At 65.3% G+C, this 56969-nt stretch carries 55 protein-coding genes and 1 pseudogene (2 of these 56 cut by a window edge); 27 read left to right on the forward strand and 29 right to left on the reverse strand.

Annotated elements, in window-relative coordinates; all coding sequences use genetic code 11:
• On the reverse strand, positions 1 to 147 hold the start of the coding sequence (locus ABZX86_RS14670) for a DUF222 domain-containing protein (RefSeq protein WP_355123620.1). It extends 1341 nt beyond the left edge of the window; the window shows 147 of its 1488 coding nt (coding positions 1-147); the start codon lies at positions 145 to 147; its stop codon lies beyond the left edge, outside the window.
• Between the two features lie 224 nt (positions 148 to 371).
• On the opposite strand from ABZX86_RS14670, the gene ABZX86_RS14675 reads away from it, so the two are divergent.
• Positions 372 to 800, forward strand: a complete 429-nt coding sequence (locus ABZX86_RS14675) for an SRPBCC domain-containing protein (protein ID WP_355123622.1) — start codon at positions 372 to 374, stop codon at positions 798 to 800.
• Here the strand turns inward: ABZX86_RS14675 and ABZX86_RS14680 are convergent.
• Complete coding sequence (locus tag ABZX86_RS14680; protein WP_355123624.1) at positions 797 to 1651, reverse strand: LysR substrate-binding domain-containing protein; 855 nt, start codon at positions 1649 to 1651, stop codon at positions 797 to 799. The two genes, ABZX86_RS14675 and ABZX86_RS14680, sit on opposite strands and share 4 nt — an antisense overlap.
• Before the next feature lie 103 nt (positions 1652 to 1754).
• On the opposite strand from ABZX86_RS14680, the gene ABZX86_RS14685 reads away from it, so the two are divergent.
• Positions 1755 to 2471 (forward strand): SDR family oxidoreductase, encoded by a 717-nt coding sequence (locus tag ABZX86_RS14685; protein WP_355123626.1) that lies wholly within the window; start codon positions 1755 to 1757, stop codon positions 2469 to 2471.
• Here ABZX86_RS14685 and ABZX86_RS14690 read toward each other — a convergent pair whose 3' ends face one another.
• Complete coding sequence (locus ABZX86_RS14690) at positions 2472 to 2891, reverse strand: PPOX class F420-dependent oxidoreductase (RefSeq protein ID WP_355123628.1); 420 nt, start codon at positions 2889 to 2891, stop codon at positions 2472 to 2474.
• A 153-nt stretch (positions 2892 to 3044) separates the two neighbouring features.
• Between ABZX86_RS14690 and ligA the strand changes: the two genes are divergently transcribed.
• A complete protein-coding gene (gene ligA / locus ABZX86_RS14695) occupies positions 3045 to 5126 on the forward strand; it encodes an NAD-dependent DNA ligase LigA (RefSeq protein ID WP_355123854.1) in 2082 nt (693 codons plus the stop codon).
• 100 nt (positions 5127 to 5226) lie between these two features.
• Positions 5227 to 5721, forward strand: a complete 495-nt coding sequence (locus ABZX86_RS14700) for a GNAT family N-acetyltransferase (RefSeq protein WP_355123629.1) — start codon at positions 5227 to 5229, stop codon at positions 5719 to 5721.
• Positions 5722 to 5772: 51 nt separating this feature from the next.
• Here the strand turns inward: ABZX86_RS14700 and ABZX86_RS14705 are convergent, their stop codons facing one another.
• From ABZX86_RS14705 to ABZX86_RS14715, 3 genes are all read right to left on the reverse strand, one after another.
• Positions 5773 to 6312 carry a hypothetical protein gene (locus ABZX86_RS14705; protein WP_355123631.1) on the reverse strand — a complete coding sequence of 180 codons (540 nt, stop codon included), beginning with the start codon at positions 6310 to 6312 and terminating at the stop codon, positions 5773 to 5775.
• Positions 6313 to 6654, reverse strand: a complete 342-nt coding sequence (locus ABZX86_RS14710; protein WP_355123633.1) for a hypothetical protein — start codon at positions 6652 to 6654, stop codon at positions 6313 to 6315.
• Positions 6655 to 6912: 258 nt separating this feature from the next.
• The gene (locus ABZX86_RS14715; protein WP_355123635.1) at positions 6913 to 7563 is read right to left on the reverse strand and encodes an amino acid-binding protein; all 651 of its coding nucleotides are present in this window, start codon (positions 7561 to 7563) and stop codon (positions 6913 to 6915) included.
• A gap of 277 nt (positions 7564 to 7840) precedes the next feature.
• Here ABZX86_RS14715 and gatC point away from each other — a divergent pair, with 277 nt between their 5' ends.
• Positions 7841 to 8140 carry an Asp-tRNA(Asn)/Glu-tRNA(Gln) amidotransferase subunit GatC gene (gene gatC / locus ABZX86_RS14720; protein ID WP_297611537.1) on the forward strand — a complete coding sequence of 100 codons (300 nt, stop codon included), beginning with the start codon at positions 7841 to 7843 and terminating at the stop codon, positions 8138 to 8140.
• Positions 8137 to 9627, forward strand: a complete 1491-nt coding sequence (gene gatA / locus ABZX86_RS14725; RefSeq protein ID WP_355123637.1) for an Asp-tRNA(Asn)/Glu-tRNA(Gln) amidotransferase subunit GatA — start codon at positions 8137 to 8139, stop codon at positions 9625 to 9627. Before gatC ends, gatA begins: the two co-directional genes overlap by 4 nt.
• Positions 9628 to 9723: 96 nt before the next feature.
• Here gatA and ABZX86_RS14730 read toward each other — a convergent pair whose 3' ends face one another.
• Positions 9724 to 11052 carry an alpha/beta-hydrolase family protein gene (locus ABZX86_RS14730; protein ID WP_355123639.1) on the reverse strand — a complete coding sequence of 443 codons (1329 nt, stop codon included), beginning with the start codon at positions 11050 to 11052 and terminating at the stop codon, positions 9724 to 9726.
• Positions 11053 to 11444: 392 nt separating this feature from the next.
• Positions 11445 to 12383: a hypothetical protein gene (locus ABZX86_RS14735; protein ID WP_355123641.1), complete on the reverse strand. Its 939-nt coding sequence runs from the start codon at positions 12381 to 12383 to the stop codon at positions 11445 to 11447.
• Positions 12384 to 12550: 167 nt separating this feature from the next.
• Between ABZX86_RS14735 and ABZX86_RS14740 the strand changes: the two genes are divergently transcribed.
• From ABZX86_RS14740 to ABZX86_RS14760, 5 genes are all read left to right on the forward strand, one after another.
• On the forward strand, positions 12551 to 13792 hold the full coding sequence (locus ABZX86_RS14740; protein WP_355123643.1) for a histidine kinase: 1242 nt from the start codon (positions 12551 to 12553) through the stop codon (positions 13790 to 13792).
• Between the two features lie 361 nt (positions 13793 to 14153).
• Positions 14154 to 14813: a response regulator transcription factor gene (locus ABZX86_RS14745; protein WP_355123645.1), complete on the forward strand. Its 660-nt coding sequence runs from the start codon at positions 14154 to 14156 to the stop codon at positions 14811 to 14813.
• A gap of 95 nt (positions 14814 to 14908) precedes the next feature.
• Positions 14909 to 17437: a protein kinase gene (locus ABZX86_RS14750; RefSeq protein WP_355123647.1), complete on the forward strand. Its 2529-nt coding sequence runs from the start codon at positions 14909 to 14911 to the stop codon at positions 17435 to 17437.
• Between the two features lie 282 nt (positions 17438 to 17719).
• Complete coding sequence (locus ABZX86_RS14755; RefSeq protein ID WP_355123649.1) at positions 17720 to 18601, forward strand: helix-turn-helix transcriptional regulator; 882 nt, start codon at positions 17720 to 17722, stop codon at positions 18599 to 18601.
• On the forward strand, positions 18598 to 18816 hold the full coding sequence (locus tag ABZX86_RS14760) for a DUF397 domain-containing protein (RefSeq protein WP_355123651.1): 219 nt from the start codon (positions 18598 to 18600) through the stop codon (positions 18814 to 18816). Before ABZX86_RS14755 ends, ABZX86_RS14760 begins: the two co-directional genes overlap by 4 nt.
• Before the next feature lie 71 nt (positions 18817 to 18887).
• Here ABZX86_RS14760 and ABZX86_RS14765 read toward each other — a convergent pair whose 3' ends face one another.
• The 6 genes from ABZX86_RS14765 to ABZX86_RS14790 form a co-directional block, all read right to left on the reverse strand.
• The gene (locus ABZX86_RS14765) at positions 18888 to 19919 is read right to left on the reverse strand and encodes an ATP-dependent 6-phosphofructokinase (protein ID WP_297611418.1); all 1032 of its coding nucleotides are present in this window, start codon (positions 19917 to 19919) and stop codon (positions 18888 to 18890) included.
• 84 nt (positions 19920 to 20003) lie between these two features.
• Entirely contained in the window at positions 20004 to 20891 is an 888-nt protein-coding gene (locus tag ABZX86_RS14770) for a hypothetical protein (RefSeq protein ID WP_355123653.1), read from the reverse strand.
• 104 nt (positions 20892 to 20995) lie between these two features.
• Complete coding sequence (locus ABZX86_RS14775; RefSeq protein ID WP_355123654.1) at positions 20996 to 21775, reverse strand: hypothetical protein; 780 nt, start codon at positions 21773 to 21775, stop codon at positions 20996 to 20998.
• A gap of 163 nt (positions 21776 to 21938) precedes the next feature.
• A complete protein-coding gene (locus ABZX86_RS14780; RefSeq protein WP_355123656.1) occupies positions 21939 to 23705 on the reverse strand; it encodes a protein kinase in 1767 nt (588 codons plus the stop codon).
• A gap of 58 nt (positions 23706 to 23763) precedes the next feature.
• Positions 23764 to 24417 carry a response regulator transcription factor gene (locus ABZX86_RS14785; RefSeq protein ID WP_355123857.1) on the reverse strand — a complete coding sequence of 218 codons (654 nt, stop codon included), beginning with the start codon at positions 24415 to 24417 and terminating at the stop codon, positions 23764 to 23766.
• Between the two features lie 29 nt (positions 24418 to 24446).
• Positions 24447 to 25814: a histidine kinase gene (locus tag ABZX86_RS14790; protein ID WP_355123657.1), complete on the reverse strand. Its 1368-nt coding sequence runs from the start codon at positions 25812 to 25814 to the stop codon at positions 24447 to 24449.
• 189 nt (positions 25815 to 26003) lie between these two features.
• On the opposite strand from ABZX86_RS14790, the gene ABZX86_RS14795 reads away from it, so the two are divergent.
• From ABZX86_RS14795 to gatB, 4 genes are read left to right on the forward strand one after another with little or no spacing between them, the layout of a single operon-like run.
• Positions 26004 to 26333 carry a hypothetical protein gene (locus ABZX86_RS14795; protein WP_355123659.1) on the forward strand — a complete coding sequence of 110 codons (330 nt, stop codon included), beginning with the start codon at positions 26004 to 26006 and terminating at the stop codon, positions 26331 to 26333.
• Between the two features lie 18 nt (positions 26334 to 26351).
• Positions 26352 to 27134 carry an ABC transporter ATP-binding protein gene (locus tag ABZX86_RS14800; RefSeq protein ID WP_355123661.1) on the forward strand — a complete coding sequence of 261 codons (783 nt, stop codon included), beginning with the start codon at positions 26352 to 26354 and terminating at the stop codon, positions 27132 to 27134.
• On the forward strand, positions 27131 to 29626 hold the full coding sequence (locus tag ABZX86_RS14805; protein ID WP_355123662.1) for an FtsX-like permease family protein: 2496 nt from the start codon (positions 27131 to 27133) through the stop codon (positions 29624 to 29626). The genes ABZX86_RS14800 and ABZX86_RS14805 overlap by 4 nt, the downstream gene beginning before the upstream one ends.
• 14 nt (positions 29627 to 29640) lie before the next feature.
• Positions 29641 to 31155, forward strand: coding sequence for an Asp-tRNA(Asn)/Glu-tRNA(Gln) amidotransferase subunit GatB (gatB, locus tag ABZX86_RS14810; protein WP_355123664.1), 1515 nt, complete (start codon positions 29641 to 29643; stop codon positions 31153 to 31155).
• Between the two features lie 60 nt (positions 31156 to 31215).
• Here the strand turns inward: gatB and ABZX86_RS14815 are convergent, their stop codons facing one another.
• Entirely contained in the window at positions 31216 to 32376 is a 1161-nt protein-coding gene (locus tag ABZX86_RS14815; RefSeq protein WP_355123666.1) for an epoxide hydrolase family protein, read from the reverse strand.
• 63 nt (positions 32377 to 32439) lie between these two features.
• Here ABZX86_RS14815 and ABZX86_RS14820 point away from each other — a divergent pair, with 63 nt between their 5' ends.
• Positions 32440 to 33390, forward strand: coding sequence for a transcriptional regulator (locus ABZX86_RS14820; RefSeq protein WP_355123668.1), 951 nt, complete (start codon positions 32440 to 32442; stop codon positions 33388 to 33390).
• Positions 33391 to 33589: 199 nt separating this feature from the next.
• Here ABZX86_RS14820 and ABZX86_RS14825 read toward each other — a convergent pair whose 3' ends face one another.
• Complete coding sequence (locus ABZX86_RS14825; protein ID WP_355123670.1) at positions 33590 to 34741, reverse strand: PQQ-dependent sugar dehydrogenase; 1152 nt, start codon at positions 34739 to 34741, stop codon at positions 33590 to 33592.
• A gap of 135 nt (positions 34742 to 34876) precedes the next feature.
• Here ABZX86_RS14825 and ABZX86_RS14830 point away from each other — a divergent pair, with 135 nt between their 5' ends.
• Positions 34877 to 35776, forward strand: coding sequence for a DoxX family protein (locus ABZX86_RS14830; RefSeq protein WP_355123672.1), 900 nt, complete (start codon positions 34877 to 34879; stop codon positions 35774 to 35776).
• Between the two features lie 151 nt (positions 35777 to 35927).
• On the opposite strand, the gene ABZX86_RS14835 is transcribed toward ABZX86_RS14830, so the two are convergent.
• From ABZX86_RS14835 to ABZX86_RS14845, 3 genes are all read right to left on the reverse strand, one after another.
• A complete protein-coding gene (locus ABZX86_RS14835; protein WP_327144687.1) occupies positions 35928 to 36227 on the reverse strand; it encodes a hypothetical protein in 300 nt (99 codons plus the stop codon).
• 15 nt (positions 36228 to 36242) lie between these two features.
• Complete coding sequence (ilvD, locus tag ABZX86_RS14840; RefSeq protein WP_355123674.1) at positions 36243 to 38084, reverse strand: dihydroxy-acid dehydratase; 1842 nt, start codon at positions 38082 to 38084, stop codon at positions 36243 to 36245.
• A gap of 148 nt (positions 38085 to 38232) precedes the next feature.
• Complete coding sequence (locus ABZX86_RS14845; RefSeq protein ID WP_355123676.1) at positions 38233 to 38685, reverse strand: PH domain-containing protein; 453 nt, start codon at positions 38683 to 38685, stop codon at positions 38233 to 38235.
• A gap of 372 nt (positions 38686 to 39057) precedes the next feature.
• On the opposite strand from ABZX86_RS14845, the gene ABZX86_RS14850 reads away from it, so the two are divergent.
• The 3 genes from ABZX86_RS14850 to ilvC all read left to right on the forward strand — a co-directional run bounded on the left by ABZX86_RS14850 (position 39058) and on the right by ilvC (position 42623).
• The gene (locus tag ABZX86_RS14850; RefSeq protein WP_355123678.1) at positions 39058 to 41010 is read left to right on the forward strand and encodes an acetolactate synthase large subunit; all 1953 of its coding nucleotides are present in this window, start codon (positions 39058 to 39060) and stop codon (positions 41008 to 41010) included.
• On the forward strand, positions 41010 to 41513 hold the full coding sequence (gene ilvN / locus ABZX86_RS14855; protein ID WP_297611378.1) for an acetolactate synthase small subunit: 504 nt from the start codon (positions 41010 to 41012) through the stop codon (positions 41511 to 41513). Before ABZX86_RS14850 ends, ilvN begins: the two co-directional genes overlap by 1 nt.
• 108 nt (positions 41514 to 41621) lie before the next feature.
• Complete coding sequence (ilvC, locus tag ABZX86_RS14860; RefSeq protein WP_355123859.1) at positions 41622 to 42623, forward strand: ketol-acid reductoisomerase; 1002 nt, start codon at positions 41622 to 41624, stop codon at positions 42621 to 42623.
• A gap of 106 nt (positions 42624 to 42729) precedes the next feature.
• Here the strand turns inward: ilvC and ABZX86_RS14865 are convergent, their stop codons facing one another.
• A complete protein-coding gene (locus ABZX86_RS14865; RefSeq protein WP_355123680.1) occupies positions 42730 to 43044 on the reverse strand; it encodes a hypothetical protein in 315 nt (104 codons plus the stop codon).
• A 186-nt stretch (positions 43045 to 43230) separates the two neighbouring features.
• Positions 43231 to 44001: an SDR family oxidoreductase gene (locus ABZX86_RS14870; RefSeq protein ID WP_355123682.1), complete on the reverse strand. Its 771-nt coding sequence runs from the start codon at positions 43999 to 44001 to the stop codon at positions 43231 to 43233.
• Between the two features lie 125 nt (positions 44002 to 44126).
• Here ABZX86_RS14870 and ABZX86_RS14875 point away from each other — a divergent pair, with 125 nt between their 5' ends.
• The 3 genes from ABZX86_RS14875 (at position 44127) to ABZX86_RS14885 (ending at position 46844) form a co-directional block, all read left to right on the forward strand.
• Positions 44127 to 44729, forward strand: coding sequence for a helix-turn-helix domain-containing protein (locus ABZX86_RS14875; RefSeq protein WP_355123684.1), 603 nt, complete (start codon positions 44127 to 44129; stop codon positions 44727 to 44729).
• A 442-nt stretch (positions 44730 to 45171) separates the two neighbouring features.
• On the forward strand, positions 45172 to 46338 hold the full coding sequence (locus ABZX86_RS14880; protein ID WP_355123686.1) for a DUF262 domain-containing protein: 1167 nt from the start codon (positions 45172 to 45174) through the stop codon (positions 46336 to 46338).
• A gap of 44 nt (positions 46339 to 46382) precedes the next feature.
• Positions 46383 to 46844, forward strand: coding sequence for a HEPN domain-containing protein (locus ABZX86_RS14885; RefSeq protein ID WP_355123688.1), 462 nt, complete (start codon positions 46383 to 46385; stop codon positions 46842 to 46844).
• Positions 46845 to 46944: 100 nt separating this feature from the next.
• Here the strand turns inward: ABZX86_RS14885 and ABZX86_RS14890 are convergent, their stop codons facing one another.
• Positions 46945 to 47928 (reverse strand): NaeI family type II restriction endonuclease, encoded by a 984-nt coding sequence (locus ABZX86_RS14890; protein WP_355123690.1) that lies wholly within the window; start codon positions 47926 to 47928, stop codon positions 46945 to 46947.
• 263 nt (positions 47929 to 48191) lie between these two features.
• Complete coding sequence (locus ABZX86_RS14895; RefSeq protein ID WP_355123861.1) at positions 48192 to 48614, reverse strand: very short patch repair endonuclease; 423 nt, start codon at positions 48612 to 48614, stop codon at positions 48192 to 48194.
• 200 nt (positions 48615 to 48814) lie between these two features.
• On the opposite strand from ABZX86_RS14895, the gene dcm reads away from it, so the two are divergent.
• Positions 48815 to 50077, forward strand: a complete 1263-nt coding sequence (dcm, locus tag ABZX86_RS14900; RefSeq protein ID WP_355123863.1) for a DNA (cytosine-5-)-methyltransferase — start codon at positions 48815 to 48817, stop codon at positions 50075 to 50077.
• A gap of 361 nt (positions 50078 to 50438) precedes the next feature.
• Complete coding sequence (locus tag ABZX86_RS14905) at positions 50439 to 51215, forward strand: HNH endonuclease signature motif containing protein (protein WP_355123692.1); 777 nt, start codon at positions 50439 to 50441, stop codon at positions 51213 to 51215.
• Between the two features lie 24 nt (positions 51216 to 51239).
• Here ABZX86_RS14905 and ABZX86_RS14910 read toward each other — a convergent pair.
• The 3 genes and pseudogenes from ABZX86_RS14910 to ABZX86_RS14920 all read right to left on the reverse strand — a co-directional run bounded on the left by ABZX86_RS14910 (position 51240) and on the right by ABZX86_RS14920 (position 53749).
• Positions 51240 to 52102 (reverse strand): annotated as a pseudogene (locus ABZX86_RS14910) (oxygenase MpaB family protein).
• Positions 52103 to 52110: 8 nt separating this feature from the next.
• On the reverse strand, positions 52111 to 52983 hold the full coding sequence (locus tag ABZX86_RS14915; protein ID WP_355123694.1) for a TetR/AcrR family transcriptional regulator: 873 nt from the start codon (positions 52981 to 52983) through the stop codon (positions 52111 to 52113).
• A gap of 61 nt (positions 52984 to 53044) precedes the next feature.
• Positions 53045 to 53749 carry a nitroreductase gene (locus ABZX86_RS14920; RefSeq protein ID WP_355123696.1) on the reverse strand — a complete coding sequence of 235 codons (705 nt, stop codon included), beginning with the start codon at positions 53747 to 53749 and terminating at the stop codon, positions 53045 to 53047.
• An 81-nt stretch (positions 53750 to 53830) separates the two neighbouring features.
• On the opposite strand from ABZX86_RS14920, the gene ABZX86_RS14925 reads away from it, so the two are divergent.
• Together ABZX86_RS14925 and ABZX86_RS14930 are read left to right on the forward strand one after the other, a co-directional pair.
• On the forward strand, positions 53831 to 54289 hold the full coding sequence (locus ABZX86_RS14925; protein ID WP_355123698.1) for a helix-turn-helix domain-containing protein: 459 nt from the start codon (positions 53831 to 53833) through the stop codon (positions 54287 to 54289).
• An 8-nt stretch (positions 54290 to 54297) separates the two neighbouring features.
• A complete protein-coding gene (locus ABZX86_RS14930) occupies positions 54298 to 54804 on the forward strand; it encodes a GNAT family N-acetyltransferase (protein WP_355123700.1) in 507 nt (168 codons plus the stop codon).
• On the opposite strand, the gene ABZX86_RS14935 is transcribed toward ABZX86_RS14930, so the two are convergent.
• The 3 genes from ABZX86_RS14935 to ABZX86_RS14945 form a co-directional block, all read right to left on the reverse strand.
• Positions 54805 to 55875, reverse strand: a complete 1071-nt coding sequence (locus tag ABZX86_RS14935; protein ID WP_355123702.1) for an MBL fold metallo-hydrolase — start codon at positions 55873 to 55875, stop codon at positions 54805 to 54807.
• A 73-nt stretch (positions 55876 to 55948) separates the two neighbouring features.
• Positions 55949 to 56773 carry a DUF418 domain-containing protein gene (locus ABZX86_RS14940; protein WP_355123704.1) on the reverse strand — a complete coding sequence of 275 codons (825 nt, stop codon included), beginning with the start codon at positions 56771 to 56773 and terminating at the stop codon, positions 55949 to 55951.
• Between the two features lie 3 nt (positions 56774 to 56776).
• On the reverse strand, positions 56777 to 56969 hold the 3' portion of the coding sequence (locus tag ABZX86_RS14945; RefSeq protein ID WP_355123706.1) for a heparan-alpha-glucosaminide N-acetyltransferase domain-containing protein. Its footprint extends 68 nt past the window's final position; only the last 193 of its 261 coding nucleotides appear in the window; the start codon falls outside the window, past its right edge; it ends in the stop codon at positions 56777 to 56779.

Genomic DNA, 56969 nt, shown 5'->3' on the forward strand with positions numbered 1-56969 from the left:
TTTGCGCATGCTGGTTTCGACCTCACGCATCACTGCGATGAATTCCTCGTCCAGCAGTGGTGTGAGGGAGGCGTCCAGGAGGTTTTCCACGGCGGTATCGAGTGCGTGTGCACTCGATACGATGGTGGATTCTCCCCCCGGATTCATACCTCTATTCTACCGCTGGAAAACAGACCCCAACAGGCGAAAACGATTGTGATATAAGGATATTCAGACTGGCGGACTGACCGGAATCTTTCGCTCCCTTGGTCTTTGCCAGTTTCTCCGTTCTTGTCCGGGCGTCCTTTTCTTTGTTCTTTTTGTCGCTTATTTCCAAGACCGCAGTGTGCGAAAATTCTTACAGTCGAGGAACCAACCAATGGGAGAATCCAATGACTGGATACGTAGCTACCGCAGAAACCGACATCAACGCCTCTCCTAAGCAGGTGTGGGCCGTCTTGACCGATCCCGAGCAGATCCGCAAGTTCATGTTCGGGGCCGACGTGAGCACTGACTGGCAGGTGAACAGCCCCATTACTTGGAAGGGTGTCTACGAGGGACGGCCGTACGAGGACAAGGGTGAGTTGCTCGCGGTCGAGCCTGATCGGCTCCTGAAGATGACCCACTACAGCCCGCTCAGCGGCCAGCCGGATGTTCCGGAGAACTATCACACGCTCACCTATGAGCTGACCGGCAATGGCGAGACGACGCACCTGTCGCTGAGTCAGGACAACAATGCCAGTGAGGACGAGGCCGAGCACTCCCGCGGCATGTGGCAGATGCTCGTAACCGGTGTCAAGGAAGCCGCTGAAAACGGCTAACCCGCTGCGAGATCGGCGAATTCGTCGATGAGCGGGCTGCGGCGGACACTGTCCCAGGCCAGGTTCACCTCGCCGGGGGACAGGTCCGAGACCGCGATGTAGGTGATGTCCGGGCGGGTGTAGAAGGTGGCCACCGAGAGGGGCAGGAAGGCGATGCCTCGGCCTACCGCGACATGTTCGAGCTTCTCTTCGACACTGTGGAAGACCGGGACGGGTCGGCTCTGTGCGCGCGGATCTGTTGCGGCAGAACGCCATTCGGGGAACATGTCCGGATCTTGCAGGAGATGATCGTCCGCCAGATCGGCCAGTGCGACGGATTCCTTGCCGGCCAGCGGGTGGTCGGTGGACACCAGGACGACTCGGGGCTCGGTGTAGAGCGGACGGGTGCGCAGGCCCTCCGAATCGATCGGCGGGCGGACGAAGCTGATGTCGACGCGGCCGTCGCGGACGACGGTCGTCTGATCGTCCCACGTCGTGCGCACCAGTTCGACAGTGAGTTCAGGGTGCCGGGCGGCCATGGCGCGTACGGGGGCGGACACGATGAGGCCGGGCATGAAGCCGACCGTGAAGGTGTCGGTGCCGTGGGCGGCGCGAACGGCCCTGCGGTGCAACGCTTGTGCGCCTTCCAGCAGCGGCCGGGCATCGAGCAGCAATTGTTCGCCCGCGGCGGTGAGGGCGGTGCCGCGGCGATCACGTTCGAACAGCTGTACCCCGAGCTCGTCCTCCAGCGCCCGAATCTGCCGGGACAGCACCGGCTGGGCGATGTAGAGCTGTTCGGCCGCCCGCCCGAAATGCATGTGCTCGGCCACGGCGACGAAGTATCGCAACTTGCGGAGATCGAGATCGGTCATGATGCCCTCAGGGTATTACAGGCGACGGTTTAGGTCTTGGACGGTTGTGACCTGCGGAAGCGAAAGTAGGAGAGCAGTTTCCGACAGCACGAAAGGCTCTCCAATGTCCCTCGCAGGCCAGCATGTAGTAGTTCTCGGTGGCACCTCCGGCATCGGTTTCGCGGTCGCGGCATCCGCCGCGGAGCGGGGTGCGAAGGTCACCGTGGTTTCCAGCAGTCGCGCCAATATCGATCGCACCTTGGCCGAATTGCCCTCGGGCAGTACCGGTTACGTTGCCGATCTGACCGACGGCGATCGGGTGCGTGCATTGTTCGAGGAAATCGGCGCACTCGATCACCTGGTGTACACCGCCGGTGAGGCGCTGCTGCTGTCGCCGCTCGCCGATCTGGATCTCGCCGAGGCGCGAAAGTTCTTCGAGCTCCGCTACTTCGGCGTTCTTGCGGCGGTTCAGGCGGCTGTGCCACAGCTGCGGCCGGACGGTTCGATCACGCTGACCACCGGTACCGCCGGCCCGCGTCCGGTGCCGGGTTCCACGGTCACCTCGAGCCTCTGCGGCGCGGTGGAGACGCTGTCCCGTGCGCTCGCCGTCGAGCTCGCGCCGATCCGGGTCAATGCCGTCATGCCGGGCGTGGTCCGGTCCCCGCTCTGGGCTTTCCCCGAAGACGGGCGCGAACAGTTCTACGCCGATACCGCCGCTGGCACGCCGCTGCGCCGGATCGCCGAGGTCGAGGACATCGCGCAGGCGTTCCTGTTCTTCCTCACGCAGCCGCATGCGACCGGCACCGTGCTGACGCTGGACGGCGGGGCCGTGCTCGCCTGATCAACGCACCAATCCATAGACGTGCGAGGGCCTGATCCGGACGACCGCGCGGCGGTCGGCGACCATGGCCCGGCGGTAATCGTTCCAATCGGGATGCTCGCCGGTGAGCGTGCGGTAGTAGGACACCAATTCCTCCACCGTCGCATCGTCCGGATCGGCCGCCACCGGCGAGACCTCGGCCGTACCTTCGAGCACCGCATAGGACCAGAAATCGGCACTGCTCACATGCAGGGCCGCCCACGGCTCCCGGAGCAGATTGAAATATTTGGCCCGATCGGCCGTGATCGAGATGCGGATGATCCCGTCATCGCCGGTCCAGTGCAGCACATTCGAGAGCTGCGGGCGACCGTCCTTGCGGATGGTGGTGAGCACCGACTTGCTGTGCGAGCGCGCGAATTCGACCGCTGTGGCGATGTCCATGACCGGTCCAACCCGCACTGCTGCGGTGATGTTCCCCGGGGTGGATCGATCCGGCGATGATCGCCGCGCAACCCGCGCGACGTGCGGGAATGTCGCACGAAGGTGTCGGCCGGACCCGCTAATGTGCCTGTTGTGAGCGAATCGGGTATCGAAATCACCCCGGCGGATGGGGACGAGCGCACCGCGGCGAGTGGGGACGAACGGGTCGAGTGGCAGCAGCTGGCCGAGCTCGTGCGCGACCACCAGTTCCGGTACTACGTGCGGGACGCGGCGATCATCACCGACGGTGAGTTCGATGAGCTGTTCCAGCGGCTGGTCGCGCTGGAGGAGGCGCATCCGGACCTACGCACGCCCGATTCACCGACCCAGGTGGTCGGCGGTGGGTTCACCACCGAATTCGCGCCGGTCGATCATCTGGAGCGGATGTACTCGCTCGACAATGTGTTCAACGAGGAGGAGATGCGGGTCTGGATCAGCCGCATCGAAACCGAGACGGGGGCGGATACGCACTTCGTCTGCGAGGTCAAGATCGACGGTGTCGCGCTCAATCTCGTCTACGAGGACGGGAAGCTGGTACGCGGCGCCACCCGCGGCGACGGGCGCACCGGTGAGAACGTCACCCTGAATGCTCGCACCATCGACGATATCCCGCACGAGCTGATCGGCACCGACGAGTTCCCGGTGCCGAAGCTGCTCGAGGTGCGCGGTGAGGCGTATATGACCCTCGCCGATTTCGAGGCGCTCAATGCCTCGATCGTCGCGGAAGGTAAAGCGCCGTACGCGAATCCGCGTAATACCGCGGCCGGTTCACTGCGGCAGAAGGATCCGGCGGTCACCGCGCGGCGCAGGCTGCACATGATCTGCCACGGCTTCGGCCGGACCGAAGGCTTCAGTGCCGCATCACAATACGAGGCATACCGGGCCCTGGCCGCCTGGGGACTGCCGGTGTCCGCGCACACCGTGCGGGTGCAGGGTGTGCAGGCCGTGCTCGATCGCATCGCCTACTGGGGCGAGCACCGCCACGATATCGAGCACGAGATCGACGGCCAGGTGATCAAGGTCGACGATTTCGCGCTGCAGCGCCGGCTGGGCGCCACCTCCCGCGCCCCGCGCTGGGCCATCGCCTACAAGTATCCGCCCGAGGAAGCCACCACCAAGCTGCTCGACATCCAGGTGAATGTCGGTCGTACCGGCCGGGTTACGCCGTTCGCGGTCATGGCGCCGGTCAGCATCGCGGGCTCCACGGTCGCGATGGCCACCCTGCACAATGCGTCCGAGGTGAAGCGCAAGGGTGTGCTCATCGGCGACACCGTCACCATTCGCAAGGCCGGTGATGTCATTCCCGAGGTGCTCGGTCCCGTGGTGGACGCCCGCACCGGCGCGGAACGCGAGTTCGTCATGCCGACCCACTGCCCGGAATGCGGCACCGAGCTGGCGCCCGCCAAGGAGGGCGACGCCGATATTCGCTGCCCCAATCAGCAGTACTGCCCGGCGCAGTTGCGGGAGCGGGTCTTTCACGTCGCGGGGCGGGGCGCCTTCGATATCGAAGCGCTCGGCTACGAGGCGGCCATCGATCTGCTCAAGTCCGGCGCCATCAGCGATGAGGGCGAACTGTTCGCCCTCGACGAGGACACGCTGCTCACCACCACACTTTTCACGAACAAGGACGGCACCCTCTCCGCCAATGGCAAACGCCTGCTGCAGAATCTGGACGCCGCCAAGGATCGCCCGCTCTGGCGGGTGCTGGTGGCATTGTCCATCCGGCACGTAGGCCCTACGGCCGCACGGGCTTTGGCCACCGCCTTCGGCAGTATGGACCGGATTCGGGAAGCCTCCGATGAGGAACTGGCCGCCGTCGACGGTGTCGGCCCGACCATTGCCGCCGCACTGCAGGAATGGTTCACCGTGCCGTGGCATATCGACATCGTCGACCGGTGGGCCGCGGCCGGAGTGCGCATGGAGGACGAGCGGGACGAATCGATCGAGCGCAATCTCGAGGGTCTCTCGATCGTGGTAACCGGCTCGCTGCAAAGGTTTACCCGCGACGGCGCCAAGGAGGCCATCCTGATCCGGGGCGGTAAGGCGGCCGGATCGGTCTCCAAGAAGACGGCCTTCGTGGTCATCGGCGAGTCTCCCGGTTCCAAGGCGGAGAAGGCCGAGGAACTCGGGGTCCCGATCCTGGACGAGGATGCCTTCGAGCGGCTGCTCGAGGGCGGGCCGGAGGCCGTCTCCTGACGGAGTACGGGCCGGTGCGGACGCCGGACGTCCGCACCGGCTCGTGGGGAAGGGCCACCGATTGTGCTGGGGGACCGTTGCTGAGGATGGAGTTGTGGTGATGAGTGATGTGCGGATCCGGGATGCCGAGCCCGGTGATTACGCGGCGATCGGCGCATTGACGGTCGACGTCTATGTGGGTGAGGGCTATGTGATGCCCGAAAGCCCCTATGTGGCAGAGCTTGCCGATACCGTGACCCGCGCCGCGGCGGCCGAGATTCTGGTGGCCGTGCAGGACGGTACGGTCATCGGCTCGCTGACCATGGCGCGACCCGGGACGCCGTTCGCCGATATCGCCCGGCCGGGCGAACTGGAGTTCCGCATGCTCGCCACGGCCAAGCAGGCCCGCGGATCCGGTGTCGGTACGGCACTGGTGCGCTATGTGATCGAGGCCGCGCGCACCGAGGGATTTGCGGCCGTGGTGCTCACCACCATGCCCGATATGGTCGACGCCCGGCGCATGTACGAGCGACTGGGCTTCATCCCGGTGCCCGAACGCGGCTGGAACACCATGGCGGGCCTGCCCTTGACCGTCATGCGGCTGCCTCTCACCTAGCACGCGGCCGCACCGGATCGACCCGCGCTCGGATCTGCGAGGCCGGCCAACCTACATCAAACTGCCGTCGTAGCAGAGGCTTCCGGTGCGCCAGGTGGCGTCCGGCCGCGCGGAATCGAACTGCCACTGCGAGATCGGTGCGGCGGCCTTCCACATCATCGTGCCGTCGCCCGCCCGGACGACCTGGTACACATCGTCGGTACCGGGGATGAGCTGATTGGTGACGCAGTAGTCGTTATAACTGGTGCCGGGTTGCCGTGCGCCCGTGCTGAATTGACCGGCGGGCGCGGTGACGGCCCCGGGGTTGCGCACGGTGCTCGCCTTGCCGGTGGAGCCCTCGGCGAACCAGTGCGGCGCATTCTGATCGGTGCCGCAGCGGTAGGCGCCGCCGCCCGCGATGACCGTGGCGCCGGACGGATAGGCGTCCCCGGCCCACAGGCAGGCCGCGCCGGGGCGCGTCTTACGCTCCTCGGCCTCCGCAATGCCCGCGCCGAAAGTCATTCCGGCAGTGGCTAATACGGCGACAGCGACCGGTGTGAACGCGGTGCGGCGCAGATTACGAGTGGTCGGGGTATCGGTCGCGGTAGTCATTCAGCACCAACTCGCTTGGGGGCGGCAGACAGACCAGCCGGCGCCGTCCGGATTGTCGATTGCGTTCCAGGTGCTATTGGTATTCCCGCCCCCGTTGCCGGTCCGCGGGGGAGTCTGCGGCGATGAGCCGAGCTCGCGCCGATTCTGCCAATGTTCGTTCTGCCGTTGCGGATTCGCATCGGTGTGGTGGTAGCCGAGCGGATCGCCGTGATGGGCGCCGGAGGTATCGCCCTGGGAGTTGGAGCGGCCCGGTCCCGGCGATTCGCCGCGCGAATAGGATTCCGCGGCAGCGGGTCCCGCCGCGATGGTGGCGGCAGCGGTGGCGCCGACCAGTTGCGCCACTGTGACGGATATCCGCCGGGCCCGTGATTTCGGTGTCGATCGGTAATTGAGCAAGGCGACTCTGCCTCTCTGTTCGCAGGTGCGCCGCGTGATCGGCGGCTTTTCTACGTAGCTACATAGTAGATGACCTACTGAGCTGAATAGTAGATAAAACCTGAGAATATGAGGCAGAGCAGGGGCGACGGCAGGAAAACCCGTGCCCGGCAAACGATTCGCGCCGGTGCGAGAGAGCTCACACCGGCGCGAAAGAGTAGAAAATCAGCCCAGGACGGTGGCGACTATCCCCGCGAGATAGCCCAGGCGCGCCACCTCGGAGGGGCGGAAATCCGGGCCGCCCGGGCGGCCCAGCATGAGTACCTTGCCGGTATTGCCCAGCGGTGCGGCGGCCAGCTTGGTGTCCATGTCCTTCCACAGCTCAGGCACCCAATCGCCCTCGCCGTCCAGGATGGCCGGCTTCTCGAGCGGCATCCACGGCGCGGAGGACGCCTGGGTGGACGGGGCGCTCTGGCTGCCCACCACGCGGTAGGCGCCCTGCGGGCCCATATCCAGAACCGTGCTCCAGCCGACCCGCAGCACCCGCGGTACGCCGTCGACCAGCACCTGCAGCCGGTCGTCGCGTGCATTGGCGACCTGGTCGATGAGCTCGAGTTCGCGATGGGTGTCGAGCATGCCCGAGTACGGGCGCAGCGAATCGACCTGTACGTCGTGTACGGATTCCGCTGCGGTAATGAGGGTGTCCGGAAGTGCGCCCGTCGGAACCTCGACCACTATGTCGTCGATCGCAAAACCGTCACCGCGGTCGACGACATCCAGCGAGAGGATATCGGCGCCTACGGAACCGAGCGCGAGAGCGAGCGAACCGAGACTGCCTGGACGATCCGGAAGTTGCACGCGAAGCAGGTATGACACGTGCCTTCCTTTCTTTCCTGTGCGACCGAGACTTTCGGACGGGTACCCGAGTCCCGCAATATTTACACCCTCCGGTGCGGGTTATCGAATCGAAGCCGTGGGTGTGACCTAGGCCACTTACCGGTCGGTTACGTATCGATGCGGGTGGGTGTCCAACCAAGGTATCGCGGGCGCTGATTCGGCGCCCGATGGCACCTGCCACGGCGCTCCCGGTGCACCCCGCTAGGCTGTCGGATGCCGAATCTTCATGCTCGAACCAGCCGAAAGGGGTCCCGCGGTGCCCGCCATCTCCAGGGACGAGGTCGCACATCTCGCCCGGTTGTCCCGGCTCGCTTTGACCGATGACGAACTCGATCTGTACGCCGGTCAGTTGGATTCCATCCTGACCTACGTCGCGCAGATTTCCGAGGTCGCCGCGGCCGATGTCCCCGCCACCGCCTCCCCGAACCCCGCGACCAATGTGACGCGCCCGGATGTGGAGCAGCCCTGCCTCACGCCTGAGCAGGCGCTCTCCGGCGCGCCCGCGGCCGAGGACCAGCGGTTCCTGGTTCCGCAGATTCTGGGAGAGGGCGCATGAGCGAGCGAACAGCGGGCGCAGCCGAGCTGACCAAGCTTTCCGCCGCGGAGCTTGCCGAGAAAATCCACGCCCGTGAGGTTTCCTCGGTCGAGGTCACCGAGGCGCACATCCAGCGCATCGGCGAGGTCGACGGTGAGATCAATGCTTTCCTGCACGTCGCGGGTGAGCAGGCGCTGCTGACCGCCGCCGAGGTGGATCGCGCGATCGCCGCCGGCACCGTCGCCTCGCCGCTGGCCGGTGTTCCCTTGGCGCTCAAGGACGTTTTCACCACCACCGATATGCCGACCACCTGTGGATCGAAGATCCTCGAGGGCTGGGTCTCGCCGTACGACGCGACGCTGACCACGCGGCTGCGGCAGGCGGGCATCCCGATTCTGGGCAAGACGAATATGGACGAGTTCGCCATGGGCTCCTCCACCGAGAACTCGGCGTACGGCCCGACCCGGAACCCGTGGGATACCACCAGGATTCCGGGCGGTTCCGGCGGTGGTTCGGCGGCGGCGCTCGCCTCGTATCAGGCCCCGCTGGCCATCGGCACCGATACCGGTGGTTCCATTCGCCAGCCCGCCGCGGTCACCGCGACCGTGGGCACCAAGCCCACCTACGGCACCGTCTCCCGGTACGGCCTGATCGCCTGTGCGTCCTCGCTGGATCAGGGTGGGCCGTGTGGTCGCACTGTGCTGGATACCGCGCTGCTGCACGAGGTTATCGCCGGGTACGACCCGCGCGACTCCACCTCGCGCAATGTGCCGGTGCCACCGGTGGTCGCCGCCGCCCGCGAGGGCGCCAAGGGTGATCTGACCGGTGTGAAGGTCGGTGTGGTGCGGGAGCTGCACTCCGACAGCTACCAGCCGGGTGTCATCAATTCCTTCGATGCCGCTGTGGCGCAGTTGAAGGAGCTCGGCGCCGAGGTGCTGGAGGTGTCCTGCCCGAACTTCGTGCACGCGCTGGCCGCCTACTACCTCATCCTGCCGTCGGAGGTGTCCTCGAACCTGGCGCGCTTCGATTCCATGCGGTACGGGGTGCGCGTCGGCGACGACGGGTCGCACAGTGCGGATCAGGTCATGTCGCTCAGCCGTGCGGCCGGGTTCGGCCCGGAGGTCAAGCGCCGCATCATGATCGGCACCTATGCGCTGTCGGCCGGTTACTACGACGCCTACTACGGTCAGGCGCTGAAGGTCCGCACGCTCATCGCGCGCGACTTCGACCGGGCGTACGAGTCGGTCGATGTGCTGGTCTCGCCGACCAGCCCGTTCACGCCGTGGAAGCTGGGCGAGAAGGTCAACGATCCGCTGGCCATGTACCTCTCCGATCTGTGCACGCTGCCGACCAACCTGGCCGGGCACTGCGGTATGTCGGTGCCGTCCGGGCTGAGCAAGGACGACGGTATGCCGGTGGGCTTGCAGATCATGGCGCCGGCGCTGGCCGACGACCGGCTCTACCGTGTGGGCGCGGCCTACGAGGCGGCGCGCGGCCCGGTCGCTTGAGATCGAGTCCGATCATCTGATCGGACAGGCTGATTTGGCTCCCGGCTGGTTGTAACCGGCCGGGAGCTGTTTCTTTTTGCGCTGAGCCACTCCGAGTCAGCAGCTGCCCAGCGCCGTACCTTGATCGGTGCCGTAGCGGTGGCCGTGGCCGGAGGGGGCGTCGAGCGCGCCGAGGAGGTCCGCGCTGGTCTGGATGAAGCTGACGAACGGAATCCAGCCGGGGACAGGGGCATCCGGGCGGGTGCCGGTGAGATTCGGTGCGCGCCACAGCAAAGCCGGAGACCAGCGGACCACGGGGTCGGATGCATTGGCGAGAATCGTTGCGCCGCTGCGGTGTACCGCACCGGCAGGTGGTCCGGCCCAGAGCACCGCGCAGGTGCGGCGGGCCTGATCGGCATCATCGGTGAAGATCGCGCTGCCGCCCAGCGCGCCGAGGCTCTGACCGTAGACGTACAGCTTCGGCGGGTGCGGCAGCGTCGAAATCCGTTGTTCGACAGCATCGAACAGGGCGCGGGCGGACTGTTCGGCGGCCTTGCGGCCGAAGACGAAGGTCGCCCAGCTGGGCGCCTCCGAATACTGCAGTCCGACCAGCGCCACATCGCCGCCGAAGCGCTGATCGAGACCGGCGGCCGCTTCACCGTCGATCCAGCCGGATCCGGTCGGCACGGTGACCACCAGATTGCCGCGCTGCAGTCCGCCCGAACGTTCCAGCTCTCGAATGACAAGCGCCACCCGCGCATTCAGATCAGGCGCGGAGTTCAATCCCACATACACCCGCACCGCCTGCGTCGGAGCCCCGGTCACGAACTTGCGGCCCTGCGCACCCAGTGACGGCCAGCTCGCCGCCGACACCGGGCTACCCGACCTCGACGACGAAATCGGTTGTGACAAACCCGGATCGACAAACGCATTCGCCGACGCGTAGGCGGCTTTCCGCCAGTCGACAACGGTGGGCACCACCACGAACTGTGCTGCCACCCCGGCCCCCAGCAGTAGCGCGAGGCTGCGCATCCGCCCCAATCGCCGCACCACCCAGCGGATTCCGAGAACGCCGCCGACGACCACCCCGGTGATCAGCGCCGACCCGATCGCCCACTGCACCCAGTACCAGGGTCCGACAGTCGACACCCCCATCGCACCCCGCAACCGGTTCTGCCAATCCTGCGCCTGCGCCATCGCGACGAGCACCGCCGCCCCGGCCACCACCAGCGCCGCTCCCCGCCACCGCGTCGGCACCCCACCGAACCCCATCCGCCGCACCATAACCCGCCCGAGCCCCACCACGGTCAGCCCGAGCAACACCAACACCGCGGTCACCACCGCCTGCGCAGTCGGAGTCCGCGGCAACAACCCCGGCGCCAGCGAAGCCAGCACCCCGAACCCCACGCCCACCGTGGTCCCCACCCGGGGCAGCCCGACTCTCACACGCGTACCCCCGGATTTGTGCGCCCCGGCAGCGTCGCCATCCGCAGCGATGCGAGCCGGCGCAGATCGGGGATCGGCGGTCGGCCCGCCCTGAAACGCCGTGCGGTTGCCGCGCAGGCGCTTCGAGCGTTCCCTCGGCGCAGTGGTCACGTCCGAGTTCGGGCGCTCGGCGACGGTCGGGCTATCGCTTCGAGGCGGAGCAGTTCGCGTGCCAGGTTCCGCGTGCGGGGATGCAGCCACCGGTTCCCGGAATTCGCCGCGGTGCTCTTCGGCGATGGAGGGTGGCGAGATCCGGGGTCCGAGATCTGTTGTGCCGCTTGTGGTCGCCGCACCGTGGAACTCGTTGCCCCGCCCGTTCGCGGGGCTCGTCGGCGCAGTGCTGTGGTTGTTCATTACGCCACCGCCATCACGCGCGGGCGGCTGGTGGAGGTGCGGGCTGCGCGGCGGAATGTCACTGCGGCTGCGATGGATCCGATTGTCAGGGCGGCGATTCCGGCGGGGAGGAGGGAGTGGGAGGGGCCGAAGGCGTTGTCGAGGGCCGGTTCGTGGACGGGAACGCCGTAGTGCTGGCGGATGGAGTTGAGGTCTACGAAGGTGCTGGCTACGCCTGCCATTACCTGGCATTCGGCGCGGGATGCGGGGTTGGTGCGGGTATCGCAGGAGGCGTACATGCGCTGTTCCAATGCGGCGTCGGCGGTTTGGCGGGCCCAGGGGCCGAGGGGATGGCCCCGGTTGTCGGCGTAGCGGAGCAGGTCGTAACCGAGATCGTGGGCCTTGCAGGCGAGGTCGAACTCCCGGGGGAGGGGGATGGGGGAGGAGCAGTCGCCGTGCGGATCGACCAGCATGCCTGCCTCGATGACCGGGCGGTATCCGGCTTCGGCGACGAAGGCCTCGGGGATATCGGACGGGTTGGGCTGTGCGGCAGCCGATTCGAGGATTCCGGCGCGTGCACCGGCATCCTCCGCGACCGCCGGTGCGGTTGCGGCGGCGCTCGCGGAAGGCGCGAAAGCTACTGCGACGGAGAACAGTACGGACGCGGCGGTGGCGAGCATGCCGAAGCGGTACAGGCGACCTGGCGTCGACGGCGCACTCGCCACGAGCGGCGGGTCCTGGTCGATGCGAGTGGATACCGACTCTGCCGCGCGGTGATCGGATTCGGACACTGCCGCGCGGTGGTCGTCGTGGGAGGTTCGATTGCTGAGGTGGCCGCCGCGATCGGCACCGGTCGCCACGTTCGGTGCGGCGGCGGCGGCGGGCAGGGCTCGGGCGGTGCCACTCGCGAGCGGAGTGGGGTGGGGCGCAGTGACCGGGTCGGACGGGAACGCTCTCATGGGGAATGACGCTAGGAATCAGGGCGATATCCGGGCTTCACGCTGGGGGGCTGTTCCCGCATGGGCGGGGTGGGGGAGCCACGGCGACCGGCAGTACTGCGGTATGGGGTGCTAGATCACTCGGGGGTATGACGTGCCGGGCCGCGGAGTTCTCTACCGTCGAGAGCATGGTCGGTAAATTGGCGAAGAGTGGGCGCTCGCCGGCGTCACGGCAGCGGGCGCGGCAGTGGTTCGACGGATTCACGGTGCTGGTCGCGATCATCTTCATCGCGGTCGCGTGGCCGACGCTGCACATCACCCATCAGGTGCCGGCGGCGGCGCAGCCCTTCATCGCCGGGTTCGCGGCCTTCCCGATTCTGCTCATGCGGGTGAATCCCGCTCTGGGATGGGCGGTTTCGGCCGGATCGGCGCTGCTCATCTCGCTCGCGGTGCCGCATCAGCACGGGAACAGTCTGCCGTTCCAGGTGGTGCACATCCTGTGCCTGTTCGCGCTGGTGTTCGCGGTGGCGGTGCGCTCACCCATGCAGATCGTGGGTGTGGCGTGGCTGGCCACCTCGCTGCTGTTCGCCACCACCATGGCGGCCACCGGGGACAGTTTCGCGCAGGCCGGGCTGGGCTGGCCGATCGCCATCACCGGCCTGGTGGTGCTGGGTCTGCTGGTGCGCTGGGTGGTGGTGTCCCGGCAGGCGCTGCTCAAGCAGGCCGAGGAGACGGATCTGGAGCGGGCCCGCCGCGCCATCCTCGAGGAGAAGGCGCGCATCGCCCGCGACCTGCACGATGTGGTCGCGCACCATATGTCCATGGTGGTGGTGCAGGCGCAGACCGCGCCCTACCGCATCGACGGGCTGTCGCCCGAGGCGCGCGAGGAGTTCGAATCCATCGGTTCGGGAGCCCGCGCCGCGCTCAACGAGATTCGCGGACTGCTGGGTGTGCTGCGCAGCGACGGCCAGCTGCCCGAGCACGCACCGCAGCCCGCCGCCGCCGATGTGCTGACTCTGCTGGAGGGCGCCCGCCGCGCCGGAGTGCCGCTCACCTGGACCATCGACGGCAGTCTCGACCTGGTCCCGGCGACGACCGGGCTCGCGCTGTACCGCATTGTGCAGGAGTCGCTGGCCAATGCGTCGCGGCACGCACCCGGTGCGCCGGTGTGGGTGCGGATCGCCGGCACCACCGCGCTGAACCTGTCGATCACCAATGACCGCCCGCACGGTCCGGGCCACGGCGATCAATCCGGTGGCAGCGGCATCGCGGGGATGCAGGCCCGAGCCCTCGCGGTCGGCGGGACGCTCACCGCTGCACCGCGTCCCGACGGAGGTTTCGAGGTGCGCGCCGAACTGCCGCTGAGTGCTGTTGTCGGCGACGGAAGCGCGACGGCTGCGCTGGGTTTCGACGCGCTGGCCGGAATGTAGGTGCGCTAATCGCTGCCGCCTTCGCGTCGGCAATTGGCCGGGATCCGTTGTGGATCCCGGCCACAAGCATGCCGGGAAGACGGGGTCCAGCATCGCCGTATGAGGGGGACGGCATGGTCGTATGAGGGGACGGCATGGTCGTATGAGGGGGACGGCATGGTCGTATGAGAGAACGGGCACCCTCGCGCGACGGCGATCGGAACGGCGTGGGGAGAGGATCGGCGTAGTCGTATCAGGGGCATCAGCACGGCGTGCGGCACGCTTGATGATTGGGGCGGGCGTGTTGGGGTGCGAGGTTGCGGGGGTGGGGGCTGATGGGTGGGGGACGTGGCAAACTCGGTGGGGTGTGCGAGGTGGGATTGTGGCGATAACGGTTTTGATCGCTGACGACCAGGCGATGGTTCGGCAGGGGTTCGGTGCGCTGCTGTCCGCGCAACCCGATATCAGCGTGATCGGGGATGCGCCCGACGGCAAAACCGCTGTGGCGGAGGCGAAACGATTGCGCCCGGATGTGGTGCTCATGGATGTGCGCATGCCGGAGATGAACGGGCTCGACGCGGCCCGGGCGATTCTCTCGGCGGGCTTCGATCCGCCGGTGCGGGTGCTCATGCTCACCACCTTCGATATCGACGACTATGTGTACGAGGCACTGGGTATCGGCGCGAGCGGCTTCCTGCTCAAGGACGCACCCGCGGAAGAACTGGTGCGCGCGGTCCGCGTGGTCGCCGCCGGTGATGCGCTGCTCGCGCCGACCGTGACGCGCCGGCTCATCGCCGATGTCACCAAGCGCCGCAATCGCCGTACCCCGGCGCCCGCGCTCTCGGTGCTCACACCGCGTGAGCGGGAGGTGCTGGAGTTGGTCGCACACGGCCTGTCCAATGCCGAGATCGCCGATAATCTTTTCGTCGCGGAACAGACCGTGAAGACCCATGTATCGAAGGTTTTCGCCAAACTGAATCTGCGTGATCGCGCGCAGGCGGTGGTACTGGCCTACGAGTCCGGGCTGGTGACACCGGGCTGAGACGGCCGGTGCTCCGGGCTGTTCCCAGCCCAGGTCAGGCAGCGCTGGGCGCGGTAGGCTCACGGACTTGTACGTCACCGGAAGGGGGTCGGGCAGTGTTGAACAGCGGTGACGTGTTCGCCGGTTTCACCATTGAGCGGCTGCTCGGGCAGGGCGGGATGGGATCGGTGTATCTCGCCCGCCATCCACGGCTGGGCCGGCTCACCGCCTTGAAGCTGCTGAATCGGGAGCTCTTCGCGGACAGGGAGATCCGCATTCGCTTCAATCGCGAGGCGGATCTGGTGGCGCAGCTGGATCACCCCAATATCGTCGAGGTGTACGACCGCGGCACCGAGGACGAACAGCTCTGGATCTCCATGCAGTACATCGACGGTGTGGATGCCGCCGGGGTGGATGTCACCATGCTGCCGCCGGAGCGGGCCGTGCAGATCATCGAAGGTGTCGCCGCCGCACTGGATTACGCGCACACCATGGGCGTGCTGCACCGGGATGTGAAGCCCGCCAATATCATTCTGGCGCGCGCCGTCGGCGGCCACGGTGAACGGGTGTTCCTCACCGACTTCGGCATCGCCCGCCTGCGGGAGGATTCCACCCATCTGACCCAGCGCGGAATGTTCACCGCCACTCTGGCTTACGCCTCGCCGGAGCAGATGACCGGCGCACACCTCGATCACACCACCGATCAATACTCTCTGGCGTGCGCTCTGTACTGGCTGCTCATAGGCGCGGGCCCCTTCGACTCCCCGGACCCGTCCGAACTCATTCGCGGCCACCTGCAACTGCTGCCCCCGCCGGTCAGCCTCCGCCGCCCCGGCCTCACCCCCGCCATGGACGCGGTCATCACCAAGGGCATGGCCAAACGCCCCATGGACCGTTTCCCCTCCTGCAGCGAATTCGCCAAAGCCGCCCGCCGCGCCCTCACCGCCGCCCCGGGTCAGCCCGTCTTCCCGAATCAGCCTGCCCCCCAACTGTCTTCCCCGCCCGGCTATGCCCCCGCCGCGCCCGCCTACGCCCCGCCCGCCGGTTACCCCGCCGCGCCCCAGAGCTACCCGCCTGCCGCTCCGCCGCAGAACTACCCGCCCGCTCCCGCCCCGCCGCAGGGCTACCCGGCCGCCTATCCGATGCCGCCGCAGGGCTATCCCGCCGGTAACCCCGCCCCGCAACAACCGGCACTCGCCCCACAGCAGCAGCCGATCCCCGCCGCCGTGCCGCCGCATCCACAGGGCCCGTCGGCGCCCACCTCGCATCCCAATACCCCCGTACCGCAACGGATCACGCCACCACCCTCCTCCGGTCCGTCCTCGAACCCGGCGAATCCAGAAGTGCCGACTTCGGATTCATCGGGTCAGTTGACGGATGTCGTACCGCACCCGGTAGCTTCGCCGACACCGCAGGAAGCTCTGTATTCCCAACCCACCGATTCGTTCCCGACCCCAAGGGTTCCCCCGCACCCCGAATCCGCCCCGTCCTTCTCCGGCACCGCTGAGCGGCGGGCCGCGAGTGATGGTGCGCAGCACGAGGAGCCCGCTCCGGGGTCGAAGCCCGAAACGCAGGTGGCAGGCGCTGACACTCGTCTGTCGTGCGCCACCGACCAGAAGTCTTCCCCCGCCGCTGCACCGCAGTCCATACTGCCCGGGACCGCCCCCGGCGCTGCCGAGTTACCGCCCACGAGCCTCGGGGCACAACCCGCAGATCCCGGCGCGCGTCCGAAACATGCGGCACAGGTATCGGACAGCGACCCATCGAACGCCGCCGATTCGGTGCAGCAGCCGGACATTCCGCCGCGACCCGGAAGCTCGGAGTCGCAACCCGGAAGCTCGGAGTCGCGACCCGGAAGCTCGGAGTCGCGACCTGGAAGCTCGGAGTACGGAGCAGCGCAATCGCAACCGGGTGTGCCGCCCCAGCCCGAGGGTTCGGAAGGAGCAGCTGCGCCGCCGAGTGGGCTGCCCGAAGCCGTGAATTCCGAGCGTGGAGAGGGGCATTCGTCGCGGCAGGCCGCCGAACCGGTATCCCGAGCACCCGGCATCTCGGACGAACCGGCCCAGCCCGCTGCTGAACCCGCCGATACGGCGACTTCCACCGCCGGCGGAGCGGCCGGGAGTGCCCCCGGAGCGGTGGATCCGGACAGTGTCTTGACGGCCGATAGTCCGATTGTGGCGGCAGGTGCGGAGTCTGCTGCGGAAGCGGCCGGAACCCCTGGTGCGGAGGTGTATCCGGGTCCGGGGCTGCGGAATCCGATGTCTGGGGCGTTTGTGCCTGCGGCGGAAGGTGGGTCCGCGGTGGGGGGTTCGGCGGCGGACCCGGGATGGGCGCGCGGTGGGAGGCCGACGGGGAGTGCGGCGGCGGGTGTGGAGTCGACCGGCTCTGGGATGTCAGGGGAGAGTGCATCGCAATTCCCGGCTGCGGCGGTCGGGGGGCCTGGGCCGCAGTTTGCCGGGGTGGAGAACACCGGGCGGGGGTTCGGTCCGGCGGCGGGGTATCCGATGAATTCTGGTCCACAGCAACCGGTTCCGGGGGCCGGCGGGGCGGAGCGGTCGCAGGTTGCGGCGCTGGTGGTGTTGGGGTTGGCGGCGGTGGCACTGCTTGTGCTGTTGGCGATTGTGGTGATGCAGATCGTCGGATAGGGGTGGAGAGGCTGCCGCGTAGGGGTGAAGGAGACTGCCGCGCTTGGTGGTAGGAGGTTGGCGCGGCGGTAGGAGGTTGGCGCGCCCGGCACGGGGACGAGGGGGACCAGGAGAGGGCTCCGGCTCTTGCCGGGCGCGGATTCAAGTCCAGCATTGCCGGAACCGGCGGGCAACCGGATTCGCGCGTCCCGGGAAAGTTTGCGAAAGCGCCAGGTCGGCATTCATACCGCATGGGAGCATCGTTCATAGTGACCGAAAACTGCCTTCGTGGGGGAGCACTCGATGTCCGAGCATGGTTCTACACTGCCGCGCCGTCAACTGGGGCGATATCTGCGTGAGGGGCGAATGCAATGCAATGTGACCATTGCCGAAGCGGCGGCCCTGATGGAGTGGAGCGAGTCGAAACTCCAGCGCCTGGAAACCGGTAACGCGGAAAAGATTCGCGTACTGGACATTAGGGAATTATGTCGCATATACGACTTCGATGAGGAATTCACCACCGCCGTGGTCGGACTCGCCCAGCAGGCGAGTGTCAAGTCCTGGTGGCACGAATACGACGACCTCATTCCCGAGGGTTTCAATGTGTATGTGGGCCTGGAGGCTTCGGCCCGCGGCCTGATCTCCTACCAGCCCGATCTGATCCCGGGCCTGCTGCAGACCGCCGACTACGCGCGCGTCCTGATCAGTGATTACTGGCCGGATGCTGCGCGCGATGAGATTGACCGAAGAGTGCAATTGAAGATCCGCCGACAGTCCCTTTTGACCCGAAAGCGAAGTGCTGCAAGCCTCGATATCGTGCTGCACGAATCGGCATTACGCCGGGTCGTAGGCAGTCCGCGCACCATGGCCGCGCAATTGCGACGCGTCGCGGATATGTCGACACTCCCGACGATTGCTGTGCGTGTACTACCCTTCTCAGCGGGCGTCCCGATCGGGCATACCGTCGGGCCCTTCGTGATTCTGGATTTCGGCCGGGACAGCGGCAACAAGCCGGTCGAACCCACCGTGGTGTACCTGGAGAACTTCCTGGGCGATCTGTACCTGGAGAAGCAGGCCGCAGTCGACCGGTATCTCGAGGCGTACCAGGCTCTTCAGCGCTCTGCGCTGGACGATGCCACCAGTAGGGATCTCTTGCGGAAGGCAGCGAAGGAGTACGAGACGTGAACGTCGAACCGTCCGGCGTGAGGTGGTTCAAGAGCGCGCGCAGTACCGGCGCGAAGGAATGTGTTGAGATCGCTTTTCTCGATAGCGGTGTGGGAGTGCGGGACAGCAAGAACCCGGCAGGTCCGAAACTGGTATTCGGACCGGCCGAATGGGACAACTTCACCGCCGCACTGGCAACCGGCTGTTTCGATAGTGTCCAGGCAGATTTGCGCTGAAACGTAAAGCAGTACCGGCAATTGGGGCCCCGCACACGCTGTGCGGGGCCCCAATTGTGTCGATTGTCGTCTCAGCCGAAGAAGGCCGCGGCTTCCCGGTAGCGGTCCTGCGGAACGAGTTTGAGCTGCTTGGTGGCCTCCGAGAGCGGAACCAGGTCGACCTCGGTCCCGTGCAATGCCACCATCTGCCCGAAGTTCCCGGCGTGCACGGCTTCCGCCGCATGCACCCCGAAGCGGGTGGCGAGCACGCGGTCGTACGGCGTCGGTGTCCCGCCGCGCTGCACATGGCCGAGCACGGTCACCCGCACCTCTTTTCCGATGCGCCGCTCGATCTCCGGAGCCAGCTGCTGTGCCACGCCGGTGAACTTCACATGCCCGAATTCGTCGATTCCGCCGTCGCGCAGCGACATCGAGTCGGGAGCCGGATGCGCGCCCTCGGCGACCACGCAGATGAAGTGCGAATCACCGCGCTGGAAGCGGCGTTTCACCATGGCGCAGACCTCGTCCACATCGAACGGCACCTCGGGCACCAGGGTCAGGTGCGCACCGGAGGCGATACCGCAGTTCATGGCGATCCAGCCGGCATGCCGTCCCATCACCTCGACCAGCATGACGCGCTGATGCGATTCCGCGGTGGTGTGCAGCCGGTCGATGGCCTCGGTGGCAATGGCGACCGCGGTGTCGTGGCCGAAGGTGGTGTCGGTGCAGTCGATGTCATTGTCGATGGTCTTGGGCACGCCGACCACCGGCACGCCCTCTTCGGCCAGCCAGCTGGCCGCTGTCAGCGTGCCCTCGCCGCCGATGGGGATGAGGGCGTCGATGCCGTTGTCGTCGAGAGTCTGCTTGATACGCGGCAATCCGGCGCGCAGCACATCGGGATTGGTGCGTGCGGTGCCGAGGATGGTGCCGCCCTTGGTGAGCAGCCGGTCGGTGCGGTCATTGTTCAGGATCTGGATCTTTCGATCCTCGAGTAGCCCGCGCCACCCGTCCTGGAAGCCGATGATCGCATCACCCCAGCGGCCGTTCGAGGTGCGAACGACAGCACGGATCACCGCGTTCAGGCCTGGGCAGTCTCCGCCTCCGGTCAAGACTCCGATGCGCATATGCCCTATCTTGCCCCGAGTACGGCGCCCTGTGGGTCGCGCCCCCGTGAACCGCTGGTTAAGCCTGGTTTTTTCGGAACCCGCTCAGCAGGCGCCGCCGCGTAGTTCGCCCAGATGCTTGCCGATGAGCGCCGCGATCTTGGTGAGCATGGTGGTGCCGTCGTCGAAGGAACCCGAAGTGGGCTGCGCGGCAATCGCGATGGCGATCTGCCCGCCGTCGACCGGCACCAGCCCGAATTGCCGGACCAGGTAGTTTCCGCTCGGATCGGGCCCCCACCCGCCCTTGAATTCGGCGCCGTCCAGCGAGCCGAGTCCCCAGCGCTGCCCGTAGACGATCTTGCCCATGAGCGCGGTGACGGGATCGGATTGCGGCAGGCAGGGTAGTCGCGCGGCGAATTTCAGCTGATCGGCAATGGACCAGTCGGCCTGGCCGAAGGCCGAGTATTCGGCGCGGGCCCGGGTGGCGGGCACCGTGGTGACGGAGTCGCCGCCCTCCCGCAGTACCGCCTGCACCGTCGCCGCGGCGGTGGGCGCGGCGCCCAGCGACTGCCACAGCACGTCGGCGGCCGCATTGTCGGATTCGGTGATGGCCTCGCTCGCGGCGGTGGTATAACCGCTCGGATTCTGGCGCAGCGCGGCCAATGTCAGCGGCACCTTCATCGTCGACCAGGCCGCTCCGGTGGTCCAATCGCCCAGCGCCACCACTCGATCGCTGCCGACGGGCATGAGGGCCAGTCCGACCTTGCCGCTCAGCGTGGGTTGCAGCGTATTGGCGAAATCCCAGGCGAGCGTGCCGGGCAGTGCGAGGTTGACCGCGGAGGTGGTGGTGGTCGCTCCGGCTGCGGCGGTGGTGGCATCGGGTACCAGGACCGGCTTGCTGGTGCAGCCGGTCAGGAGCGCCACCAGCAGGATCGCCGCACCACCGCCCGCGACACGTGCGAAGCGGCGACGTAGCGAATACGGTGCGTCCACCCGGTTACCTCCAACGTCTGCGGTGAGTCCCTGTTTCCTAGCGGACTCACCGGTATGCGTCAATCTCGAGGATTGCCGTGCGCCCCGGGGGATTCCATATGCTACTAGTGCGTGCAGAGCCCCCCGGGCAGATCAGGCAGGTGATCGCCGACCAGCAGCGCGAGCTTGTCCATCATGTCGGTGGCGTCGTCGAAGGAGCCGGAGGTGGGCTCGGCGGCCATGGCCACCGCGATCGGCCCGGCGAGTGTCGGTACCAGACCGAATTGCCGCACAGTGTATTTGCCGGTGTCGTCGTCCGGACCCCAGCCGCCCTTGAATTCCGCGCCGATGAGCCGGCCCAGACCCCAGCTCTGACTCGGCGTGATGTCACTCATCAGCGAGACAACCGAATTGGCTCGCGGCAGGCAGGGCAGTCTGGACGCGAAGCGCACCTGATCGGTCAGCGACCAATCGGTGGCGCCGAAGGCGAGTTCGTCATCGGCCCCCATCATGGCCAGGCGGGTGTGCCGGGCCGCGACATCGGTGAATCCGTCGCCGGCTTCGCGCAGGATCGATTCGACCGCGTCGGCGGCCTCGGCGCCGTTCCCGAGCGAGTTCCAGAGTTCCTGCGCCGCATCATTATCGGAGAAGGTGATGGCCGCCTCGGCGGTGGAGCGCAAACCGGTCGGATCCCGGCGCAGCGCGGCGAGCGCGAGCGGCACCTTGATGGTCGACCACGCGACTCCGGAGCTCCAGTTCCCCAGCACCGTCATATCCCCGCCGCCGACCGGCATGACCGCGAGACCGATGCGGCCGTCCAGCCCGGACTGCAGATCCGCGAAATCGGCTGCGAACGTAATGGATTTCGGCAGCCCGAACAAGCCCGGCAAGTTCGGCGCGACCATCGAGAGACCCGGCGCCGCAGCCGTTTCGGCGGCAGGCGCCACACTCGCGGACCCCGCCGTGGGCGAACCCGCAGAGCTCACATGCACCGCGCATGCGGACGCCGCCAGTAACGTCGCCAAGGTAAAGCCCCGAGCAATGGCCTTGCGACAGGCCGGAATCGGGTCAGTAGACATACACCACCGCGTTCTCACCACCGATGCAGGTGACCAATTTCCCTGTCGCCGTGCAGTTCATCGTGTACGCCCGATTTGTTACCGGGCTGACAACCACCACACTACTTGCCGAACCCGGGCGGCCCGCAGTCGCCTCGGCATATGCCTGGCGAACCTGTTCCGCGAAAGGGCAACTGGTAACAGTGGATCCGATAGCGGAGCCGGTGAAACCGTTGAGCGCCGGATAAACCAGCGGGCAGGGAGTCGAACCGGCCGGCAACTGGACGGTGGTCTGCGCCGGGGGAGCGGTTGACGCCTTCGGTCCCGACAGCGGCACGGTGATGCTCGGATCGCCCTGTGCCACGGTCGTACTCGGCGATTCGCTCCGGGAGTGGTCCAGGACCTGCCAGCCCACCGCACCGGCGATGGCGGCAATGGCGACCACCAGAACGCCGATCGATATCGGCGCCGCCATCGATTTGCGGCGCGGCCGGTAGGACGGCGCGGGCTCCGGATCCTGCCGGGGATGATCCGAGGTCGGGTACAGCGAGGGATCGGGCGTCGGCGCATACGGGAAATCCGGTTGCTGCGGCGCTCCGTAGCCCCAGACCGGCTGCTTCGCCTGCGCCTGAGGTTGTTGCGCGCTCTGCGGCAGCGGCTGATAGTGGAAATCGCTGACACGCACCCGGGTCGGGTCCGACGGCAGGATGACCGGCAGATCGGAGGTGCCCGGCCCCTCCTCGGACGGCGGGAACGCGCCGGTGGTGTATATCGGGTAGCCGCCGGAATTCGGTTGCACCACGGTCGGATCCGAGCTGCGGACGGTGGGCAGCACGGTGGTGGGCGCGGCGGGCGGCGGTGTGGGGGTCAGCGTGCCGGGCGCGGCGGGCGGCACCATCCGGCCGGGCTGCAGGATCTCGGTCGGCGCGGCCGGCACCGGACCACCGGCGAGGGCGGTGCGGGCGGCCCGGGCGAATTCGCCCGCCGTGAGATACCGGCTACCCGGATCCTTGGCCAGCGCCCGCGCCAGCACATCGTCGAGCGCGGCCGGAATCCCGGAGTGCTGCAGGCTCGGTCGCGGCGGCGCTTCGGAAAGATGGCCGCGGATCAGCACACTCATATTGGTCGCCGGGAACGGCTTGTTGCCGGTGAGGCATTCGTGCAGCACACAGCCGAGCGAATACAGATCGGCGCGCCCGGTCACCGGCCCGGAGTCGTCGAAACGCTCCGGGGCCATGTATGCGTACGAGCCGACGGCGGTGCCCGCCATGGTGATACCGGTCTCACCCTCGGTGCGGGCGATGCCGAAGTCGGCGAGATATGCGAAATCCGCATCGGTCACCAGAATATTGGCCGGCTTCACATCGCGGTGCACCAGACCCGAGTAGTGCGCGGCGTCCAAGGCCGCGGCGATCTGCTCGACAATGCCCACCGCGCGCGCCGGTGTCATCGCGCCCCGGCTGTTCAGCAGGCTGCGCAGATCCTGTCCGCGCACCAGCCGCATATCGATGTAGAGCTGGCCGTCGTACTCGCCCCAATCGTGGATCGGGATGATGTGCGGTTCGGCCAGCCGTGCCGCCGCCTGTGATTCACGACGGAAACGTTCCTGGTAGGAGGGGTCTTTCGCGAGTTCGGCGGGTAGTAGCTTGACGGCGACGACACGATCCTTGGAGGTGTCGTAGGCCTCGTAGACCTCACCCATGCCGCCCTTGCCCAGCAACGAGCGCAACTCGTACGGCCCGAACCTGCTGCCGGCCCGCGATGGCGGTGCTTGCACGCCGTCCAACCTCCAACTCCATGGGCGGTATGCGATGACTGTTTCCGCACCTCACCCCTCAAGAGTTGGATTCTCCGGGTGCAACCACACCGTGGTCAAACGCGAACACGATCGCCGCGGCCCGATCGCGCAGGCCCAGCTTCCCGAAAATGTGCCCCACGTGGCTTTTTACGGTTACCTCCGAGATACCGAGGGCGCGCGCGATCTCCGTGTTGACACGCCCCTTGGCAATGAGTTCGAGCACCTCGAGTTCGCGCGCGGTCAGTTCGGTGAGGCGGCTGTCGGCCGGCGCCGGTGTCGGACGTGCCGACCGGTATGCCGTCAGCACCCGCGGAGTAACCGACGGATCCAGCCAGGAGCCGCCCAGCGCCACCGTGCGCACGGCGCGAATCAGATCCTCGGCGGGAGAATCCTTGAGCAGGAATCCCGCCGCGCCCGCGCGTAATGCGCCTGATAGCAATTGATCATCATCGAAGGTGGTGAGCACCAGCACCGGCGGTGCGTCGGCGCGGCCGCGCAGGGTGCGGGTGGCCTCGATGCCGCCGATGCGTTTCATCCGCAGATCCATCAGCACCACGTCCGGGCGGTGCGCGCTGACGGCGGCCGGCACCTCATCACCGTCGGCGCATTCGCTCACCGCGAAACCGTCACGGCGGCGCAGGATTCGGCGCAGGCCGCCGCGCACCAGCTCCTGATCGTCGACCACCAGCACGTCGATGAGCTGCTCGTCCGGCTGGGGGGTCACATACTCTCCTGAATATCGTTGGACGCCAGCGGATTCGGGCGATCGTAGATCTTGCGGGTCACCGAATGCAGCGCGGTGCGCAGCGAATCCTCCGCTGCCACAGCCATACACGCCACGGCCCCGGCCATCGGGATGTGCGCGATCACCTGCCAGCCCTCGTCGACCGGTCCGGACGAGAGCGTGCCGCCGAGCAGGTCGGCCCGCTGGCGCATACCGGAAATCCCCATTCCGCGCCCCGGTCGTACCGCGGCGCCCGCGGGCAGGGTATTGGTCACCGTCACGGTGATATCCCTGGTGCGCAGGACGATTCGCAGCCGAGCCGTCGCGCCCGGTGCGTGCTTGGCGATATTGGCCAGCGATTCCTGGCTGATGCGGTACAGCGCCAGACCCACGCCCGCCGTGATACCGGAGCGATCGCCGTCGAGGCTGTACTCCACCGGCATGCCGGCGCGGACGAAATCGGCTACCAGATCGTCGATATCGTCCAGGTCGGGTTCCGGAGCCTGTGGCGTCGGCAACTGGCCGAGCAGCCCGACGGTGCGCCGAATATCGGCCATGGCCTGGCGGCCCAGGCGCTCGGCATCGGTGAGCGCCTCCACCGCATCGTCCACATCGCGATCGGTTTGCAGCGCATGGCGGGCGGCGGTCACGTGCAACAGGGTGATGCTGAGCGAATGCGCGATCACATCGTGCACCTCGCGGGCAATGCGGCGGCGCTCCTCATCGGCGGCCCGCACCGCGCGGATCTCCTGCGATTCACGCTCCTGGTACAGGTAGCGGCGCTGATAGTTCAACATCTGGCCGGTCATCCAACCGCAGGTCACCGCGAAGATCCAGATCGGTGCGCCGATATCCAGATGTCCGATGGACTCGAAGAAGAGCAGCTCCGCGATCATGGCGCAGGCCACCGGGATACTCGCGATCAGTGGCGCGATGGCCGCGATCTCCCCGGCCGCGGCGATCACCACGAACGGTGCGGAATCGGTCGGTACAGGCTGGGCCAGGAACAGGGCCTCGGCGGTCATCGTAAAGGCCGCGATCATCAGCGGTTTCGGCACAACGCCGAAGAAGGCGTACAGCGGCCCGGTGCTGTAGGTCAGGGCGAGGGCCAGAATCGGCACGAGACTCGGCCAATAGCCGTGCCCGTATCGCTGGATGACCGAGAGGGCGGCGACGGTGAGCAGCACGATATCGATGAGTACGACCACATTGGCCGGATAGCCGAACTGCTCGGCATTGCGCCGGAACTCGGCAACCGGATTGCGCGCGAATGCCCGGATCCGCTGTCCGCTGGCTCGCGCCCAGTCCCGCGTATCCCGCAGCGTCTGCCCGACCGCCGCAGGGGTGGCGCTGGTCACGTTCATTCTGCAAGGCTAGTGGCCGAATTGGACGGCGTACATCGTTCGGCGGCAGGGGCCTGGCTCCTACCGGGGTAGGAGGTCAAGTCGCGTCCGCGGCACGAAGACAGGGCAGCGCGGGCTCTCGTAGCGTCTGGAGTGACTGGTACCGGACCCGTACACCACCGGCCGGGCCACTACGAAAGGTTGGGGGCCATGTCCTGGACAGACCTGCATGCTCGCACCGACATCCTGCACACCGTCCTGGATCGGGCGGCGCGGAATCCCGCTGATGCCACGCTGTTCGAGGGGCTGCCCGAGATGGAGCGGCTCTTCGGCAGCCGGGACGGCGTGCTGCTCGCGCTGCGGAACCGCTGGGAGAACCATTTGAATGTGAAGCTGGAAAACGCACTGGCACAGGGCAAGTCGGCGGTCGAGGTGTACCTCGAACTCGCCGGTGAGCAGCCGGCGCTGCGCGCGATCCTGGACACCTACGACACCGATCACCTCTTCATCCGCCCGCGTCCGCGGGCACTGGCTCGCTGATCCACGAGGGGAACCACCATGCTGGAATTGACCGACGTCACGAAGGAATACCGGGTAGGCGGGCAGGCCGTGCGGGCGCTGGACGGCATCAGCCTGCGCATCGAACCGGGGGAGTTCACCGCCATCATCGGGCCTTCCGGGTCGGGCAAATCCACACTGCTGCATCTGCTCGGGGCGCTGGACTCCCCCGACACCGGGTCGATTCGGTTCCAGGACAGGGAGATCGGGGATCTGGATGACGACAGTCAATCCGAATTCCGGCGGCATCAGGTGGGTTTCATCTTCCAGTTCTTCAATCTGCTGCCGACCCTGACCGCCTGGGAGAACGTCGCCATTCCGAAGCTGTTGGACGGCACCGGATTGCGCAAGGCCAAGCCGCGGGCGTTGGAGCTGCTCGACCTGGTCGGCCTGGCCGATCGCGCCGAGCACCGGCCCGCGGAACTGTCCGGCGGTCAGATGCAGCGGGTCGCGGTGGCGCGGGCGCTCATTATGGATCCGCCGCTCATCCTCGCCGACGAGCCCACCGGCAATCTCGATTCCAAGACCGGCGCCGCGATTCTGCAGCTGCTCGGCGATATCACCCGCGCGGGTAATTCGGTGGTGATGGTGACCCACGATATGGGCGCGGTGCGCTACTGCGATCGCGTGATCACCCTGCGGGACGGGCAGATCGGCTCCATCGAGAAGGTGGAACGCGATGACAACGGCGAGGTGCGGACCACGCCGGTGGGCTTCGGTCCCGCCGCGGACAGCGAAGCAGCCGAGGACAGCGCCGATGACGCCGGTGTGGTGCGCGCATGATCCAGGCGGGCTGGGATCGACTGCGGCTGTTCAATATCGGTGAGCTGCTCGCACACCGCGGTCGCACCATCATGTCCATGGTCGTGATGGGAATCTCCGCAGGACTGCTGGTTTCGGTATTCAGCATCTCCGGCTCCATCACCGGTTCGGTGGACAAGCTCACGCACAGCCTCGGCGGGAATGCGGCGCTGGAGGTCAGCGGCATTACCGATGCCGGATTCGATCAGGCGCTGCTGCCGCAGATCAGAGCCGTCCCTGGCATCGGCACGGCGGTGCCGATGCTGCGCGAATCCATTGGCGCGGACGCTGATCGGGCGATGCTCATCGGCGCGGACGCCAGTGTGTCGAAACTCGGCAGTGATCTCGGCGGTGCGCTGCAGGATCAGGCGAGCACGTTGCTCAACGTGCCCAACGGCGTTCTCATCGGCTCCGCCATGGGGCACAGGGAAGGTGAGCAGATCCAGCTCGGGTCCATCACCGCGACGGTGGCCGGGGTGCTCGACGAATCCACCTCCAAGCGACTCAATTCCGGGCATATCGTCATCGCCCTGCTGCCGGTGGCGCAGAAGATCGCCGATCGGCCCGGACGGCTGGACTCCATCCAGATCATTCCCGCCGCGAAAACCGATGTGGAGCAATTGCGTTCGGACCTGACGAAGCTGGTCGCGGGCCACGCGGTGGTCGCCGATCCGGACCTGCGCACCGCGCAGGCGGGCGGATCCCTGCAGCTGGTGAAGTATTCGACGCTGGCCTCGTCCGCGGCGGCGCTCATCGTCTCGTCGTTCCTCATCTACAACGCCATGAGTATGGCTGTGGCACAACGCCGTCCGATGCTGTCGCTGCTGCGCGCCATCGGCGGCCGGCGCGGACCCGTGGTGCGCGGGCTACTCGCCGAGGCGGCGATACTCGGCCTGTTCGGCGGATTCGTGGGTTCGCTCGTCGGAATAGTCATGGGCCGCATCGCCATCGGCAAGCTCCCGGCCGCCATCGTGCAGTCGGTGGAGGCGCGCACCGAATACGAGGTGCCCGGTTATGCGATTCCGGTGGCCGTGGCCGCCTGTGTGCTGGCCAGCGTCGTCGCCGCGGCCATCGCGGCCCGGCAGGTGTACAAGGTCGCACCCATCGAGGCGCTGGCTCCGGTCGGGACCTCCATCTCCGATGAGGTGAGCCCGCTGCTCAAATGGGGTTCGCTGGTGGTCGGCGCGGTGATGGTCGGCGCGGGGGTCGTGGTCGCCGACGCCGATCTCGGGCGCCTGTCGCTGGTCTCCATCTCGCTGGCCATTGCCGGCGCGGTGGTGCTGTGCTTCTCCGCCACCGGTCCCATCGTGCGGGTAATCGCCGCGGTGGCACGACTTTTCGGTGCACCGGGTGCGCTCGGCGCGACCACCATCGAACGCGCGCCGCGCCGGGTGTGGGCCACCACCATGACCGTCATGATCGGCATCGCCGCCATCGTGGCCATGGGCAATGCCTCCCGCAATATGGTCGACGCGGCGGCGCAGACCTTCCAAGGCCTCGGCCGCACAGACGTTTTCGTCAGCGCGACCGCGATGGAGCAGTTCCCCACCGGCCCGCTGCTGCCGTCGGATCTGAAGGACAAGCTGAGCGGCATTCCCGGCATCAGCGATATCGGTTCGGCCCAAATGGCTTTCGCCACCCTGGGGCGCGGCCGCGTCATGCTGCAGGGCTACCAGGGCGGGGTGGCCCGCAGTTCGGCCCTGGACGGTACGAGCCAGCAGGACCTGGACCGCATGGCAGCCGGTCAGGGCATTGTCGTTTCTCGCGATGTGGCCCGCTCGCTCGGAGTGAGCGAGGGTTCCGGCGTGGATCTGCCGACACCGACCGGCGTGCACCACGTGACGGTCTTGCGGGTGGTGCCGTACTTCTCCGCCATCGCGGGCGTGGTCGTACTGGATCTGAACATTCTGCGGCAGTGGTATCAGCGGCCCGGCGAGACCATTATCGGTATCGACTTCGCGCCGAACGCCGATCACGAGGCCGTTTTCAATGCCATCCGCGCGGCCGTCCCCGCGCAACTGCATGTCGTCACCGGTGAGCAGGCGGTGACCGCCATCTCCAGCAGCGTCCGGCAGGGGATGTCCATCAGCAGTGCGATTCTCTGGATCGTGGTGCTGGTCTCCACAGTCGCGCTGCTGAACACCCTGATGCTCTCGGTGCTGGAACGCCGCCGGGAACTCGGCGTACTGCGCGCCATGGGCACGAGCCGCCGCTTCCTGCTGCGCACCGTCCTCACCGAGGCGGCCGGTATCGGAGTGACCGGCGCCGCACTGGGTCTCGCGGTGGGTTCCGCCACGCACTACCTGGCCACGGTGGCCCTCGGGCACGCGATCTCCATCGATATCCACTACCAGGCCAGTCCGCTGCTGCTGGTCTACGCCATCGTGGCCCTGGCATTGTCGCTGCTCGGCTCCATCCCGCCCGCGCTGCGCGCCGCCCACCTCCCCATCGTGGAGGCCATTGCCGCCGACTGAATAGGATGGTGGCCATGAGCGCAGCCACGGTCGACTTGATGGACTACACCGACGTCATCAGCCGGTACGAGCCGGTGCTGGGTATGGAGGTGCACGTCGAGCTGGGTACCGCGACCAAGATGTTCTGCGGATGCCCGACCGAATTCGGCGCCGAGCCCAACACCCAGGTGTGTCCGGTGTGTTTGGGCCTGCCCGGATCGCTGCCGGTGGTGAACGAGAAGGCCGTCGAATCGGCCATTCGGATCGGCCTCGCGCTGAACTGCTCGATCACCCCGTGGGGGCGGTTCGCGCGCAAGAACTACTTCTACCCGGACCAGCCGAAGAACTATCAGATCAGCCAGTACGACGAGCCGATCGCCACCGACGGCTACCTCGATGTGATCCTCGACGACGGAGCGGTCTTCCGGGTGGAGATCGAGCGCGCGCATATGGAGGAGGACACCGGTAAGTCGCTGCACGTCGGCGGCGCGACCGGTCGCATCGTCGGCGCCTCGCACTCGCTGCTGGACTACAACCGCGCGGGTGTGCCGCTCATCGAGATCGTCACCAAGACGATCACAGGTGCGGGGGAGCGGGCGCCGGAGGTGGCGCGCGCCTATGTCACCGCGCTGCGCGAGGTGCTCAAATCGCTGAACGTCTCCGATGTGAAGATGGAACAGGGTTCGCTGCGCTGCGACGCCAATGTTTCGCTGATGCCCAAGGGCGCCAAGGTATTCGGCACCCGCACCGAGACCAAGAACGTGAACTCGCTCAAGAGCGTCGAAGTCGCGGTGCGCTACGAGATGCGCCGCCAGGCCGCGGTGCTGACCGCCGGCGGCGAGATCATCCAGGAGACCCGGCACTTCCACGAGGTCGACGGTTCCACCTCCTCCGGCCGGGTCAAGGAGACCGCCGAGGACTACCGCTACTTCCCGGAGCCGGACCTCGAGCCCGTCGCGCCGGACGCCGCCTGGGTCGAAGAGCTGCGCGGCACCATTCCGGAGTACCCGTGGCTGCGCCGGGCGCGCATCCAGGCCGATTGGGAACTCTCCGATGAGGTGTTCCGCGATCTGGTCAATGCCGGTGCGCTGGACCTGATCATCGCGACGGTCGATGCCGGGGCCTCCGTCAACGAGGCACGTTCCTGGTGGGTGTCCTACCTGACCGAGAAGGCCAAGGAGCGTGAGGTGGCGCTCGACGAGCTGCCGATCACCCCGAAGCAGGTCGCCGAGGTGGCCGGACTGGTCGAGGCCAAGACCATCAACAACAAGAGCGCCAAGCAGGTTGTCGACCTCGTGCTCGCCGGCGAGGGTGAGCCCGCCGCGATCGTCGAGGCCAAGGGCCTGGGCATGGTCAGCGACGATTCCGCGCTGCAGAGCGAGGTCGACAAGGCGCTCGAGGCCAATGCGGCCATCGCCGAGAAGATCCGCTCCGGCAAGATCCAGGCCGCGGGCAAGATCGTCGGCGACGTCATGAAGGCCACCCGGGGTCAGGCCGATGCCGCGCGCGTGCGCGAACTCGTGCTGGCGGCCTGCGGCGTCTCCGAATAGGCGCTGTAGCAACGTAAATGGCGCACGGCATCAGCCGTGCGCCATTTCAATTCGGTCCGATCACTTCAGTTCGCCGAAGAATTGGCGGACGTCGGTGGTGAACAGGTCGGGCGCCTCCATGGCCGCGAAGTGGCCGCCGCGGTCGAATTCCGACCAGTGCACGATATTGTTGCCGTACTCGCCGAAACGGCGAATCGCGATGTCCTGTGCGAAGACCGCGACGCCGACGGGGGTCGGTGAGCGTTCCGCCTTCCAGCCCTGGACGTGCATGTTCTCGTAGTAGAGGCGCGCGGCCGAACCCGCCGTGCCGGTGAGCCAGTACAGCATCACATTGGTCAGCAACCGGTCCCGGTCGATGGCCTGCTCCGGCAGGTCGTTCGAGGGGAAGGTCCACTCCTTGAACTTCTCCATGATCCAGGCCAGCTGTCCGATGGGGGAGTCCACCAGGCTGTAGGCGATGGTCTGCGGCTTGGTCGCCTGAATCTTGAAGTAGCCGTTGTCATCACCGTTGAAGTGGGCGAGCCGCACCAGCCGCGCCTGCTCGGATTCGGTGAGGGTGGCGCGCTCCTCATCGGATACCTTGCCGAACGGGATGAATCCGAAGGTCGCCGCGTTGAGGTGAACTCCCGCAACGTGTTCGGCGTCGATCTTGCCGAGCTCGGCCGAGACGAACGCGCCCATATCGCCGCCCTGCACGCCGTAGCGCTCATAACCCAGGCGGCGCATCAACTCTGCCCACGCCGCCGCGATACGGCCTGTGTTCCACCCCTTTTCGGTGGTGGGGCCGGAGAAGCCGAAACCGGGCAGTGCGGGAATCACCACGTGGAAGGCGCTCGCCGGATCGCCGCCGTGCGCCGCCGGATCGGTGAGCGGGCCGATCACATCGAGGAATTCGACCATAGAACCCGGCCAGCCGTGCGTGAGGATGAGCGGCATCGCCTCCGGCTCCGCCGAGCGGATGTGCACGAAATGCACGTTCTGGCCGTCGATTTCGGTGGTGAACTGCGGCAGCTCGTTCAGCTCCGCCTCATGGCGGCGCCAGTCGTACCCGGTGCGCCAGTACTCGGCGAGTTCCCGGACGTAGTCGAGCGGAATCCCGTACTCCCAGCCGACGCCGGGCAGTTCGTCGGGCCAGCGGGCGCCGGCCAGCCGGTTGCCCAGATCATCCAGATCGGACTGGGCGATATCGATGCGGAAGGGGGAGATGGCCTCGTTGTTCATAGGTATAACGGTAGAAGGACTATAGGACATCTTCGGTCCTATAGTCCTGGCAGACTGCCGGATATGAAAGAAACTTCCGGGCGACTGCTGCGGCTGCTCGGTCTCCTGCAGATGCGGCGCGAATGGTCCGGGCAGGAGCTGGCAGATCGGCTGGGCATCACCACGCGCACGGTGCGGCGCGATATCGACAAGCTGCGTGAACTCGACTATCCGGTACAGGCGTCGAAGGGTATTACCGGCGGCTACCGGCTCGGGTCGGGTGCGCAATTGCCGCCGCTGCTGCTCGACGATGAGGAGGCGGTGGCCATTGCCATCGCACTGCGCACCGCTGCGGGCAGTGGCGTGGCCGGGCAGGGCGAAACGGCGCTGCGCGCGCTTGTGAAGCTGGAGCAGGTGCTGCCCAATCGACTGCGTAATCGCTTGGAGGCCTTGCAGATTGCCACCGTGTACGCGCCCGGCAGAGGCCCGACCGTGGAGCCGGAAACGCTCAGCGCGATTGCGACGGCCTGCCGCGACGAGCAGCAGCTGCGATTCCGCTACGGCGACTCGGAGACCGTCCGCACCGTCGAACCGCATCAGGTGGTGACCTGGGGCCGCCGCTGGTATCTGGTGGCCTGGGACCTCGGCCGCGACGACTGGCGCACCTTCCGGGTGGATCGAATGCAGCCGAAAGTGCCTGCGGGACCGCGCTTCACACCCCGCGAACTCCCCGGCGGCGATGCCGCCGCCTTCGTTGCAGGTGGCATCGCCCAGCGCTGGCCCTATCAGGCCACGGTCCGGCTGCGCACCCCCGCCGATTCCGAACCGGCACGCCTGTCGGCGACCTACGGCCGCATCGAACCCGTCGACAATCGCAGCTGCCTATTGCACATCGGCGCGGACGATGCGCGCGCACTCGTCTTCCTGCTCGGCGCGATCACCGTCGATTTCGAGGTGATCGACGCGCCCGAGCTGTCCCGCGAACTCCGCGCTGCCGCAGCACGTTTCAATGCTGCGGCAGGCACTGATCAATGAGCGTCAATGTTGCGGCAGGCACTGATCAATGAGCGCGCGGCCGGGGTGTAGTCAGCCTGCGGTCACGAGTCACCCCGTCATCGCGGTGCGAGCCACCGCATAACCGCGGCGCGTCTTTCAGCCGGGCCTGCGGAAACACAGTGGCGCACTACCGATGCAGATCCCGGCCGAAAGCATGCCGGGATGACGGGGCGTGGATCTAGTCGTGCCCGCCGCCTTGGCCCGCGGACGGCGGCGGGATGCGGACGACGCGATCGTCGTACTGATTGGGCTGGCCGCCGTCGGATTTGTTCACCGTCGAGGACCAGATGCTGCCGTCGCCGCCGATCGAGGCACCGTCGAGCCGCCCGTACTTGTCCTGTGCCAGCAATGTCGGGGAGGCGGTGACGGCGTGAGTTGTCTTGTCGGCCTTCGCGATTGCGAGGGCCTTCTGGTTGGTGAGGGCAATGGCCACGCCGTCGGTGGCGGCGGCGCAACCGGCCACACCCGGATGGTCGGGCCAGCTCCAGGCCTTGCTGGCGGTGCCGTCGGGTGCGACGCGCTGCAGACGATCCTCGGTGGCGGTGCGATCGGTGACCCAGATGGAATCCTGATGGTCCGAGCACACGCCGCCCGCGACGCCGATACCGGCGAGCATGACCTGCGCGGTGGCGCCCGGCGCGGGTGAGTTGACGCTCAGCAGCTTCCCGGCCCAGGAACCATTGTCGGCCGCCGACGAGGGGTTGCCCGCATCGCCGGTGAGCACCAGCATCTTATCGGCGGTGTGGAAGTCGATGGCGCCGCGATTGCCATTGGCGCCCTTCGGAATTCCGGTGAGAATCGGCTTGGGCGCGCCGCCGTCGGTGGAGACGCGCACCACCCGGTTATCGCTGCCGGTGGTGATGTACGCGTAGATCAGGCCGTCCTCGGCGAAACTCGGGGACAGCGCCAGCGCGGTGAGACCGCCGTCGCCCGTCGCGTCCACATCGAGGTGGGCGACCTCCACCGGCGCGGGCGGAACACCCTCATCGGTGGCGACCACCTTCAGAATCCGCCCGGTCAGCCGTTCCGCGACCAGTCCGCTGGTGCCGTCCGGCAGCGTGACCACGCCGCCGGTGGTGTCCAGGCATGAGATGACCACTGCCGGATCGGGATCCACACACGGCAGATCCGGCCGCTTCGCCGAACTGCTCGGCGCATTCGGCTTGGTACTGCCCTGATCGGCATCCTGCCAGTTCGGCTCGGTGGTGAACGGCGTCGAAGCACGATCGTCGAACCGTGCACAACCGGAGAGCAGCATGACGCCGAGCATCGCGCCCACCACGATTCTCCGTGCGCCCACCCCGAACCGGCCCGCGGCAACCCAACTCATGGTGCAGACGTTACGGAAAACCCGGCGCGGATGTGCGGACGGGGTCGCTGACCACCCCGGCGCACCGCGAACTGGACATCGGACACGCCCGCGACTGTCGTGTGTCCGGCGCTCTCGCCGCATACTCTGACCCGCGTGACCGAGAAGCCGAACGAGCACTCCGCCGACGCGCCGGGCAGCATCCCGCCCGGATCGCCACGGACCACGGGCGAGCCGGTGCGCAGCCCCTATGATTCGCCGACCGAGCAGTTCCAGACCTCGAGCGTGAAGGCCGATCTCACCAAGGATCTGCCGCGCACCGACGAGGAACTCGGCCTGGATCCGGAAGTGCCGCTGTACACGGAGGTGAAGGAGGCCATCAGCGCCGGCCCGACGCCCCCGGCAGTCGGCAACGGCGTTCCTGCCGCCGACGACACCGCGCCCACCTACGCCTTCGCCAGCATTCCGCCCGCACCCAACGGCGGCGCGGAGCCCACCACCCGTATCCGCAGGCGCGACGACCGCCGCGGCACGCTGGACCTCGGACTGCTGCTGTTGCGCTTGGTCATCGGCGGCACCTTCGTCTACCACGGACTGCAGAAGGCGGCGGGCTGGTTCCACGGCCCCGGCTACGACGGCATCCGTACGTCCATGGAGAACGGCGGCTGGAAGCATGCCGATTTCGCCGCGCCCATGCTGATCGCCGGTGAACTCGGCGGCGGCATTCTGGTGGCTGTCGGCCTGGCGACGCCGCTGGCCGCCGGCGCGGTGCTGGCGGTCATCCTGGATGCCTGGATGTGGAAGCAGGGCATGGTCGCTGGCTTCCAGTACAAGGCGGGCACGGGTGTCGAGCTGGAATCCATTCTCGCGGGCGGCGCGGCCGCCATCATGCTCACCGGTCCCGGCCGCCTCTCGCTCGATCGCAATCGCGGCTGGGCCACCAGACCGTTCCTCGGCTCGCTCGCAGCGCTGGTCGCCGCGGTCGCCGCCGCGATCCTCACCTACATCTACCTGCACGGCGGCAATCCGCTGGAAGGCATCCGCCCCTTCAACTGACCTCGCCCGAAAGCCAGGTGGCCCGGAGCGATCCACTGGATCGCCCGGGCCACTTGCTGTTTGCGCAGACTCGCGTGGATTCGCTTCTCCGGTAGGAGCGGACTAGGCGAATCCCTCCCCGCGGTGGGCGGGAGCCACGCCCCCGCCGAGCTCACCACTGGGTGGCGTTGAAGCGCTCCCACTCCTGGAAGGTCTCCTGGTGTAGTCGCAATACCTGCCCGGACTTCGCATCGATCTGCTCGTTCAGAAAAGAACGGTGAGCGGCGATCGCGGCGGCGTCGGCGGGCGAGGCCATGAACTCCGTGCTGCCCAGTTCGCGAGACTGGGCGGCGAGTTCCTCGGCCTCGGCCAGCAGTACCTTCGCCTGGGCCTTGCGGTAATCGCAACGCTCCAGCATCGAGGAGTACTCGGCCAGCATCGTGTCGGCCTTGCCGACATATTCGATTGTCATTCCCTCTGATCTTTCTTACGGCACCCGCCGCACAGCACCCTTGTCGGCCGAGGTCGCCAGCGCGGCATACGCGCGCAGCGCGGTGGTTACCGTGCGCTCGCGATTCACGGGCTGCCAAGGCCGTTCTGACGCTTCCATTTTCACGCGTCGCTCCGCGAGAACCTCATCGGGGACCAGCAATTCGAGGGCACGGGTGTGCACATCGATGCGAATGCGGTCACCGTTCTCGATCAGGCCGATGCCGCCGCCACTGGCCGCCTCCGGCGAAATATGGCCGATGGACAGGCCCGATGTGCCGCCGGAGAAGCGGCCGTCGGTGATGAGCGCACAGACCTTGCCCAGACCCGTGCCCTTCAGGAACGAGGTGGGGTGCAGCATTTCCTGCATGCCGGGACCGCCCGAGGGACCCTCGTAGCGGATCACGATCACATCGCCCGGCTGGATCTTCTTATTGAGAATCAGCGAGACCGCCTCCTCCTGGGATTCGACCACCACGGCCGGACCCTCGAAGGTGTACAGATCCTCGTCGATGCCCGCGGTCTTGAGGATCGCGCCGTCCGGTGCGATATTGCCGCGCAGCACGCACAGCCCGCCCTCGACGGTGTAGGCGTGCGCCAGATCGCGGATGCAGCCGCCCTCGGCATCGGTATCGAGGGAGGACCAGCGATTCTCGGTGGAGAACGGCTCGATGGTGCGCACTCCGCCGGGCGCGGCGTGGAACAGCTCGATGGCCTCGTCGGAAGCCGTGCCGGAGCGGATATCCCAGGTGTCGAGCCAGTCCTCGAAGGAGGCGCTGTGCACATTGGTGACATCGGTTTCCAGCAACCCGGCGCGGCGCAGTTCGCCCATGATGGCCGGAATGCCACCGGCGCGGTGCACATCCTCCATGTGGTAATCGGAGTTGGGGGAGACCTTCGACAGGCAGGGCACCCGGCGGGAGATCTCGTCGATGGTCTGCAGATCGAAGTCGATCTCACCCTCCTGCGCGGCGGCGAGGGTGTGCAGCACGGTATTGGTGGAACCGCCCATGGCCACGTCCAGCGCCATCGCATTGCGGAAAGCCTTGGCGGTGGCCACATTCCGCGGCAGCACCGAGGCGTCGTCATCGCGGTACCAGCGGGTGGCGATATCCACGATGACCTGACCGGCGCGGGTGAACAGCGCCCGGCGGGCGGCATGGGTGGCCAGCGTGGAGCCATTGCCCGGCAGCGCCAGACCCAGTGCCTCGGTGAGGCAGTTCATGGAGTTCGCGGTGAACATGCCGGAGCAGGAACCACAGGTCGGACAGGCGCTGCGCTCGACCTCGTCCAGGCCCGCATCGCTGACGGCCTGCGAGGCGCTGGCGGCGATGGCGGTGATGAGGTCGGTCGGCGCCTGCGCCACACCGCCCACCACGACGGCCTTACCGGCCTCCATCGGACCGCCGGAGACGAAGACAGCCGGAATGTTCAGCCGCATGGCGGCATTGAGCATGCCGGGAGTGATCTTGTCGCAGTTGGAGATACACACCAGCGCGTCGGCGGTGTGCGCATTCGCCATGTACTCGACCGAATCGGCGATGATCTCGCGCGAGGGCAGCGAGTAGAGCATGCCGCCGTGACCCATGGCGATGCCGTCGTCCACCGCGATGGTGTGGAACTCGCGCGGTACACCGCCCGCCGCCCAAATCGCCTCGGCCACAATCTCGCCGACGTTCTTCAGATGAACATGGCCGGGTACGAACTGCGTGTACGAGTTCGCGATGGCGATGATCGGCTTACCGAAATCGGAGTCGGTCATACCGGTCGCACGCCAGAGGGCGCGAGCGCCCGCGGCATTGCGTCCGGCGGTGGTGGTGCGTGAGCGAAGCGGTGGCATGGGGTCCTCGGGGTCTCGTCGCAGGGGGCTGGTCGGCGACTTCGCCGATTACTTTCGGCGGGCCCCAACGTTACTCCCGCGCCTGCTGATACCCGTCAGCGGCCGAAACCTCGCACCCCGACACGCGGGAGGCCGGAGCCCCCGGCCCTCAGGGCTTCGGGTTCTCGGGCTTCGCGGACTCGGACTCGGTTGCCACAGCCTCGTCGGCCTCGCTGTCGCCGGCCGCATCCGCGTCCTCGGGCCCGATGAACGGATCCGGAATTCGCCCGCCGGATGCTGCGACCAGATCGGCCAGCCGGTCATAGCTGACCGCGGGCAGCCGCACATCCGAATCATCGGCGAGATGCAGCTGCAGGTACCCGCGCTTCGGTATGCGCAGACCCTTCACCTCGGACCAGTCGATGTGCCGGCTGGAGAACATGGTGCGCGCGTCGATCCCCGACTCCGACACCGTGGTCCGGGTGCGTTCGATCCAGACGGCCACGGCAACCGGTATGGCGAACAACACCCATAGTCCCGCGGGCCACCCGAAGAACGGGAAAGCTGCGCAGAACAGCAGGAGGAACACCCCGATGTGCGCGAGCCGGGGGATCCGGATCACGCGACCCGTGTCCGATCCGGAGTCGGGCGTGTGGGACGATCGAGCTGGTGGCACGGACTGATGCGGTGATGACACACCCCCATCCTCGCATTGTGTTGAACGAACCCGAACAACCGCTCTGTCTCACATAATGAGACACACATGGTCAGATGTTTGACTCAGCGGCTCATGCGCACTTACCGTCGGACGCGTGAATCGAATCGAGTTGCTCGTAATCGGCCGGCGCGTCCAGCGCTGAGCCGACGACTATAGGTCAATTACGTCAGCTCGCAGCTGCGACGCGCCACCCTCGAACAGCCATGGCTGTCGAGGGCTTTTTTGTGTTCAGGCAAGTCCATGAACTGGAACGACAAGCAGTAAGGAACCAAGACGGTGAGCGCACCTACCGCCCGACCCGGGCCTTCGGCCCGCAGGCCCGCGCCTTCGGCCACGCCGGCCGTGGCTCCGGCCACCACTCCGAACCGCCGCCAGGTCCCGCCCGAGCGGGTCACCGGCGCGCAGTCTGTTGTCCGTTCCCTCGAGGAGCTCGGCGTCGACACGGTTTTCGGTATTCCGGGCGGCGCGATCCTTCCCGTCTACGACCCGCTCTTCGATTCCACCAAGGTCCGCCACGTGCTGGTTCGGCATGAGCAGGGCGGCGGCCACGCGGCCACCGGCTATGCGCAGGCCACCGGCAAGGTCGGTGTGTGCATGGCCACGTCCGGCCCCGGCGCGACCAACCTGGTGACCCCGATCGCGGACGCCCAGATGGATTCGGTGCCGCTGGTGGCCATCACCGGCCAGGTCGGGCGCAGCCTGATCGGCACCGACGCCTTCCAGGAAGCCGATATCTCGGGCATCACCATGGCGTGCACCAAGCACAACTTCCTGGTCACCGACCCGATCGATATCCCGCGCATGCTGGCCGAGGCCTTCCACCTGGCCTCCTCCGGTCGTCCGGGCGCGGTCCTGGTCGATATCCCGAAGGATGTGCTGCAGGCGCAGACCACCTTCAGCTGGCCGCCGGAGATGCGCCTGCCCGGCTACCGTCCGGTGACCAAGCCGCACGGCAAGCAGGTGCGCGAGGCCGCCCGCATGATTCTCGAGGCCAAGTCCCCGGTGCTCTACGTCGGCGGCGGCGTCATCAAGTCCGACGCCTCCCCGGAACTGCTGGAGCTGGCCGAGCTGACCGGTATCCCGGTCGTCACGACGCTCATGGCCCGCGGCGCGTTCCCGGACACGCACACCCTGAACATGGGCATGCCCGGTATGCACGGCACCGTGGGAGCCGTTGCGGCACTGCAGAAGTCGGACCTCATGGTCGTCCTCGGCGCGCGTTTCGACGACCGCGTCACCGGCCAGCTGGACTCCTTCGCACCCAATGCCAAGGTCATCCACGCCGATATCGACCCGGCCGAGATCGGCAAGAACCGGCACGCGGACGTCCCGATCGTGGGCGACTGCCGTGAGGTCATCACCGAGCTCATCGAAACCCTCAAGTCCGATCCGGCCGTCGGCGAAGCGCCGCTGCTCGAGCTCGGCGCCTGGTGGACCTACCTGGACGGGATCCGCAAGGCCTACCCGCTGGGCTGGAAGACCCCGAGCGACGGTTCGCTGTCTCCGGAATTCGTCATCGAGACGCTGGGCCGGCTCGCCGGACCGGACGCCATCTACTGCGCCGGCGTCGGCCAGCACCAGATGTGGGCCGCCCAGTTCATCAAGTACGAGAAGCCGCGCACCTGGCTGAACTCCGGTGGCCTCGGCACCATGGGCTACGCGGTCCCCGCGGCCATGGGCGCCAAGATGGGCCTGCCGGACCGCGAGGTCTGGGCCATCGACGGTGACGGCTGCTTCCAGATGACCAATCAGGAACTGGCCACCTGTGCCGTCGAGGGTGTGCCGATCAAGGTCGCGCTCATCAACAACGGCAATCTCGGCATGGTCCGCCAGTGGCAGACCCTGTTCTACGAGAAGCGCTACTCGAACACCGATCTGGGCACCCACACCCTGCGCATTCCCGATTTCGTGAAGCTCGCGGAAGCCCTTGGCTGCCACGGCATCCGGGTCGAGAAGGAAGAGGACGTGGAGGCCGCGATCCTCGAGGCGCAGTCCATCAACGACCGTCCCGTGGTGATCGATTTCATCGTCGGCAAGGACGCGCAGGTGTGGCCGATGGTCGCCGCCGGCACCTCCAATGACGAGATCATGGCCGCGCGCGGCATCCGCCCGCTGTTCGATGACGATGAGGCCGTGGACGAGCCCGCCGTGATCCACGAGGCGATGCTGCACGAGAAGGCCACCCTGACTGCCCACGAAAAGGCCGCCCAGAAGGGGACCGAGGCATAATGAGCACCACCCACACCCTCTCCGTGCTGGTGGAGGACAAGCCCGGCGTGCTCGCGCGTGTCGCCAGCCTGTTCTCCCGCCGCGGCTTCAATATCGAGTCGCTGGCGGTCGGCGGCACCGAGATCCCCGAGATCTCGCGCATGACCATCGTCGTGACGGTCGAGGACCTGCCGCTCGAGCAGGTCACCAAGCAGCTCAACAAGCTGATCAATGTCATCAAGATCGTGGAGCAGGACGACGACAGTTCCGTTGCCCGCGAACTGATCCTGGTGAAGGTGCGCGCCGACGCCAGCGTCCGCACCCAGGTCATCGAAGCAGTGAACCTGTTCCGTGCCAAGGTGATCGACGTGTCACCCGACGCGCTGACCATCGAGGCGACCGGCACCCGGTCCAAGCTCGACGCACTGCTGCGCATGATGGAGCCGTACGGCATCCGTGAGATCGTGCAGTCCGGAGTTGTCGCAGTGGGCCGTGGACCCAAGTCCATCACCGCGACTCGCTAGTAACCGGCCGCCCCGGCGGCCATTGGCACGTCCTCCCGGCATGCTTTTCGCCGGGACCTATAACTCAGACACAGAATCCAGAAGGAGAAACCCAAAGTGGCAGTCGAGATGTTCTACGACGACGACGCTGACCTGTCGATCATCCAGGGCAAGAAGGTCGCGGTCATCGGCTACGGCAGCCAGGGCCACGCCCACTCGCTGAGCCTGCGCGACTCGGGCGTCGACGTCCGCGTCGGCCTGGCCGAGGGTTCGAAGTCCCGCCCGAAGGCCGAAGAGGCCGGTCTGACCGTCGGCACCCCCGCCGAGGTTTCCGCCTGGGCCGACGTGATCATGGTCCTCGCGCCCGACACCGCGCAGGCGTCCATCTTCACCAATGACATCGAGCCCAACCTCAAGGACGGCGACGCGCTGTTCTTCGGCCACGGCCTGAACATTCACTTCGGTCTGATCAAGGCTCCGGCCAATGTCACCGTCGCCATGGTCGCCCCGAAGGGCCCGGGCCACCTGGTGCGCCGCCAGTTCGTCGACGGCAAGGGCGTTCCGGCTCTGATCGCGGTCGATCAGGACCCGACCGGCGAGGGCCAGGCCCTGGCGCTGTCCTACGCCAAGGGCATCGGCGGCACCCGCGCGGGCGTCATCAAGACCACCTTCAAGGAAGAGACCGAGACCGACCTCTTCGGTGAGCAGGCCGTGCTCTGCGGTGGCACCGAGGAACTGGTCAAGACCGGCTTCGAGGTCATGGTCGAGGCCGGCTACGCGCCCGAGATGGCGTACTTCGAGGTGCTGCACGAGCTCAAGCTGATCGTCGACCTCATGTACGAGGGTGGCATCGCCCGCATGAACTACTCGGTCTCCGACACCGCCGAATTCGGTGGCTACCTGTCGGGCCCGCGCGTCATCGACGCCGGCACCAAGGAGCGCATGAAGGCGATCCTGTCCGACATCCAGGACGGCACCTTCGTCAAGCGCCTCGTCGCCAACGTCGAGGGCGGCAACAAGGAGCTCGAGGGCCTCCGCAAGGAGAACGCCGAGCACCCGATCGAGGTCACCGGCGCCAAGCTGCGCGGCCTGATGAGCTGGGTCGATCGCCCGATCACCGAAACCGCGTAATTTCCGCAAACACGTAATTTCCACGCGCACCACAGTTTTCGTGCGCTGAACGCAACGGCCCGGCACCTTTCGGGGGTGCCGGGCCGTTGCGTATTCTCGTGGGGTTTCAGCTGCTTCCGAATGCGCCGCGCGGCAGCGTGTTCCGGAGCCAGCCGTCATTGTCGTCCCAGCGATCGTGGCGATTGTGATCGCGCCACCAGTCGGACTGGTTGTTATTACGCCACCAGTCGTGGTTGTTGTTCCAGGGATCGTTGTCCCAGGGATTCCGATCCCAGTGCGGCCGTGACACATCGGTGACGGTCGCCTGGGTGGTGTCCGCCGAAGCCGTAGCGGTCAGCACCGCGATCGGGGCTACGGCGAGCGCACCCACCACGGCGATTCGAGCGAACATTCCTTGTGTGGAAGTGAATTTCGAGCTCATGGATCCGAGTGTGCTGTCTTTCCGGCCGGAAAGATATTGATACGGACGAGATTCCGTGAGAGATCAGGGTCCCGGTCGTCCTGAAGGATGACCCGCACCCGGGTGATGTCCCCCTTGATACGACAACGGCCCCGCAATTGCGGGGCCGTTCGCGACTTCTCGTATTCGACTGCGCCGTAATTCGACTCAGTAGTGCGTGCCGCCGTCGATGCGGATCTCGGTGCCGGTGATGAACGCGCCGTCATCGGAGGCGAGCATGGCGACCACGCCGGCCACGGTGTCCGGGGACGCGAAGCCCTGTCCGATGCCCGGCATCAGCTTCATGAACAGACTCAGATCGGCATCCTCGGGCAGGCCCGGGCCCTTGCCGTCGGTCATATCGCTGGAAATGGACCCCGGCGCAACGGCAACCACGCGCAGGCCCTGCTTGCTGTATTCGGCAGCCAGCGCATGCGTCATGGACATGATGCCGCCCTTGGACGCGGCATACGCGGCCATGTACGGGTGCGCGAAGAACGCCGACGTCGAGGTGAAGTTCACGATGACACCCTTGCTCGACGCGAGCAGCGCCGGCAGCGACTCACGAATCATCAGGAACGTGCCCGTGAGGTTCACCGTGATGATCTTGTTGAAATCAGCCAGCGGCATGGTCTCGGTATGCGCCGACCGCAGAATGCCCGCCGCATTGATGAGCGCATCCAGCCCGCCGAGGGTCTCGACGGCACTCGCAACGCCGGCCTGCACCGAATCCTCATTGCCGATATCAACGGTGACAGTGCTCAGCCGCTCACCATGGCCCTGCTCCGCAGCCTGCTTCGCAGTCTCGGCCAACCCGGCCTCATTGATATCCGCGGCCACAACCTGCCCGCCCTCATTGAGAACCCGATGCACAGTAGCCCGGCCGATACCCGAGCCCGCGCCGGTGATCAGTACTCGGCGATCGCTAAAACGCTCCATTGCGAACTTCTCCTCTGATGTCTTCTTCCCCCGTACCTGACACGCTACGCCCGAATGGCACAACGTGCCACACTGACATCCAAAGACTAGGATGACTCTTGCCACCCCAACGACAAGGACGTCCAATGCCCGCCCCCGCCCCGCAGCGCCCCACCCTGGCCGAGCGCCGCAAGGCCGAAACCCGCCTGGACATAGCCCGCACCGCCGCCCGCCTCTTCGCCGAACACGGGACAGCCGACGTCACCGCCGAACAAATAGCGGAAGCCAGCGGCATAGCCCTCCGCACCTTCTACCGCTACTCGCGCACGAAGGAAGACGCCGTCGAACCAATGCTCACGACCGGCGCCCAACGCTGGTTCGAAGCAATAGCCTCCGGTCCGCGTCGGCTCCCCACGCTGGCCGACCTCGAAGCCGCCGCAGTCCAATCCCTGACCATCGACGGCGGCGAAGACTTCGACCTCACCCGCGGCCTACTCCAAGCCATGGAAACCGACCCTGCCCTCCGTGCGGTGTGGCACCGCATCAATATGGAGGGCGAACGCGAATTACGCAGAGTCCTAACAGATTTGGCAAACACGGCCGCCGATCCCTTGCGCCTCCGCCTCCTCGCGGCGGCCGCCGCCGGCGCGATCCGCATAGCCTTGGAACAGTGGGCAGCTGGTGATGGTAGAGAAGCCCCCGCCCTCCTCGTTATCCAATGCATCCGCGCTCTCGGCGCGGGACTATAGCGTTTCTGGACCCACGGATGGCGGCTTGGCACCGCTCATATTTCGAGAGTTCCGACTTAGCACCGCTCATTGAGAAGACGCGGACCCGATCGAGTGACAGTCTTTGGCATATTCGGGCGGTGTCTTGGCACGCTACGCCGTGATGTAGCAAGCAGATTGTTGGATACGGTACTCCGGTTGTTGTCGTTGTTCACGGGGACTGTTGTGGCAGAGGGGATCAGTGGATCAGTTGTTCGACGCCGCGCCGAGCTGTACGCGGGTGCCTTCGTTGTAACCCCGCAACAGCAGGGGCCGTTACTTCAATGCTGCGACTATCCACGTGACACAGCTATCGGCATTCCAGCATCGGGGTGGACGGCGTCAAACACTCTGTTGGTGGACAACGCTGCAAGACCTACAGCGAGAAGCTATGTTGTATCGAGGCCTACGAAGGGTGATCACATTGGAACAGCCGCAGACTGCTAAAGAGCTTGAAGAAACGAACGTGATCGATCCGGAGGAAAATGAGGACGACGCACTCGGGCCACCCTCTGCTGAAGGATCACTGCGATACTTTGGTGTTGATTTTGATGTTGAAGGGCTAGTTCGCCGATTTCAGAGGAAAGAGCTGATAATTCCTAGGTTCGATCCGGAAGAGACTGATAACAAATCTACCGGATATGCGGGATTTCAACGCGATTTTGTCTGGAAGAAGCGTCAAATGGATCGATTCATTGAATCCATTCTGCGCGGTTATCCTGTTCCTGGAATATTTCTTGTGGAATTAATAAGTCGGCAGTATATTGTTCTTGATGGGCAGCAGCGCCTGACAACTCTCCGTGCATTCTATGATGGGGCAATGCCGGGAGATGAATCCAAAGAATTCATTCTAGAACATGTTGCCGATTCTTTTAAGGGGCGTAGCTATCAAACTCTCGAAGAGGCGGATCGCCGCGTTCTAAATAATGCCCTTATTCAGGCTACCGTAACCTTACCGGTAGGTAATGATGGGAAGCTGGCGATATATACGCTATTTGAGCGAATTAATAGCGGCGGGACGCAACTCAAGGATCAGCAAATTCGTGTGGCCATCTATACGGGCGACGGAACGAAGCTCGTACGGCGACTTAACAATGATCCGAATTGGCGAAGGCTGTTCGGTCCGAGGAATCGTGATCTCAGAGATCAGGAGTTGATTCTAAGGTACTTGGCACTCAAGAAAGTTGCTGCAGAAATCAAGGTGCATGGTCCTACCGGTGTGGCAAAGTTCACGCCACCCATGGCTACCTTCATGACCAAGTACCTCGGTGACCACGAGCAGATTTCGTTCGAAGCACAAGAGAGAGAGGTTGCAGAATTCGCTGCGGCATGCGAACTGCTTGTCAGTGCGGCCGGTGACGATGCATTGAAGAGGAATCGTTCAATAAATGCCGCTCGAGCCGACTCTATACTATCGGGACTAACCCTTGTAATTCGAGAAAATCCAAGTTTGGGAGTGAACCGCGTGAGCAGGGCCATGCGGGAGTTGGAAGAAGATGACGATTTTGTGGGCAGTACCCAAAAGAGTACTTCTCACCGGTCGAGCGTGCTGTTGCGATTGACTGCTGCCCTGAATCATTTTTCGGGGTGAATGGATTGAACAAGCGATCTGAGGCCCGCGTTGAGATTCATCGTATGAAATCATCGCTCGATGCTACCTACGAGCGATATCAGGGCTCACTTCTGGATGTTCCTATATCAGTGCAACAGGACCTCCACCTGTACATGTGTATTAGGCTATCTGGCTATCTTGAGCAGCTCCTACATCAGGCAATTTGCGACTATATGTCGCGGAGCGCGAGCGGTCCAGCGCGAGAATTTGCACTTTCATGGTTCAGGAAGGCGCCCAACCTAAATCCCGACGCCCTTGAGAAGCTAATAGCGAGGTTCGGTGAGAAATGGTCTTCCGAATTAAGTGAATTTCTAGATATTGAGAACAATAGAAGTTCGCTCGGTACCCTAATCAGAATTAGAAACGATACTGCACATGGTAGAAGTTGGGGAGGTAGCTCCTTGAACGTGCGCTCTTACAAGGAGCTGGTCGATGCAATCCACGTCTGGGTGATGGATAAAATGTTTACATCCGCAAACGCATAGAAGCCGCGGTTACCAGAATCACCGGCAGGCGGCCCGGTAGGGCCGCTCTGCTTGCTGTTGCATATGTGTGGCTGATCGGATGGAATAGTCGAATGTCTAGTTAGTTAATCTTGGAGTTCGTTACAGGAATGATCCTCGGCAGATCAGGCGCTGTCTCGTCGGGATCCTCCGGTAAAGCAACGACCCATCGTTTTGCGTCCAATTCGATATAGGGACGATCGCCGTGGTGTGCCTTCTGTATTGCTAAACGGACGCTTACGGACTCGCCTGGCCCTGGGGCTGGTAACTTAAGAGTTTCGGCGATCTCGCGATGACTGCTATATTGTCCGAGTATGACGATACCCTCAGGTTTAAGGCTTGAGCGCGATCCGCCGTTACCCCGGATTCTCTTCATAAAGTCGTCCTGCTGCGCGACCGTGGCGACAACTGTGCGGCTAATCGGTCGTTTCTGCGCTAGGCGAAATAGCATATCAATTCTCTTGGTGCCGTACTCGGAGCAATTGAAAACTAAATCTACCTTTTCTTCCGGGATGTGAAGCAGGGCATTCTCTGGAAGCTGAAGGTCCCTATATATCCACTGGATATGGCTTCTTCCATATTTTGATAGCCACCGTTTTCCGTCTCTATTTCCCTTTGATGTCGTTAGAAATTCTTCTTGTGCTCTAATCAGTCCTGCTGACCATATCCCTTGACTGTCACTTGCCCAAACTCCGAGAAGGATATGCCCAATGGCCTCAGGTGGGATCATCCAGTCTGCCAGCTTTTGTGAGAATTTGCAGTCGACCTCGATGTCGTCAATGGAGTAGTCCATCTTTTCGCCGTCGGTGAATTTAAATTCGCGCTGCAAGTTGATTTCTATGAGCGTCCCAAAGTGGGTTTTCTCGGTCTTGTGGAGTTGACTCCATTTGTATCGTCCGGTGTGCTGTCCATCCAGAAGCATGTCGTAAGTACGGCGGATTGCTGCCGCTATCCGAATTCCGTTGGGGTCTTCGTCAAGAAGATAAGAAGATACAGCCTGAAGCTCTTGATCATGCTGATCTTGGATACCAAGGAGCGGTGCTTGCCCATGTATAGGGAGTGACATACTGTTAGGTTAGCTGCCGACTCCACTTCTAGCGCTTCTCTTCCCGTCCTCTCCGCAGATGCGGCAAACCTCGGGATCTGTGTCCATTCGTAGATGGTCGTCGGGTGGCAGGTTCGCGGGAGGATCGCCGCAGGCAGACCTGCAGGTGCAGTTGACTGCCTCTGCGTACCGCGTGGTTGCGTGGAGCGCGTCCAGCTAAGCCACTAGTCTGATACGCGGCTTCAGGAAGTTGTGAATCGCGAAGAAACCGGTTGCCGCCACGATCAGGTCTTGTCGGTGCTGGACTGTACCCTTCCAACCGAAGTCTTAGCGGCGGGGCCAGCAGCCGCAATCACCTGATCGACAGCTGAGGAGAGAGGCTCATGTTCCCACAGACGAAGGACACGCCATCCGGCTTTGACCAGGGCGTTGTCGGCAGCTCGATCACGTTCAACGTTCCGACTGAGCTTCGGGGACCAGTACCATTCGTTTGTAGTCGGATGCCGACCGTGCTGCGGGCAAACGTGCCAGAAGCAGCCATCGATGAAGATCGCCAACTTTCTCGCTGTGAAAACGATGTCTGGCCGTACTCTGGCGTTTCCATCAAGGTCGAGCCGCATGTCCTTGCGGTACCGGTACCCGAGCGAATGCAACGCTTTGCGAAGTGCTACTTCGGGTTTGGTGTTGCTTCGGCGATTTGCACGCATGTTCCGCGAGCGGCCTTCGTTCAGTGGCTGCGGGTAATTGCCGATGGCCCACGCCTTCTCTCGGGGATCGATGGTTGGAACTTCGGACATGCCTTCGCCGCCTCTAGCCGCCTCGCTGGTCTCAGGCCTTCATGGGAGAAGATATCGCATATGATGACGTCCGCAAAGAGCGCAACTTCAGTCGTGAAGGGCGGCCGACTGTGACAGATCTGGAAGTTGTTGAGATCTGCGCAGGTGCAGGGGGGCAGGCCCTCGGGCTTGAGCTCGCAGGTTTCCACCATCGCCGCGCAGTTGAACTCGACGAGAACGCTCACAGGACCCTTTCGCTCAATCTGGAGATCAAACGTACCCTTGAGCCAAATTCTATCGTGAAATTGGGAGACGTAGCCGATACAGAAATTCTGAAGCCTGCGGATTTCGTAGGGATAGATCTGCTCGCCGGTGGGGTTCCATGCCCCCCATTCAGCATTGCTGGTAAGCAGCTCGGCGCAAAGGATGAACGCGATCTCTTCGCATGGGCAGTTGAGCAAGTTCGGTACTTCGAACCAAAGGCGTTGATGCTTGAGAACGTCCGCGGGCTGAGCATGCCCCGTTTCGCCGGCTATCGACAGCATGTGCTTGATCGGTTGAGGCAGTTCGGTTATGTCGGAGAGTGGCGTCTGCTTGAAGCCCGTGAATTCGGCGTCTCTCAGTTACGTCCGCGGTTTGTGTTGGTAGCCATGCAAGAAGAATTTGCTCCATATTTCAACTGGCCCGTGCCGGTTGGATGTGCGCTGACTGTGGGGCAACTGCTGAAGGACTTGATGGCAGCGGAGGGCTGGGAGGGCGCAGAGGAGTGGGCAGACCACAAAGCCATAGGTATCGCGCCAACTATCGTTGGCGGATCTAAGAAGCATGGTGGCGCAGATCTCGGTCCGACGAGAGCAAAGCGAGCTTGGGCTGCATTGGGTGTGGATGCGATGGGTGTCGCGGACAACCCGCCACAAAAGGGACAGCGATTCCCTGTTGGACCTAAACTCACATGTGAGATGGTCGCACGTATCCAAGGTTGGCAGGATGACTGGGACTGGACATTCACCGGAAGGAAGACGTCAAAGTATCGGCAAATAGGTAATGCTTTCCCACCGCCCGTTGCGCGTGCGGTAGGTGAATCCATAGCAGCCGCGCTCCAGAAGTCGGGACGTCCACGTCAGCTTCAGCCCGATACCGAGCACGATGCTGTTTACCGTGCGCTGCGTGACCGGCAGTCCGCGATATCTGCCACACAGTTATTGAAGGTTTCGAAGGTTGATGCACCCGAGCTTGAGCGCCGCATTGCTCTGCTGAGTCGAGATTTCGAACTCGATATTTCTACGGACAAGAATCAGACATTCTATAAGTTGGGTGAATTCAGGGCCTTTGTGGGGCAGGATGATCACGAAAGGCATGAGCAGTTTGCGCGTCAGCGGTCTAGAATAAGCTAGCGCCGGATAAATATCCGCTATCGATACGTGACATAACGAAGGGCTCACTTCTTGCAATAGAGAAGTGAGCCCTGAGTGATTGGTTAAGTATGAGAGATTCGGTAAAACAGGTGTCAAGCTCAGGCGCGGCCCAACTATCTGCGGCGAACCAGCAACTGTGCTTACGGCACCTGCGGATGAAGGTATGGCTACCCTTGCCGCCGAGGGTTGATCCGAGCTGAAGATCTAGGCGCTGTCAGGCAAGCGGATACAACTGGCAGTTGTACTCCAGATGTCTACGATTATCGCTGGGCAAACCGAAGGGTCAGTACTAGGTTATATAACCGAACTAAGTACTGGACGTTCGGAAGAAGGCCATCAGATGGAGTATCCCCCGGCAGCATACGCGAGCAACGGCATCCTTTGGTGGGAGCTCAAGACTGCGCCAGGAACTGCTCAGAGGTTCGGTTCTGAACGGAAAGCCGCGGCGTGGCTGGCCTTCCATAAGAAGCTTGGAGATACGTTTACTACTGAAGAACTTCGCCTTGCGATTGGTGTTGATGGAAAGCGCAACGATAACGAACATGCTCAACGTCGACTACGTCAGCTGAGAAAGGATGGGTGGGAGATCCCATCCGTAAAGTACGTTCGCGATCTGAAGGTCGGGGAGTACCGGATCGATACAATTGGCTGGTATCCCGGCTGCGGTCGAGAACGACCGAAGAATCGATCCGCAGTCAGCGCGAGAATCAGGTCGATGGTCCTCAAGCGCGACGGGTCTCGTTGTCAGATCTGCGGGGTGGGCGACGGAGAAGCTTACCCCGGCGAACCGGGATCGAAGGCTGCAATGACTGTGGGGCACTTAGTATCCGATGATTTCGGTGGACCGGGCGAACTTGGCAATCTCCGTGTCGAGTGTGCTCGCTGCAATGAGCCAGTCCGATCCGAGAGGGGAATGCCAGAGTCTCCTCTGGACGTCATCTATGCCGCGCGATTACTGAAGAGGGACCAGGTTAGGCGGCTTGCGAGCTGGGTCAGCAAGGGTAGCCGGACGCGCGATGCTCTCGACGAGGTATATGACCGATACCGCAAGCTTGCCCCCGGTGACCGTAACCAGGCCCGCTCGGAACTTCTGAAGCTCGCGGGTGATGGGGTTTAGCGGCGTAGCCTCCTGCCGTCTGTCCTAGGTCGGCAATGCACGCTCGGGTTGATGGTTGGACTGCTGCATCCCCGTCCAGGCGTCGGGGATGTAGCGGTGTCGGGTTGGGGTAAGGAGCCACGCTGTCCTGATCAAGCGGCGGAAGGCCTCGAAGGCGAGTTGATCTGTGCGGGACCACCTCCATCCGAGGATTTTTCGAGCCTCCTGGGGCATGGTGGCGTTGGAGATCCATACGCCGATACTCATGATGGGGTAGCGGAACACCGTCCAGGTGGGAGCTGGGATGAACGGTGGGGCGGGGACTTTGGCGGTGTGGATGTTGGCGGCGAAGTCTGTGGTGGGGTTGGATTCCAGGACTTCTTGCCACATGTGGGTCCAGTAGGACTTGTAACTTTCGTAGTCGCCGAAGGCTGGGCGGTCCGACATGCCGTAGAGGCGCCACCACGTCAGGCCCTCTGCTACCAGTTGGGCTTTCTCCGCTTCGGTGAACGGGGTGCCGAAGAATTCTTGGGTGGCGATGATGGATTCGTAGAAGGTTACGTGGGTCCACCAGAAGACTTCCGGGTCTAAGGCGTGGTAGCGGTTGCCCTGGGGGGCAACGCCTTTGATGGGTTTGTGGAAGTCTCGGACAGTTGTTGCCCTGGCTTCGGCGTCGGGCTGGTAGATCATGGCTTGGATGGGGCTACCGAGCGGTCGAAGCGGTCCATGGGGTCGGTGAAGAAGTTGGAGTGTTCTTGGAGGGCTGCGTCCAGGACTGGGTGCATGTTCTGCAAGGTGCCGGCTCGGCCGAGGATCAGCATGGAGCGGATGTCGCCGAAGTGCTTCCAGGTCAGGGAGTTTGGGCCGAGTGGGAGGGAGACGTTCCAGCCTGAGTGCTTTTCGAACATCGCGGGTCCTAACGGGGTGGATCGGTCAGGGTGGTCAGGCCTGGGGTGATCACGGTGAGGGTGGTGTCGACCAGGGTGTCGAGGGGGACTTCGGGGTGGGTGAGCCACCAATTCGCCACGGCGACTACGGAAGATACGAGGATCGTGGACGCGATCTCGAGCTTGTGGGAGTCGTCCTTGTGCGTCGGCGGACGACTCGCTGCAGCTGACTTCGGCGCGCTGGCGGCGGTCGGCTCGGGCAAGCCCGCAGCCCTAGACCGGGCCGCGCTGGTCGCAGCTGTCTCCGGCGTGCCTGCCGGAGTTGACCGGGGTTCGCTGGCCGCGGTGAGCGGGGGTGTGCGGGTTGCAATGGGCCGAGATGTGCTGGCCTGGGCGCGTTGAAGGGGATTGGCCGCCGTGGGCTCGGGAGCGCCGGCTACGGGTGACCAGGGCGCGCTGGGTGGGGCTGGTTCGAGTGCCAGGAGGGTTCGTACGCCCTGTTCGGCCAGTTCGCGCAGGTGGGCGCTCACCTCGGCTACGTCCGGATCCGTTGCGGGGGTGAGGATCAGGCGGGAGGTCAGGGGGCGGTCGATCATGAACTCGAAATATGCGCGCAGTGCTGCGGACATGCGGTCGGGCGGGCCGGCATCGGTGCGGACGGCGACGGTGATGCGGGCTATCAGGGCCTCGGTCTCTGCGGTGAGCAGGTCTAGGACGAGTGCCTTTTTCGAAGCGAAGTGGTCGTAGAGGACTGGGCGGGTGACGCCGGCGGAAACGGCTATGTCGCGCATGGAGATTGCGTCGTAGCCGTTCGCGGACAACAGGGTTCGGGCGGCTTCCAGGATCAGGGCGCGGCGCTCGTGGCCTTTCAGGCGGCGGACTGGATCTTGGCTAACCGACACATGTGTAGGTTAACGCGCCCGCTCTCGGTCCGGAGAGGAATCGGTGGCAGATGGCCACGGATCAGTGCCAAGTGACGACGTTATCGAGATCCTCACGGGTGGTGCGGAATCCGTTGACGGCGTGGTCGGGGTCCGCGTAGCCGAAGGAGATGCCGGCGATGACTTGGCGGTGCTCCGGGATGTCGAAGTACTCGTGGAGGAAGGGGGAGTAGGAGGCCAGGGCGGCTTGGGGGGCGGTGGCAATGCCGAGGCTTTGGGCTGCTAGGAGGAAGGAGGTGAGGTAGAGGCCGCAGTCGACGGCGCCGTAGATGCCCAGGTCGGCTTCGGTGGTGAGGATGGCTACGTGGGGGGCGTCGAAAAGTTCGAAGTTGCGGACCATTTGGCGCATGGAGCCTTCGTGGTCGCCGCGGGGTACGCCGACCGCGGTGTACAAGGCTGCGCCGCATTCGCGGCGGCGGTCGCGGAAGACGCCGTTGTAGGCGGCGGGGAAGGGGAGGTCGGATTGTGTTGGGGTGCCGTTGATGTGGGCGAGCAGGGCTTTGCGGAATCGGTCGGTGGAATCGGCTTCGGTGATGGTGAGCTGCCACGGTTGGGTGTTGCACCAGGAGGGGGTGCGCTGCGCCAGGGTGAGGATCTGCTCGATGGTGGCGCGGGGGACCGGGTCGGGGCTGAAGGCGCGGCAGGTATGGCGGTCGTCGAGGAGTGATTGCAGGGTGGTGTAGCGGTCGGTCTGGGCCGGGTCGGTGGTGGCGGCGCGGTTCGTCATGGAATCCCCTTCGGATCTGGTCTCTTTTCGAGACCGGTGCAACTTGGTCTCATATTAAGACCAGTTGAGTACAATTGGAAGATGCGATACGAGGAGTTGGCCGACGAACCCTGTTCGATCACGCGGTCGCTGGTCGTACTCGGCGACCGGTGGACTCTGCTGGTCATGAAGGCGGCCTTCTCCGGAGTGCGGCGGTTCAACGGGTTTCAGGCCTACCTCGGAATATCCCGCAGCCGGTTGCAGGATCGGCTCGATCGCCTGGTCGAGCACGGGATTCTGGTCAAGCAGCCGGCCGCGATCGGTGCGTACGAGGAGTACCGGCTCACGCCCAAGGGGCATGACGTGTACCCGATCCTGATGGCCTTCAAGGATTGGGGCGACGACTATATGGCCCCGGGCGGCCCGCCGGTGCACTACCGGCATCGCGATTGCAGTGGCGAGGCGCATGTGCAGCTGACGTGCGATCACTGCGCCGCCGAGATCACCGCCCGTGAGGTCACGCCGGAGGCGGGGCCGGGAATGCTGGCCGGAACCGTATAGTCGCTGCGGTGTCCAGCGTGGTTGTGCGTCCGGCCGAAGCGGCGGACGAGAAGTTCCTGTGGTCGATGCTCTTCGAGGCCTCGTACTCCCATGAGCAGGGGCGGGTGTCGCCCGATGAATTGCGGGCGGTGCCGTCACTCGCGCATTACGTCGAAGGATGGGGCGCCGCAGGCGATCTCGGCGTTATCGGCGAGGAGGACGGGGTGCCGCGAGGAGCTGCATGGCTGCGACTTTTCACCGGGGACAATGCCGCGTACGGATACGTGGACGATGGCACACCGGAACTGGCCATCGGGGTCGTGCCCGGAATGCGCGGCACGGGGTTGGGCACGGCACTGCTCACCGCGCTGCTCGATGCTGCCCGACCGCTGTATGACGCGGTGAGTCTGAGTGTGCGAGAAGAGAATCCGGCCCTGCGGCTCTACGAGCGGCTGGGATTCGCCGCCGTGCCGAGCTCCGCGCATACGAACCCGGCCGGCAGCACCAGCGTGACGATGGTGCTGCGCTTCCGCTGATTACCCGCCGAGCTCGAACGCCAACCGGCCCGGTGCGACATAGTCGTCGGGGTCGAGCAGCATCCGCAGCTCCGGCCCGTCCGGAATACGCGCCAGCTCGGCTTCCAGCGGCGTGCGGAATGCCGTACCACGCGCGGTGATCAGCGGGAACCAATTGTCATGATGGTTGGGCACGAACACCTTCGGGCGCAGCGCTTCGATATAACTGCGCGGATCGCGCAGCCCATTGGTGAACTGGTTGTAGCCCTGCACCGCGCCGACATGTACATCGGACGCGGGCAGCGTGCGCAGCACCTCCAGCACTCCCGGAGCGTTGTCCAGCAGCGGACCGGACGAGTCGTGCCATGTGAGAGTGAAGCTTTCGGCGCGGAACTGGTAGAGCAGCACCCCGCCCTCCCGATCGCCGAGCCGTCGTGCCAGCTGTGCGGCATCGGTGAGAGTTGTTGGGTACCTGAGCATATCGACGACACCGGGCGCCGGTATCACGCGCGCACAGGCATCGGGGCCCTCGTGCCGCGCGGTGCGGGCCGAATGAATGTGCCGAACCGCTGTCACCGAAAGTCCCTCGGCGAGTTCGAAATCGTAGCGATCACCCGGCTTCGAGGACTCGGAACCCAGTTCCACGCACTCGAATTCAGCCGAGTTGATCTGACTGCGTGCCGTGGCGCAGTGCTCCGTCGTCCCGTACAGCACCGCACTACTGGCCTGTGTGATCGGCCCGGCATCCGCCGCATGGTCGAAATGCCCGTGGCCGATGAAGATTGCGGCCGGACGCAGCGCCGCGACCTCCGCAGGGGTGGTCGGCACATAGCCGGAGGTGGCGCCACGCGGCACCCACGCATCCAGCAGGAAGACCGTGCCGCCCAGCGCGACCGCGAAACTCGCGCAGCCGAACCAGGTGAGGATCGCCTGATCGGCGCGCACCGCACCGGTCTCGGGATCCACCGCGTCGGCGCCGAAGAAGCGCTGCCGGGCGGTGATGGTGTCGGCCAGGGTGGGCGGGGGCAGGTCGGGGGCGGCAAACCGTGCGGTGAGCCCGCTCAGGCCCCGAGTAATGGGATTGTTCGCCACCCGTATTCCTCACTTCTCGACAGGGCGGAGTGCCCGCCGACCGCATTCTTCCCGTCTCGGACAGCTCTGTCACCTACCTCGACCGCACCGCCCGCATGCTGATCCCCGTGACCAGGCGTTCGAGTGGCCCCCGGCCGAAGGTCGAGACCCAGATCGTCGCCGCCGCGACCGTGAGCACCAGGAAGACGGCCAGCAGCGCATTGCCGTCGGACTCCGGCACGGAATCGCCCAGGGCCCAGATGGCTACGATATGCGCCGCATAGGCGGTGAGCGGGATGGAACCCACCGCCGCGATCGGAAACAGCAACGGCCGCAAGCGATCCACGGTGAACAGCAGCACTCCGAGCACCGCCAGACCGAATCCGAGTGACCCGGCGATTTCGAAGGTCGACCCCGAATGCGGTTCGGCTGTGAGGAGTTGCGCCCAATCCGACGTTGAGACATCACCCGTACCGCTCGCCAGCCAAGCACCGCCGTAGCCGAGCAGCATGAGCGCGATGCCGGCCGCAAGCATTCGAACGCGCACCGCCGTGGAGCCGAGATCGCTGCGGCCCAGAGCAAGCCCGACGAGGGCGAAGGTCATCCACACCACACCGGGGTAGTCGCCGAGCACGGCAAGATCGGTTATCTGTGCGCCGGAACAGGTTTCGGCAGAACCATCGCAACCACCCGGAATCACCTGCACCAGCCAGACGGTCAATGCAGGCACGACAACCGCCCACCCCGCGGCCAGGAGCAGCAGCCTGCGCGGCGTCCACGTCAGGAACGGCAGACTGCACGCGAACAGCAGCGCATAGGTCTGCAGAATCACCGAGACATCGGTGCCGAGTGCGGTCAGCAGTCCGCCGATAGCGAACAATAGCAAGGCGCGCAACAGGATTCGCAGTCGCACCGTCACCAGCTACTGCCCGGCCGGTGGTCGTTCCCGCCCGCTCATCAAGGCGAGGGACATCCCCGCGAGCGTGGCGAACAGTATCGAAGAGCGCCCGTTCGCAATCGACAGCCAGCTGCCCGGATCGGCCCATGCCAGATCTCGGGTCACGCCGACATGGGCCACGATCATGCCGAGCACCGCCAGCCCGCGCGCGACATCG

The organism is Nocardia sp. NPDC006630 (assembly GCF_040611495.1).
Taxonomy (GTDB): Bacteria; Actinomycetota; Actinomycetes; order Mycobacteriales; family Mycobacteriaceae; genus Nocardia.

Coding starts and splice junctions, on each gene's coding strand:
- ABZX86_RS14740 (WP_355123643.1), top strand. CDS start 12,551: ATGGTCGGTAAATTGGCGAAGAGTGGGCGCTCGCCGGCGTCACGGCAG.
- ABZX86_RS14820 (WP_355123668.1), top strand. CDS start 32,440: ATGAAAGAAACTTCCGGGCGACTGCTGCGGCTGCTCGGTCTCCTGCAG.
- ABZX86_RS14825 (WP_355123670.1), bottom strand. CDS start 34,741: ATGAGTTGGGTTGCCGCGGGCCGGTTCGGGGTGGGCGCACGGAGAATC.
- ABZX86_RS14890 (WP_355123690.1), bottom strand. CDS start 47,928: ATGTCACTCCCTATACATGGGCAAGCACCGCTCCTTGGTATCCAAGAT.
- ABZX86_RS14895 (WP_355123861.1), bottom strand. CDS start 48,614: ATGCGTGCAAATCGCCGAAGCAACACCAAACCCGAAGTAGCACTTCGC.
- ABZX86_RS14755 (WP_355123649.1), top strand. CDS start 17,720: ATGTCCGAGCATGGTTCTACACTGCCGCGCCGTCAACTGGGGCGATAT.
- ABZX86_RS14885 (WP_355123688.1), top strand. CDS start 46,383: ATGAAATCATCGCTCGATGCTACCTACGAGCGATATCAGGGCTCACTT.
- ABZX86_RS14925 (WP_355123698.1), top strand. CDS start 53,831: ATGCGATACGAGGAGTTGGCCGACGAACCCTGTTCGATCACGCGGTCG.
- ABZX86_RS14875 (WP_355123684.1), top strand. CDS start 44,127: ATGCCCGCCCCCGCCCCGCAGCGCCCCACCCTGGCCGAGCGCCGCAAG.
- ABZX86_RS14790 (WP_355123657.1), bottom strand. CDS start 25,814: ATGAACGTGACCAGCGCCACCCCTGCGGCGGTCGGGCAGACGCTGCGG.
- ABZX86_RS14765 (WP_297611418.1), bottom strand. CDS start 19,919: ATGCGCATCGGAGTCTTGACCGGAGGCGGAGACTGCCCAGGCCTGAAC.
- gatB (WP_355123664.1), top strand. CDS start 29,641: ATGAGCGCAGCCACGGTCGACTTGATGGACTACACCGACGTCATCAGC.
- ABZX86_RS14815 (WP_355123666.1), bottom strand. CDS start 32,376: ATGAACAACGAGGCCATCTCCCCCTTCCGCATCGATATCGCCCAGTCC.
- ilvD (WP_355123674.1), bottom strand. CDS start 38,084: ATGCCACCGCTTCGCTCACGCACCACCACCGCCGGACGCAATGCCGCG.
- ABZX86_RS14775 (WP_355123654.1), bottom strand. CDS start 21,775: ATGGTCGCGCCGAACTTGCCGGGCTTGTTCGGGCTGCCGAAATCCATT.
- gatA (WP_355123637.1), top strand. CDS start 8,137: ATGAGCGAGCGAACAGCGGGCGCAGCCGAGCTGACCAAGCTTTCCGCC.
- ABZX86_RS14870 (WP_355123682.1), bottom strand. CDS start 44,001: ATGGAGCGTTTTAGCGATCGCCGAGTACTGATCACCGGCGCGGGCTCG.
- ABZX86_RS14735 (WP_355123641.1), bottom strand. CDS start 12,383: ATGAGAGCGTTCCCGTCCGACCCGGTCACTGCGCCCCACCCCACTCCG.
- ABZX86_RS14865 (WP_355123680.1), bottom strand. CDS start 43,044: ATGAGCTCGAAATTCACTTCCACACAAGGAATGTTCGCTCGAATCGCC.
- ABZX86_RS14680 (WP_355123624.1), bottom strand. CDS start 1,651: ATGACCGATCTCGATCTCCGCAAGTTGCGATACTTCGTCGCCGTGGCC.
- ABZX86_RS14700 (WP_355123629.1), top strand. CDS start 5,227: ATGAGTGATGTGCGGATCCGGGATGCCGAGCCCGGTGATTACGCGGCG.
- ABZX86_RS14705 (WP_355123631.1), bottom strand. CDS start 6,312: ATGACTACCGCGACCGATACCCCGACCACTCGTAATCTGCGCCGCACC.
- ABZX86_RS14795 (WP_355123659.1), top strand. CDS start 26,004: ATGTCCTGGACAGACCTGCATGCTCGCACCGACATCCTGCACACCGTC.
- ABZX86_RS14835 (WP_327144687.1), bottom strand. CDS start 36,227: ATGACAATCGAATATGTCGGCAAGGCCGACACGATGCTGGCCGAGTAC.
- ABZX86_RS14690 (WP_355123628.1), bottom strand. CDS start 2,891: ATGGACATCGCCACAGCGGTCGAATTCGCGCGCTCGCACAGCAAGTCG.
- ABZX86_RS14805 (WP_355123662.1), top strand. CDS start 27,131: ATGATCCAGGCGGGCTGGGATCGACTGCGGCTGTTCAATATCGGTGAG.
- ABZX86_RS14685 (WP_355123626.1), top strand. CDS start 1,755: ATGTCCCTCGCAGGCCAGCATGTAGTAGTTCTCGGTGGCACCTCCGGC.
- ilvC (WP_355123859.1), top strand. CDS start 41,622: ATGTTCTACGACGACGACGCTGACCTGTCGATCATCCAGGGCAAGAAG.
- ABZX86_RS14920 (WP_355123696.1), bottom strand. CDS start 53,749: ATGACGAACCGCGCCGCCACCACCGACCCGGCCCAGACCGACCGCTAC.
- ABZX86_RS14800 (WP_355123661.1), top strand. CDS start 26,352: ATGCTGGAATTGACCGACGTCACGAAGGAATACCGGGTAGGCGGGCAG.
- ABZX86_RS14675 (WP_355123622.1), top strand. CDS start 372: ATGACTGGATACGTAGCTACCGCAGAAACCGACATCAACGCCTCTCCT.
- ABZX86_RS14905 (WP_355123692.1), top strand. CDS start 50,439: ATGGAGTATCCCCCGGCAGCATACGCGAGCAACGGCATCCTTTGGTGG.
- ilvN (WP_297611378.1), top strand. CDS start 41,010: ATGAGCACCACCCACACCCTCTCCGTGCTGGTGGAGGACAAGCCCGGC.